This window comes from Paenibacillus algorifonticola, assembly GCF_000971975.1.
Taxonomy (GTDB): domain Bacteria; phylum Bacillota; class Bacilli; order Paenibacillales; family Paenibacillaceae; genus Pristimantibacillus; species Pristimantibacillus algorifonticola.
On the sequence record NZ_KQ040780.1, the window covers coordinates 58,333 to 116,003 of the forward strand.

At 49.2% G+C, this 57,671-nt stretch carries 60 protein-coding genes and 2 pseudogenes (2 of these 62 only partly in view); 52 read left to right on the forward strand and 10 right to left on the reverse strand.

Translation table 11 applies throughout. The features are described from left to right. The 7 genes from efeB to trhA all read left to right on the forward strand — a co-directional run. Positions 1–303 carry the 3' end of an iron uptake transporter deferrochelatase/peroxidase subunit gene (gene efeB, locus WH37_RS02835; protein WP_082110631.1) on the forward strand. The gene continues 1,026 nt to the left of window position 1, outside the view, so the window shows 303 of its 1,329 coding nt (coding positions 1,027–1,329); its start codon lies off the left edge, out of view; its stop codon occupies positions 301–303. A 21-nt stretch (positions 304–324) separates the two neighbouring features. Continuing rightward, positions 325–2,109: an FTR1 family iron permease gene (locus WH37_RS02840; protein WP_046229056.1), complete on the forward strand. Its 1,785-nt coding sequence runs from the start codon at positions 325–327 to the stop codon at positions 2,107–2,109. A 136-nt stretch (positions 2,110–2,245) separates the two neighbouring features. Further along, entirely contained in the window at positions 2,246–2,587 is a 342-nt protein-coding gene (locus WH37_RS02845; protein ID WP_231594096.1) for a LapA family protein, read from the forward strand. Next, positions 2,587–3,513: a TRM11 family SAM-dependent methyltransferase gene (locus WH37_RS02850; RefSeq protein WP_046229058.1), complete on the forward strand. Its 927-nt coding sequence runs from the start codon at positions 2,587–2,589 to the stop codon at positions 3,511–3,513. Before WH37_RS02845 ends, WH37_RS02850 begins: the two co-directional genes overlap by 1 nt. Positions 3,514–3,529: 16 nt before the next feature. Continuing rightward, on the forward strand, positions 3,530–3,730 hold the full coding sequence (locus WH37_RS02855) for a hypothetical protein (RefSeq protein WP_046229059.1): 201 nt from the start codon (positions 3,530–3,532) through the stop codon (positions 3,728–3,730). Between the two features lie 237 nt (positions 3,731–3,967). Then, entirely contained in the window at positions 3,968–4,669 is a 702-nt protein-coding gene (locus WH37_RS02860; RefSeq protein ID WP_046229060.1) for a hypothetical protein, read from the forward strand. 69 nt (positions 4,670–4,738) lie between these two features. Further along, on the forward strand, positions 4,739–5,383 hold the full coding sequence (gene trhA / locus WH37_RS02865) for a PAQR family membrane homeostasis protein TrhA (RefSeq protein ID WP_046229061.1): 645 nt from the start codon (positions 4,739–4,741) through the stop codon (positions 5,381–5,383). 73 nt (positions 5,384–5,456) lie between these two features. On the opposite strand, the gene WH37_RS02870 is transcribed toward trhA, so the two are convergent. Then, entirely contained in the window at positions 5,457–6,272 is an 816-nt protein-coding gene (locus WH37_RS02870) for a lipase family protein (RefSeq protein ID WP_046229062.1), read from the reverse strand. Positions 6,273–6,491: 219 nt separating this feature from the next. Between WH37_RS02870 and WH37_RS02875 the strand changes: the two genes are divergently transcribed. Continuing rightward, positions 6,492–7,472 (forward strand): Gfo/Idh/MocA family protein, encoded by a 981-nt coding sequence (locus WH37_RS02875; protein WP_046229063.1) that lies wholly within the window; start codon positions 6,492–6,494, stop codon positions 7,470–7,472. Between the two features lie 107 nt (positions 7,473–7,579). Here the strand turns inward: WH37_RS02875 and WH37_RS33285 are convergent, their stop codons facing one another. Beyond that, positions 7,580–8,824 (reverse strand): magnesium transporter CorA family protein, encoded by a 1,245-nt coding sequence (locus tag WH37_RS33285; RefSeq protein ID WP_052736767.1) that lies wholly within the window; start codon positions 8,822–8,824, stop codon positions 7,580–7,582. A 204-nt stretch (positions 8,825–9,028) separates the two neighbouring features. Here WH37_RS33285 and WH37_RS02885 point away from each other — a divergent pair, with 204 nt between their 5' ends. Next, positions 9,029–9,568, forward strand: coding sequence for a general stress protein (locus tag WH37_RS02885; protein WP_046229064.1), 540 nt, complete (start codon positions 9,029–9,031; stop codon positions 9,566–9,568). 140 nt (positions 9,569–9,708) lie between these two features. Here the strand turns inward: WH37_RS02885 and WH37_RS02890 are convergent, their stop codons facing one another. Next, positions 9,709–10,947 (reverse strand): NAD(P)/FAD-dependent oxidoreductase, encoded by a 1,239-nt coding sequence (locus WH37_RS02890; RefSeq protein WP_046229065.1) that lies wholly within the window; start codon positions 10,945–10,947, stop codon positions 9,709–9,711. Positions 10,948–11,076: 129 nt separating this feature from the next. Next, the gene (locus WH37_RS02895) at positions 11,077–11,943 is read right to left on the reverse strand and encodes an AraC family transcriptional regulator (RefSeq protein WP_046229066.1); all 867 of its coding nucleotides are present in this window, start codon (positions 11,941–11,943) and stop codon (positions 11,077–11,079) included. A 213-nt stretch (positions 11,944–12,156) separates the two neighbouring features. Between WH37_RS02895 and WH37_RS02900 the strand changes: the two genes are divergently transcribed. The 4 genes from WH37_RS02900 (at position 12,157) to WH37_RS02915 (ending at position 16,817) form a co-directional block, all read left to right on the forward strand. Next, positions 12,157–13,329 carry a galactokinase gene (locus WH37_RS02900; protein ID WP_046229178.1) on the forward strand — a complete coding sequence of 391 codons (1,173 nt, stop codon included), beginning with the start codon at positions 12,157–12,159 and terminating at the stop codon, positions 13,327–13,329. A gap of 214 nt (positions 13,330–13,543) precedes the next feature. Further along, a complete protein-coding gene (galE, locus tag WH37_RS02905) occupies positions 13,544–14,542 on the forward strand; it encodes a UDP-glucose 4-epimerase GalE (RefSeq protein ID WP_046229067.1) in 999 nt (332 codons plus the stop codon). Positions 14,543–14,568: 26 nt separating this feature from the next. After that, the gene (locus WH37_RS02910) at positions 14,569–16,158 is read left to right on the forward strand and encodes a UDP-glucose--hexose-1-phosphate uridylyltransferase (protein WP_046229068.1); all 1,590 of its coding nucleotides are present in this window, start codon (positions 14,569–14,571) and stop codon (positions 16,156–16,158) included. 185 nt (positions 16,159–16,343) lie between these two features. Beyond that, positions 16,344–16,817, forward strand: a complete 474-nt coding sequence (locus tag WH37_RS02915; protein ID WP_046229069.1) for a hypothetical protein — start codon at positions 16,344–16,346, stop codon at positions 16,815–16,817. Between the two features lie 101 nt (positions 16,818–16,918). Here WH37_RS02915 and WH37_RS02920 read toward each other — a convergent pair whose 3' ends face one another. After that, positions 16,919–17,146: a DUF1128 domain-containing protein gene (locus tag WH37_RS02920; protein WP_046229070.1), complete on the reverse strand. Its 228-nt coding sequence runs from the start codon at positions 17,144–17,146 to the stop codon at positions 16,919–16,921. 217 nt (positions 17,147–17,363) lie between these two features. On the opposite strand from WH37_RS02920, the gene yyaC reads away from it, so the two are divergent. From yyaC to tnpC, 31 genes and pseudogenes are all read left to right on the forward strand, one after another. Then, on the forward strand, positions 17,364–17,912 hold the full coding sequence (yyaC, locus tag WH37_RS02925; RefSeq protein WP_046229071.1) for a spore protease YyaC: 549 nt from the start codon (positions 17,364–17,366) through the stop codon (positions 17,910–17,912). Beyond that, entirely contained in the window at positions 17,905–18,783 is an 879-nt protein-coding gene (locus WH37_RS02930; RefSeq protein ID WP_231594097.1) for an alpha/beta fold hydrolase, read from the forward strand. The genes yyaC and WH37_RS02930 overlap by 8 nt, the downstream gene beginning before the upstream one ends. Positions 18,784–18,830: 47 nt before the next feature. Continuing rightward, a complete protein-coding gene (locus WH37_RS02935; RefSeq protein ID WP_046229072.1) occupies positions 18,831–19,478 on the forward strand; it encodes a DUF6483 family protein in 648 nt (215 codons plus the stop codon). A gap of 2 nt (positions 19,479–19,480) precedes the next feature. After that, the gene (locus WH37_RS02940; RefSeq protein ID WP_046229073.1) at positions 19,481–20,656 is read left to right on the forward strand and encodes a class I SAM-dependent methyltransferase; all 1,176 of its coding nucleotides are present in this window, start codon (positions 19,481–19,483) and stop codon (positions 20,654–20,656) included. Between the two features lie 210 nt (positions 20,657–20,866). Next, positions 20,867–21,946, forward strand: a complete 1,080-nt coding sequence (locus tag WH37_RS02945) for an HD-GYP domain-containing protein (RefSeq protein ID WP_046229074.1) — start codon at positions 20,867–20,869, stop codon at positions 21,944–21,946. Positions 21,947–22,113: 167 nt separating this feature from the next. Further along, a complete protein-coding gene (locus WH37_RS02950) occupies positions 22,114–22,470 on the forward strand; it encodes a hypothetical protein (protein WP_052736768.1) in 357 nt (118 codons plus the stop codon). 128 nt (positions 22,471–22,598) lie between these two features. Continuing rightward, positions 22,599–23,465, forward strand: a complete 867-nt coding sequence (locus tag WH37_RS02955; protein WP_046229075.1) for a YitT family protein — start codon at positions 22,599–22,601, stop codon at positions 23,463–23,465. A 16-nt stretch (positions 23,466–23,481) separates the two neighbouring features. Continuing rightward, positions 23,482–24,684: a thiamine-phosphate kinase gene (locus tag WH37_RS02960; protein ID WP_046229076.1), complete on the forward strand. Its 1,203-nt coding sequence runs from the start codon at positions 23,482–23,484 to the stop codon at positions 24,682–24,684. 15 nt (positions 24,685–24,699) lie between these two features. Next, on the forward strand, positions 24,700–25,197 hold the full coding sequence (gene tsaE, locus WH37_RS02965; RefSeq protein WP_046229077.1) for a tRNA (adenosine(37)-N6)-threonylcarbamoyltransferase complex ATPase subunit type 1 TsaE: 498 nt from the start codon (positions 24,700–24,702) through the stop codon (positions 25,195–25,197). After that, on the forward strand, positions 25,190–26,197 hold the full coding sequence (tsaB, locus tag WH37_RS02970) for a tRNA (adenosine(37)-N6)-threonylcarbamoyltransferase complex dimerization subunit type 1 TsaB (protein WP_052736769.1): 1,008 nt from the start codon (positions 25,190–25,192) through the stop codon (positions 26,195–26,197). The genes tsaE and tsaB overlap by 8 nt, the downstream gene beginning before the upstream one ends. Further along, positions 26,194–26,691 (forward strand): ribosomal protein S18-alanine N-acetyltransferase, encoded by a 498-nt coding sequence (gene rimI / locus WH37_RS02975; RefSeq protein WP_046229078.1) that lies wholly within the window; start codon positions 26,194–26,196, stop codon positions 26,689–26,691. Before tsaB ends, rimI begins: the two co-directional genes overlap by 4 nt. A 5-nt stretch (positions 26,692–26,696) precedes the next feature. Then, positions 26,697–27,773: a tRNA (adenosine(37)-N6)-threonylcarbamoyltransferase complex transferase subunit TsaD gene (gene tsaD, locus WH37_RS02980; RefSeq protein WP_414811804.1), complete on the forward strand. Its 1,077-nt coding sequence runs from the start codon at positions 26,697–26,699 to the stop codon at positions 27,771–27,773. Positions 27,774–28,473: 700 nt separating this feature from the next. Continuing rightward, on the forward strand, positions 28,474–28,620 hold the full coding sequence (locus WH37_RS35295) for a hypothetical protein (RefSeq protein ID WP_156182209.1): 147 nt from the start codon (positions 28,474–28,476) through the stop codon (positions 28,618–28,620). Between the two features lie 561 nt (positions 28,621–29,181). Further along, a complete protein-coding gene (locus tag WH37_RS02990; RefSeq protein WP_231594098.1) occupies positions 29,182–30,753 on the forward strand; it encodes a 2-isopropylmalate synthase in 1,572 nt (523 codons plus the stop codon). 481 nt (positions 30,754–31,234) lie between these two features. Next, complete coding sequence (locus WH37_RS02995) at positions 31,235–31,867, forward strand: hypothetical protein (protein ID WP_143088552.1); 633 nt, start codon at positions 31,235–31,237, stop codon at positions 31,865–31,867. Beyond that, positions 31,864–33,291 (forward strand): phage baseplate assembly protein V, encoded by a 1,428-nt coding sequence (locus WH37_RS03000; protein WP_046229081.1) that lies wholly within the window; start codon positions 31,864–31,866, stop codon positions 33,289–33,291. The genes WH37_RS02995 and WH37_RS03000 overlap by 4 nt, the downstream gene beginning before the upstream one ends. A 110-nt stretch (positions 33,292–33,401) precedes the next feature. Beyond that, positions 33,402–34,547, forward strand: a complete 1,146-nt coding sequence (locus WH37_RS03005) for a pentapeptide repeat-containing protein (RefSeq protein ID WP_052736770.1) — start codon at positions 33,402–33,404, stop codon at positions 34,545–34,547. Then, positions 34,544–35,113: a hypothetical protein gene (locus WH37_RS03010; RefSeq protein WP_052736771.1), complete on the forward strand. Its 570-nt coding sequence runs from the start codon at positions 34,544–34,546 to the stop codon at positions 35,111–35,113. Before WH37_RS03005 ends, WH37_RS03010 begins: the two co-directional genes overlap by 4 nt. Next, positions 35,110–35,517, forward strand: coding sequence for a DUF4280 domain-containing protein (locus tag WH37_RS03015; protein WP_046229082.1), 408 nt, complete (start codon positions 35,110–35,112; stop codon positions 35,515–35,517). Before WH37_RS03010 ends, WH37_RS03015 begins: the two co-directional genes overlap by 4 nt. A gap of 33 nt (positions 35,518–35,550) precedes the next feature. Next, entirely contained in the window at positions 35,551–41,745 is a 6,195-nt protein-coding gene (locus WH37_RS33290) for an RHS repeat-associated core domain-containing protein (RefSeq protein WP_052736772.1), read from the forward strand. 5 nt (positions 41,746–41,750) lie between these two features. Continuing rightward, the gene (locus WH37_RS03025) at positions 41,751–42,227 is read left to right on the forward strand and encodes a hypothetical protein (RefSeq protein WP_046229083.1); all 477 of its coding nucleotides are present in this window, start codon (positions 41,751–41,753) and stop codon (positions 42,225–42,227) included. A 211-nt stretch (positions 42,228–42,438) separates the two neighbouring features. Beyond that, positions 42,439–42,819 (forward strand): hypothetical protein, encoded by a 381-nt coding sequence (locus WH37_RS03030; RefSeq protein ID WP_046229084.1) that lies wholly within the window; start codon positions 42,439–42,441, stop codon positions 42,817–42,819. Positions 42,820–42,825: 6 nt separating this feature from the next. Further along, on the forward strand, positions 42,826–43,350 hold the full coding sequence (locus WH37_RS03035) for a hypothetical protein (protein ID WP_046229085.1): 525 nt from the start codon (positions 42,826–42,828) through the stop codon (positions 43,348–43,350). A gap of 328 nt (positions 43,351–43,678) precedes the next feature. Further along, positions 43,679–44,005 carry an AHH domain-containing protein gene (locus tag WH37_RS03040; RefSeq protein ID WP_269431266.1) on the forward strand — a complete coding sequence of 109 codons (327 nt, stop codon included), beginning with the start codon at positions 43,679–43,681 and terminating at the stop codon, positions 44,003–44,005. A 16-nt stretch (positions 44,006–44,021) separates the two neighbouring features. Beyond that, positions 44,022–44,561: an imm11 family protein gene (locus tag WH37_RS03045; protein WP_046229087.1), complete on the forward strand. Its 540-nt coding sequence runs from the start codon at positions 44,022–44,024 to the stop codon at positions 44,559–44,561. A 64-nt stretch (positions 44,562–44,625) separates the two neighbouring features. After that, a complete protein-coding gene (locus WH37_RS33295) occupies positions 44,626–45,111 on the forward strand; it encodes a hypothetical protein (protein WP_052736773.1) in 486 nt (161 codons plus the stop codon). Between the two features lie 138 nt (positions 45,112–45,249). Then, the gene (locus WH37_RS03055) at positions 45,250–45,501 is read left to right on the forward strand and encodes a hypothetical protein (protein ID WP_156182211.1); all 252 of its coding nucleotides are present in this window, start codon (positions 45,250–45,252) and stop codon (positions 45,499–45,501) included. A gap of 490 nt (positions 45,502–45,991) precedes the next feature. Next, positions 45,992–46,516 carry an RHS repeat-associated core domain-containing protein gene (locus WH37_RS03065; RefSeq protein ID WP_082110634.1) on the forward strand — a complete coding sequence of 175 codons (525 nt, stop codon included), beginning with the start codon at positions 45,992–45,994 and terminating at the stop codon, positions 46,514–46,516. Between the two features lie 77 nt (positions 46,517–46,593). Further along, on the forward strand, positions 46,594–46,935 hold the full coding sequence (tnpA, locus tag WH37_RS34380) for an IS66 family insertion sequence element accessory protein TnpA (RefSeq protein ID WP_074904864.1): 342 nt from the start codon (positions 46,594–46,596) through the stop codon (positions 46,933–46,935). Then, positions 46,929–47,282, forward strand: coding sequence for an IS66 family insertion sequence element accessory protein TnpB (gene tnpB / locus WH37_RS03070; RefSeq protein WP_046229091.1), 354 nt, complete (start codon positions 46,929–46,931; stop codon positions 47,280–47,282). The genes tnpA and tnpB overlap by 7 nt, the downstream gene beginning before the upstream one ends. A 71-nt stretch (positions 47,283–47,353) precedes the next feature. Beyond that, positions 47,354–48,723 (forward strand): annotated as a pseudogene (tnpC, locus tag WH37_RS03075) (IS66 family transposase). Between the two features lie 58 nt (positions 48,724–48,781). Here the strand turns inward: tnpC and WH37_RS35300 are convergent. The 3 genes from WH37_RS35300 to WH37_RS03085 form a co-directional block, all read right to left on the reverse strand. Beyond that, on the reverse strand, positions 48,782–49,051 hold the full coding sequence (locus WH37_RS35300) for a helix-turn-helix domain-containing protein (RefSeq protein ID WP_052736774.1): 270 nt from the start codon (positions 49,049–49,051) through the stop codon (positions 48,782–48,784). A gap of 26 nt (positions 49,052–49,077) precedes the next feature. Further along, the gene (locus WH37_RS36265; RefSeq protein ID WP_063837996.1) at positions 49,078–49,299 is read right to left on the reverse strand and encodes a helix-turn-helix domain-containing protein; all 222 of its coding nucleotides are present in this window, start codon (positions 49,297–49,299) and stop codon (positions 49,078–49,080) included. Positions 49,300–49,387: 88 nt separating this feature from the next. Further along, positions 49,388–50,884: an alpha/beta hydrolase family protein gene (locus tag WH37_RS03085; protein ID WP_046229092.1), complete on the reverse strand. Its 1,497-nt coding sequence runs from the start codon at positions 50,882–50,884 to the stop codon at positions 49,388–49,390. 326 nt (positions 50,885–51,210) lie between these two features. On the opposite strand from WH37_RS03085, the pseudogene WH37_RS36270 reads away from it, so the two are divergent. The 3 genes and pseudogenes from WH37_RS36270 to WH37_RS03095 all read left to right on the forward strand — a co-directional run. After that, positions 51,211–51,395, forward strand: a pseudogene (locus tag WH37_RS36270) (TetR-like C-terminal domain-containing protein); the annotation flags it as partial. A 373-nt stretch (positions 51,396–51,768) separates the two neighbouring features. Continuing rightward, positions 51,769–52,185, forward strand: coding sequence for an Imm1 family immunity protein (locus WH37_RS03090; RefSeq protein ID WP_046229093.1), 417 nt, complete (start codon positions 51,769–51,771; stop codon positions 52,183–52,185). Between the two features lie 352 nt (positions 52,186–52,537). Continuing rightward, the gene (locus WH37_RS03095) at positions 52,538–53,032 is read left to right on the forward strand and encodes a hypothetical protein (RefSeq protein WP_052736775.1); all 495 of its coding nucleotides are present in this window, start codon (positions 52,538–52,540) and stop codon (positions 53,030–53,032) included. Between the two features lie 66 nt (positions 53,033–53,098). Here the strand turns inward: WH37_RS03095 and WH37_RS03100 are convergent, their stop codons facing one another. Together WH37_RS03100 and WH37_RS03105 are read right to left on the reverse strand one after the other, a co-directional pair. Then, positions 53,099–53,290, reverse strand: coding sequence for a hypothetical protein (locus tag WH37_RS03100; protein ID WP_046229094.1), 192 nt, complete (start codon positions 53,288–53,290; stop codon positions 53,099–53,101). A 44-nt stretch (positions 53,291–53,334) separates the two neighbouring features. After that, positions 53,335–53,526, reverse strand: a complete 192-nt coding sequence (locus WH37_RS03105) for a hypothetical protein (protein WP_046229095.1) — start codon at positions 53,524–53,526, stop codon at positions 53,335–53,337. A gap of 584 nt (positions 53,527–54,110) precedes the next feature. On the opposite strand from WH37_RS03105, the gene WH37_RS03110 reads away from it, so the two are divergent. From WH37_RS03110 to WH37_RS03125, 5 genes are all read left to right on the forward strand, one after another. Beyond that, complete coding sequence (locus tag WH37_RS03110; RefSeq protein ID WP_046229096.1) at positions 54,111–54,827, forward strand: ABC transporter ATP-binding protein; 717 nt, start codon at positions 54,111–54,113, stop codon at positions 54,825–54,827. 31 nt (positions 54,828–54,858) lie between these two features. Then, a complete protein-coding gene (locus tag WH37_RS03115; protein ID WP_046229097.1) occupies positions 54,859–55,062 on the forward strand; it encodes a hypothetical protein in 204 nt (67 codons plus the stop codon). Positions 55,063–55,091: 29 nt separating this feature from the next. Next, on the forward strand, positions 55,092–56,015 hold the full coding sequence (locus WH37_RS03120) for a polyprenyl synthetase family protein (RefSeq protein WP_052736776.1): 924 nt from the start codon (positions 55,092–55,094) through the stop codon (positions 56,013–56,015). 124 nt (positions 56,016–56,139) lie between these two features. Continuing rightward, on the forward strand, positions 56,140–56,313 hold the full coding sequence (gene comX, locus WH37_RS35305) for a competence pheromone ComX (RefSeq protein WP_156182213.1): 174 nt from the start codon (positions 56,140–56,142) through the stop codon (positions 56,311–56,313). A gap of 33 nt (positions 56,314–56,346) precedes the next feature. Next, positions 56,347–57,671: the 5' portion of a sensor histidine kinase gene (locus WH37_RS03125; RefSeq protein WP_046229098.1), read on the forward strand. 1,072 nt of this gene lie beyond the right edge of the window; 1,325 of the gene's 2,397 nt are visible here — the first part of the coding sequence; its start codon is at positions 56,347–56,349; its stop codon lies beyond the right edge, outside the window.

Here is a 57,671-nt window from a genome sequence, read left to right on the forward strand (position 1 = left end):
AACGGCAAGCCGATCATTCCAGCTAACTCGCATCTGGCACTGGCTAGAGGGGACGGTTCTTTGAAAATATTGCGCCGCTCATACTCCTACTCCAGCGGTCTCGACAATCGGACGGGACAGCTCGACGCCGGGCTGCTGTTCATTTGTTATAACCGCGATACGAGCAAGCAGTTTATTCCGATGCAGACCAAGCTGAGCCGGATGGACAAGCTGAATGAATATATTGTGCATACGGGCAGCGCCGTGTTTGCTTGTTTCCCTGGCGTTAGCGAGGGCGGCTATATTGGAGAGACGTTATTGTAGCAGGGAGAGGGGAAGCGGCAGATGGTTTTAGGTAGCAGACGTCACAGCATAGTGTGGAAATGGTTCGGCATTTTCATTATTTTGGCAGCCATGGTTACAGGAGCTTTTGGCGTGAGGCCAGCTTTTGCAGAAACATCCAGCGATTTGGATAAGCTGCTTCCGCTTGTTGGCGGAGCACTTGCGGCGGCAAGCCAGAGCGACTGGGGGCAGGCATCCGGCCATATTAAAGAAGCAAATGAACGTTGGAAGCAGCTAAACGTGAAAAAATCAGATTTATCCGCCGATGTCGATTCCGCGCTGGCCCATGCAATGGTGCTGTTGGATGAAGGCAACAGCAAGCCGGATGAGGCGAAAGCTTCCTTATCCGAGCTAGCGAAGGCGATTAATAAATATGTAAAAAGCGTCCAGAAGGACGATCAATCTAAGCTAACCGGCAAGGAAGCTGCGAAGCTGCTGCTGCCAATGGCAACGAAGCTGTTGAACGAAATCCAAGGGGAGCAATGGGCGAGTGCGAGTGCTGATTATAAGTCGATTAATGATAATTGGCTGACGATTGAACCCGCTATCCGATCGGACAATTTCACCGTTTATGGCAAGCTGGAGACGGCAATGAGCATGATCCGGATTGCGCTGCAGGCCGAGCCGCCGCGCGCGGAGCAAGCCGAGGCGGAAACGAATGCGATGATTCAGCTGCTTAATGATTATATGGCAGGCAAAATCGATGCGGCTTCTGTGCCAGCGGAAAAACTGGGCATTGCGGACCTCATTGCGATTGTTGATAAAGCGGCTAAAGACATAACCGCAGGCAATTTGAATGAAGCTGATGGCCAAATGCAGGCCTTTATTTCAAAATGGCCGTCGGTCGAGGGGCAGGTGCAGATTCGTTCTGCTGATGCCTATACGAAAATCGAAATTCAAATGACGGCCGTATCGGGCTATCTGCTCTCCAATCCGCCAGTTCCGGATAAAGCGCAAGTGGTAATCGCCGAAATCAGGGAAATACTCGCCCCGATGGTGGAGGAAACGCGTTATACCGCTTGGGACGCTGGAATGATATTGCTCCGGGAGGGGCTTGAGGCGATTCTCGTACTTGCAGCATTACTCGCTTATTTGAAAAAATCGGGCAATGAGTCAAAGCGCATATGGGTATGGTCTGGCGTCTGGGTCGGCCTGCTGCTGAGCGCTGTTATGGCTGTTCTGCTCACTTATGCGATTGCTCAAGCGGCTGCTGGCAGTGCGCGTGAAGCGATTGAGGGTATCGCCGGTCTTGTCTCTGTCATCTTGATGATAACCGTCGGAAACTGGCTGCACAGCAAAGCGAATATGCGCAGCTGGAACAGCTATATTGACAACAAGATGGGCAGTGCCATTGCGCGAGGCAGTCTGTGGTCCCTGTTTGCTGTGTCAGCGCTCGCGATTATGCGGGAAGGGGCGGAAACGACGATATTTTATGTCGGCATGGCACCTTCCATTGACCCGTTCCAAATGATTTTAGGTATTGGGGTAACGTTTCTGCTGCTCGTGGCGATTGCATTCGTCATTATTCGCTACAGCACGAAGCTGCCCATTCGGCCCTTTTTCATTGTGGCATCGGTGCTCATTTATTATTTGGTGTTCCGTTTTATGGGAGAAAGCATTCACTCCCTGCAGGTTGCTGCATGGCTGCCAACGCATGCGGTAAGCGAGCTGTCTACCATTGGCTTCCTCGGCTTTTATCCGACGCTGGAGACGGCGCTTACGCAGCTTGCGGTATTGCTGGTCATTATCGTAATGTTCGTGTGGCAGCAGGTGAGAAGAAAAGCTTAGCAGAAAGCTGTTTAGGGAACAACTTAAAGCGGATGCTTGCCCTTGAGGTGGGCATCCGTTTGCTGTTTGGCGTTCTGGCTATTGGTTTAATAGGGAATATGATAAACTAATAGCAACCCAGATAAAGGTGGAGAAAATGATGAAAACTCAGACGATGCTTATATCCGCACTGCTGTTTGCATTCGTTATTGCGCTGTTCGCTGTAATTAATGTCAATTCGGTGCAAGTTAATTTTATGTTTGCGAAGACTCAAATTCCGCTCATCCTCGTCATTCTCGCCTCTACGCTCCTAGGCGGATTAGTTATTGGATTATTTGGAATGGTGCGTGTATTCCGCTTGCAGCGCCAGGTTAAGCTGCTAAATAAACAAGTGAATGAATTAACAGCTGAGATGGAAAAAAACGCAAAGCCGGAGCTGAAGCCATTCAGCATCGATGAGGTTGCTGCTCCTCAGGCACGGACGTTAGTAGACCACTAATGACTCGCTATTTATACAGCTACAGCTGTCATGAAGAGGAATTGGAGCTATGCCGTCTGGAGCTGGGCCGTCTGCTGGATGCTCCGTTAAGCGATGGTTTTGTCGTGAGCGAGCATCGCGTTCATCCGAGCCGCAGTCCATTTCTGAAGCGTCGCGTAGAACTCGCCCTTTCAGGCGCAAGTTTGCCGGAGCTGCTGGAGCAGCTGCCGCTTGTAGATTTGAATGGAGCGACGTTCAAGGTGCTTTGCACAGTGGCGGACGCTCCATACAGCTATGAAGAGCAGCGCGGACTAGAACGTTCCGTCGGCGCATCATTAATTGGAGTAGCGGACATGCGGCAGCCGGAGCGTCTGCTAGGCATTACTTTTTGGCAGCAGCGTTATTGGTTTGGCGACTGTGTGGAAGCAAGTGCGGTCTGGCTTGCCCATCGGCAGAAGCCGCAAAATTATTCAACAGCACTTGGTACGAGAGTGGCCAGAGCGGTAGTCAACATTGCCGCGGGGCCGGCAGGCGAGGCGTTAAAGGTTATCGATCCATGCTGCGGCATGGGCACTGTGCTGATTGAGGCGCTGTCGATGGGAATCAACATTCGCGGTGTTGATCGCAATCCGCTTGCCGTGCGGGGCGCAAGGGTCAATCTTGCGCATTTTGGCTACAGCAAGGACCTCGTCTCTCTCGGTGATATGCGTGAGCTCGAAGGGCATTATGATGCGGCAATCGTAGATCTGCCATATAATTTATGTTCGGTCTTGCCGATTGGCGAGCAGCTTGATATGCTGGAAAGTGTAAGACGGCTTGCTGACCTTGCAGTAGTGGTGACGACGGAGCCGATTGAAACGCAGCTTTCAGCATCCGGATTTAGCCTGATGGATCGCTGCGAACTGCATAAGGGTGCGTTTACAAGATTTATTACGTTGGTTAAATAAAAAGCGAGGTGATAATATGTCGGACGTGGAGAACAAGGAAGTACAGGAGCAGCCAAAGAAGCTGACTCAAGCAGAGAAAGCAAAGCAATTGCTGGCACAGAAGAAGCAAGGTAAAGCGGATGGCTTCGCACAAGGCGGCTTTTCAACAAACACGCAGCAAATGAAGAGCCAGAACACAAAGAAGGTTAACAATCAACGCAAAAAGATGGGTGTGTAGTCAGCTTTCAGCTGGGTGATGCCTAATTGTCTGAATAGCCTTTTGCTATGCTGGGAATGTGCAGCGTAGCGGGAGGCTTATTTTTTAATAAAACGGGCATTGCCTTCAAAGGACGGCAACTTCGTTTACGTTTGGCTCAAATTTGGATTATTTTTAAGTGGCCGATGCAGGAATGAATCCACGCTTCTTCCCGCATAATGTACCTATACCATATTTCTTTGCAATGGAGGGAGAAGCATGCTGGCAGCTGGTGGAGGAGCCGTTAACGTATTTTTGCTGGCAGGTGTGGCTACGACTAAAAGTGCCTTTAACGCTTGTCGGGACAAGCTTGATCAATTACTTCGCGAATCGGGCGTAGAGCCGCGCATTCATATTTTGCATCCTTATGGAGACAGCAGCCGCAGTCTGTTTCGTCAGGTGCTTGAGGTGGGCAGCGATTTAACCAGCTTTATTGCGGCTGGACGCATCGGTGGGCAAATTGCTTACCGCCAAGTAAAGGAGAAGCTGATGAGCGCTGATGAGCCTTCCTTGTTCATTGGACATAGCGGTGGAGGCGCAGCAGCTTACCAAGCAGCGAAAATGCTGATGGAGCGCAATCTCATGAGCAATTTTCGTGTCCTACAGGTCGGTTCGCCGCGTAATCATATTGCGCCGCAGCTGAAGGATAAAGTCTGTTATTTGTATTCTGTGAACGAGGCTGGCAAGCTTAATGATCCGATAAGCCGGATCGGCAGTTGGGGCGGTTGGGCGCGAAGCGCTTCCGGCGTGCCGCAGTGGCAGCGGATGAAGCATGCGCCAGGCAAGGTTGAGCCTATCCATGTCATTGGCGGGCATGCTCATTATTTCCGCCATCAGGAGGCGTTCCGCGATCAAGATGCGATCTGCAACTTGGATAAAACGATCGAGCGCTTGCAGCTGTGGTTGAAAGACTGGCACTGATGTTCTACACTGTAAGTAGAGCGGGCTTAAGGGCTCACGATACCCAGTGGTTGAAACGGAGGTGCCAAAATGGCAAACACGCATACGTATTCCAAGCGCGAGGAAATAGCCAATGCCATCACGCATGGCGTTGGAGCTGCGCTTAGCGTTGCTGCGCTCGTTATTTTAATCGTATTTGCAGTGGAGAAGGGTACAGCTTCTCATGTGGTCAGCTTTACGATTTACGGAACAGCAATGCTGCTGCTTTACGCCGCATCGACACTCGTGCACAGTTTTCCAGAGGGCAAGGCGAAGCGCGTTTTTGAATCGCTGGACCATTCCTGTATTTATGTATTTATTGGTGGGACGTATACGCCCATACTGCTTCATATTGTGCAGGGGACGTTAGGCTGGGTTCTCTTCGGCATCGTCTGGGGCTTTGCACTAGTTGGTGTCGTATTTAAAGCTTTTTTTGCTTCGAAGTTTTTGTTTACCTCGACTATCGTGTATTTGGCTATGGGCTGGCTAATCGTCTTTGCCTGGAAACCACTTACGAGCCATTTGGCGCCTGGAGGCCTGCAGCTGCTCATTACAGGCGGGCTGCTCTACACAGTGGGAACCGTATTTTATATGTGGCGGGCGTTTCCTTATCATCATGCGGTATGGCATATGTTCGTGCTTGGCGGGTCTGTGCTGCATTTCTTTGCGATTCTGCTATATATGCTGCCGTCATAAACTAAACGTTCAAAGAAGCTTGGCAATAGACGGATGCGACCGCATCTGTCTGCTGCCAAGCTTTTTTGACCTTCTACTGCGTAAGCAGCGGGCACCAGCCAGGCGGCTCTGAACAGATGGCCAGCGCGAAGATTGGTTCCTCGACATATAGATCGTTAAAATAGCTCGGCAGCACATGATTGGCAGCAACCGAGCCAAGCTTGAATGAGCGCTTGACCTCGCCCTTTACATGCAAGTAATAATACGTTTTTTTCGTTTGTGGTGATTGATAGACGAGGGTAGGGAGATGGGGGACGATATCGTATTCGTTCTGAAAACGCCAATGGGTACCGACAATATTGTTGTAATTGCGCACAAATTTAGGGTCGCCGACCCGCGGTGCCCCGAACGTATAAACAATCGGAGATTTTATATCAGTATTCGCGGCAATATCGGCAGCTGCAAGCGTAGCCAAAGCACCGCCTAAACTATGCCCCGTTATAAACAAAGGCTTATCAGGGGGGAGCTGCTCCATAAGCGCCAAAACTTGATCGCGCGCAGACATATAAATATCGGTGAAGCCCTTATGCGTATAACCGCCATTTTTCACAGGACGATAGGGCGTTTGCTGAGCAATAAAATCCGATACCCAATCGACGGCGGAGCCCGAGCCGCGGAAAGCAAGCACGGCGGACTGCTCCGATGTCAGCAGGAAGCCGAAAGCTTCCTCCGTCTGGTCGTATGCTTGGGCATTGAACGTTCCGACCAGCGTATAATTGCGCGGCACGAGAAACAGCCCGCTTGGATTTGTAAATTGCAAATACGTTTGACTGCATACCGCGGCTAAAAATAAAGCCGTCCGAGTGTCCAGCTGCTGCGACTCCCGGCTATTTTTTTTAAAAGTTGCCATTGGCCCGACCTCCGCTCCATGTTGCGCCTCTGCGCGAGAAGTTTCTGCCTAATTGCCGCTCGCAAGCGGGAAGCTGATGTTGTAGCATATGAAAGGCTGGGCGTACCGGCAACCGCTTGGGCCAAGCCCTAGCAAATAAATTTAGCAAAGTTACATTGGACGTAAGCGAGCTTGCGACGTTATAATAACAGGAAATCGTTTTACGAGGGGAGCTTGCACATGACTTTGCAGATTGGTGTTATCGGTACAGGTTGGTTTGGACGTATGCATGCAGAAAAGCTGGCGCGTATGGAAGGCGTCAACATGGCGGCATTTGTGGCTACAAGCAAGCAGAAGGCAGACGATGCAGCGAAGCCGTTTACAGATGCACGCGGTTATGAAAACGTTTCCGATATGCTCGATGACCGGAAGCTGGACGCAGTCTATATTTGTGTTCCTCCGTTTGCCCATGGAGAGATTGAAAACGAGCTGGTGAAGCGCGAAATTCCGTTTCTTGTCGAAAAACCGCTTGGTGTCGATATCGAAACACCGGCAGCTATCGGACAAGCGGTACAGGCCAGTGGCCTAATTACATCAGTCGGCTACCATTTCCGCTATATGGAAAGCGCGGATAAAGCGAAAGAACTGCTGGAGGGCAGGCTGGCTGCAATGGCTATCGGAAACTGGATGGGCGGTATGCCAGGTGTTGGCTGGTGGAGAAAAATGGAAGGCTCCGGCGGGCAGTTTGTCGAGCAGACGACGCATATTGTCGATTTGCTGCGTTATTTGCTGGGTGAAGTGACGGAGGTTTATGCGGCGTATGGCGACCGGATTATGGCGGGCAAGGAAGATGGGGTTGAGGTTCCTGATATCGGAACAGCTACCTTTAAGCTGGCGAGTGGCGTAGTTGCTTCCATCAGCAATACATGTGCCATTAGCGCCGGGGACCGTGCGGGACTGCACATTTATACGGATAAAGGTGTGTTGGAGCTTGGGCATCACGGGCTCATCGATATCGAATCAAGCCGCAAAACGGAGTACGTAAATAAGCGCGATCCTTATCAGCTTGAAAATGAAGCCTTTCTGCATGCCGTTCGCACTGGCGATACTTCGCTCATTCGCTCTACTTATGCGGACGCATTGCGCACACAAGAAATTACAGTTGCAGCCAACCAATCGGCAAAATCGGGACTCCCCGTTCGTTTGCCTTCGTATTTATAAGCCGCTTGTTGAAGATATGAAGCTATGCTTTAAATAAACAAAGCCCCTCCATATTCGCCGTAATCGCGAGCAATGGAGGGGCTTATTTCATTTTAAAAGATGTCTAGCTACAGGCGGCGTGACCTAGTCAAAGGCTTGGCTGCGGGCACAGCCTGCTCCTGCGAGGCTGTCTTGGCAGATGAGGTGCGCTCCGAAGAAGAGCGTTGCCCGCTGTCTTCCTCCTTCAGAGCATCCTTATGCTTCTTGCGGCTGTAGCGGTCAGAACGAGAGGCGACCGATTTGCCTGACCCGCCTCGGCCAATCAGCATATCGCCAGTCCAGCCTTTTTTCCACAGCCACACATAAAGGAATACGGTAATGCCGATAATGCAGGCGCAAAGAATCGTAAAGCCCCACCATGTTTTGTCCCAAGGCAGCGGCTCCAAATTCACGCCCCAAAGGGCGGAAATGACCGTGGCTGGAGTGAAAATCACGGTGAAAATCGTCAGCGTCTTCATAATATCATTGCCACGGAAGTTTGAGATCGCATCGTCCATTGAAATGAGCGTATCAATCTCCAGTGAATAATGCTTGAGCAGCGTATCAATTCGATCCAGCTTGTGTGTAATACGCTTGTAGGCATCACTTTCCATAATCCCATCGAGAAAAGCTTCCTTCACCGAGCCATGAAGCTCACGAGCGGGCGTAAACAGATGGCTCCAATGCAGCAAGTCATACCGTCTTTCAATGATGACGTCCATCAGACCGGTACGATTGGCACTGCGCATATTATTTTCAAGATCGCCGAGCCGTTTCTCAAAACCGTCCAACCCTTCGTGAAAAGGGCCTAATATAACGCCGAGCATAACAAGCAAGGCTTCTGGAGCGGTGTCACAAGTTTCAAGCCTGCTTGTCACATCATCTGCCTGAAAGCGGATGGCTAGCCGCATATCCTCATGCATCGTCACAAGCCGGTTACCGGATACCCAAAAGTGGAACGGCTGAATATCCGTATGCACATCCGAAATCTGAATCATCAATGTGCCATGCACAAGCGGGCCATGCTCAGTTGCCGGGGCAACTGTAATTTGATTCGTCGTTCGTCCGTCGCATTCCTCAAGCCAGGAGGCGCATTCAGGAAGCAGCAGCTTCGCCTCCAGCTTTTGCGAATCGGCACCGCTTCCCGCTTGAACAGGGTATGGCTGCGCAGCAAGGAAGCTTTCATTATTTTTTCTGTTGTCCTTGCGTTTGGGCAATTTCTGCCCTAACTCCGCATGCTGCCTTTCGAGCTGCAGCATTTGCCAATCCCACTGCGCGGGATAGCGAAGCACCCGATGAATCATCGCCTTGCCCCCTGCTTGTCCGATTTCCATTTCACTTCCTTCCATCATACCTTGAAAGTGTTTGTTGTACAACAACCGGGCGGCGAATCTGCAAGAAAGCGATTGATTCATTGCCGCTGAGGGTATAACTATTCTAAGAGCGCTTGAACGAAGCCAGCTAAAATAAGACGCACGCATCATTTGCCGTAATCAGCGGGCTTTTGTACTCACAATCAGGTTCAGGAGGAGATTCGAATGGCTAAAAAGCTGGGGATTTTCAAGACGGAACAAGAAGTGATTGATACGATTACCGCATTGGAGCAAGCCGGATTCGTGCCTGGAGAGCTTCAAATCATTGCCAAGGACGGCGAGCATTCCCGCCGAATCGAAGCGGAAACCGATGTGCATGCCGATGAGGTTATGGAACTGGCCCGGACAAAAGGAAGCCTTGCGGCGAATGAGGGGACGACAATTGCTGCGGCAGCCGCGATCCCTACGACTGGCATGACCGGAGCTAGCGGCTGGGGCGCGGTGCCTTTGACAACGGACGGCTTACTGGCAACTAATCTCAGATCGGATGACGACGGCATTAATCATGCGCTCAGGGTGCTTGGACTGGATAACGCCGAGGAAGAAAGCCGCGATGCGATTCGCGAAGGGCACATCATCGTCGTCGTCGAGACGGATGAAAGCCACACGATGATGGACAAAGAGGGCGGACCGAAGCTGGCGCGGCTCGCAGTAGCAGAATCTGTGTTTCGCAGCCAAGGAGCGGAGCATATTGCCGACCTTTAGAAGCTATACAAATGAATGAATGAATGAATGAGTGAATTTAAACCACTACAGGGTTTACGCTATATATAAAGGGAAGGGCTTCGCCGATCGGCGGAGCCCTTCCCTTTATATATAGCGCTGGAAATGGCTATGATGCTTGCCTATATCTTTAATAAAGAAGGGCGGTCAAGGCGCACGATGCTGGCGAGCGGATGCTCCTCGCCATTAATCATATCCCGCAGCATATTAGCAGCCATCATACTGTAGACGGTGCCATTGCCGCCGTAGCCTAGGCAATAGTAGACGCCGGACATTTTGGGATCAACCCCAATAAAGGGCAAATTATCATTTGATTCGCCGAATGTAGCGCTCCATTCAAATTCCAGCGGCTGATCCAGCATCGGGAACAATGCCGTTATTTTCTCCAGCAGCTTATCGGTTCGCTTGCGTCTTAGCTTCTCGCTCTCTATCGGTGCTTCTCTCATTTCGTCCAGCCCTCCAACGACGATGCGGCCATCTATCGTCGTTCGCAAGTATAAATAAGGACGCGCCGTTTCCCAAATGAGGCAATGCCCGGGCCAATTGGCCCGCAGCTTAGCTTCATCCTGAACACCGGTAACGGCGGCAAAGGAGCGGTTAATATCGGCTTTAACCAGTTGTCCACGCAGCTCCTCAGGCTCATAGCCAATGGCGAAAATCACATGCTCGGCCTCGATTTCAAAGCCGTCGGCAGTCCAGAGAATCTGTCTGCCATCTGCACTTTGTTCATGCTTTACGATGTCGGTATGCTCATAAATTTGCAGCCCGGCTTTCGCCGCAGCGGTAGAGACGCCCTGCACGAACTGGAATGGATTGACCTCGGCATCTCCTTGCGCCATAATGGCACCCGGCTTGCGGAAGGGAAACTGACGAGAAATATCGTCCGCTTCCAAGAAGCTAACGTCAAACCCATGTTTGCGCAGCAGCTCATATTCCTTCCGCAGTATCGGCAAATCCTGCTCGGAGGTCGCATAATACAGGCTGCTTCTTGGAATGAAGTTGACATCTACGGGGAGAGCAGCCGCGACTTCCCCAAGCTGCCTGACAGCATCCAAGCAGCCGCGATAGAATCGTGCAGCATCGTATTCGCCGATTTGGTCAGCGAGCTTGCACAGCATAATATCATTGGAATACTGAAGCAAGCCCGTGCTGGCCGACGTACTGCCGCTTGCCACGCTTTCCCGTTCGAGCATCGCAGCATCGATGCCGCTTTGCGTCAAAATATAGCCGCAAATGATGCCCGACATACCGCCGCCGACGATGGCAACCTTCACTTTTTTGTTTGAGGTAATACGGGGATATTCTGCTGGGGAATTTAAGGTAGTAGGCCAAAACAGACTGCCTGTATGCAGCTCCTTCATCAGGATACAGCTCCTGTTCATTTGAATTTAAATGGGGCTATTAGAAACCATTACACATCTATTCAATTGTCGTACCACTAATATGTCCCATACTGGCCTCACCGTATTACAAGGAATGCGGCTTGCGTACTATTCTTTCTGGCTGCGCATCGCTTCGCGGTACGCGGTAGGGGATTGGTTATAAAAACGCCGAAATTGCTTGGAAAAATAAAGCGCATCCTGCAGCCCGACCGACGCGGAAATTTGCTCAATCGTCAGCTCTCCACGCTCTCGAAGCATTTGTCTAGCCTTGTCTATTCTCAGCTTGAGCAGGAAGGTGACGGGCGTCGTTCCTGTTTTGCGTTTGAAGAAACGCGATAAATAGGCGCGATTGTAGCCAAGCGCTTCTGCCATCTGCTCAATGGAAACAGGATGGGCATATTGCGTCGATAAATAATGGATCATTTTCTGGAGCAATTGCTCCCCCTCATCATCCGCCATCAGCGCTTTGCCGCGAGCGTTATCACTCATAACAGCGCTATAATCAGCGAGCAGCAACTGCAGATAGCCATTTGCCTTCAAATGTGCAGCCGCCGCATTCGAGCGGAAAATGTGGAATATATGATGGAAAAGCACGGCTGGCCGCTTGCTGCTACCCGTATCGACGACAGGCTGTGCCACGGATAAGCCTGCAGCTTCGAGCAGCCCACCTGCCAGTGTCCCCCTAAAGGCAACCCAGCGGTAGCGCCAAGGATTTTGAACATCCGATTCATAGCTGACAAGCTGTTCCGGTTCAATCAGAAACGTGTGCCCTGCCCGAAGCTCGTAGCGGTTGTCGCCACAAATGAAGATGCCGCTGCCTTCAAGCACAACATGCATCAAATAAAAATCATATACTTTCGGGCCCAAGCGATGCGCGGGCTTCGTCTGGCTTTCACCTGCGAACAACACATGCAGCAGATCATTTTCGATGATCATAGGGCTTGAGGCGACTTTATAGTTCTCTGGTCTGGTCATTCATTACACCTGCCTGCAAATGGGAATAAAGACTGCTATATTTGAGGATTTTAATAATCATAGCATGTCTTAAGATCGATTTGAAAGTCACATATATCCATGTAAATAGCACTTTGCGCCATTTTAATTGCCGCTTGCCTTGCGCTATACTGAAGGGGAAGACATCGCCTTACATCAAATTACAAAAGACGATAAAAAGGGACGTGATTGCAAGTGGCAAATGTTCAAGAGCTTACACAGAAATTTATCCAACAATTTGGTGGAGACGCCTCCTCCATTCAAGTATTTCATGCTCCAGGCCGGGTGAATCTGATTGGCGAGCATACCGATTATAACGGCGGTTACGTTTTTCCGGCTGCTTTAACGTTTGGCACTACGCTGCTCATTCGTGCGCGCGGAGACCGCAAGCTCGGACTGGCAACGACGAATTTTCCAATGAGCCGGGAATTCGACCTTGAAAATATCGTTTATGACGATGCAGATGACTGGATGAACTATCCGAAAGGGATTGTCCATGAATTGCAGCAGCGCGGAGTAAGCTACACTTCCGGCTATGATCTGCTGTACCATGGCGAAATTCCGAACGGAGCGGGCCTATCCTCCTCGGCTTCCATCGAAGTGGTTACTGCTTATGCGCTATTGACGCTTGAAAAGCAGCCGATCGACAAGGTGCAAATTGCTCTGCTCTCGCAAAAATCGGAAAATGAATTCAATGGCGTACAATGCGGCATTATGGACCAATTTGCTGTGGCGAATGGCAAGAAGGACCATGCGATTTTGCTCATGTGCGACACGCTGGAATATGATCTCGTTCCGTTCCAATCGGGCAGCTACAAGCTCGTTATCGGCAACACGAACAAGCGCCGTGGATTGGTGGACTCCGCTTATAATGAGCGCCGCAGCCAATGCGAGCAAGCTGTTCAAGACTTGAAGCAGGCATTTCCTGAGCTGACGCTGCTTGGACAAATTAACTTGGAGCAGTTTAATGCAAGCAAGCACCTGATCAAAGAAGATATCGTCCGCAATCGCGCGCAGCATGTTGTCGAGGAAATCGACCGGGTATTGCAATCGATGGAGGCACTTAAACAGGATGATCTCGTACAGTTCGGCCAACTGATGAACGGCTCGCATGACTCGCTGCGGGATTTGTATGAAGTAACAGGTGCGGAGCTGGACGCGATGGTAGCTGCGGCTCGCAAAGTAGATGGCGTGCTTGGCTCGCGAATGACAGGCGCAGGCTTCGGCGGCTGCACCGTATCGCTCGTTCATGAGGACAGCATTGAGAGCTTCAAGCAGCAAGTGGGCGAGGAATACACAGCGGCAACTGGACTTGTAGCGGATTTCTACGTATGCAGCATTGGCAATGGCGTTGAGCAGCTGGCTTAAGCAGGCTAAGCGAATGAAGTGAATGAAGTGAATGAAGTGAATGAAGCGAGTTAAACGGCTGAAGGTTTTCCGGTACTTTTTTAAAATATAAGCATTTATAAGTTTCACACTTATAATCGGCTTATATTTCACCCTCGAAACGGTAGCTTTGCCGCCAGAGGACGGCGACAGCCGTTTACGCTTACATGCAAGCAAATATGGGAGGGAAAACACAATGGCAGTATTGGTAACAGGTGGAGCAGGGTATATCGGATCGCATGCAGTAGCGTCACTTAAAGAGCGGGGCGAGGAAATCGTCGTCGTCGACAATTTGGAGCAAGGGCATCGTGCGGCAGTAACAGGCGGAAAGCTGTACGTTGGAGATTTGCGCGATAAGGATTTTCTGGAAACGGTATTTAAGGAAAACAGCATTGATGCCGTCATTCATTTTGCAGCTAATTCACTCGTAGGGGAAAGCATGCAAAATCCAGGAAAATACTACCATAACAACGTTTATGGCACATTATGCCTGCTTGAAAAAATGATCGAGCACAACGTGCTCAAAATCGTCTTCTCCTCCACAGCAGCAACCTATGGCGAGCCGGAAAACGTGCCAATCGACGAGTACGACCGTACACTGCCGACTAATGCCTATGGCGAAACGAAGCTGGCAATGGAAAAAATGATGAAATGGTTCGATGTTGCGCATGGCTTGAAATTCGTATCTTTGCGCTACTTCAACGCAGCTGGCGCTCATGAGAGCGGCCTGATCGGCGAAGACCACAATCCGGAATCACATCTTATTCCTATCGTGCTGCAGGCAGCGCTTGGACAGCGCCCGCATATTTCCGTGTTCGGCGAAGATTATGACACGGAGGATGGCACTTGCATCCGCGACTACATCCATGTCAGCGATCTTGCGGACGCGCATGTGCTTGCCGTAGAACGGTTGCGTACTGGTGCGGACAGCTCGATTTATAACCTCGGCAATGGACAGGGCTTCTCCGTTAAGCAAGTGATTGACATTGCACGTTTAGTAACCGAACGCGAGATAAAGGCCGTGATCGAGCCGCGTCGTTCTGGCGACCCAGCTGTACTAGTAGCGGCATCGAATCGTGCCCGTAGCGAACTAGGCTGGAATCCGAAGCGCAATAAGCTTGAGGATATTATCCGCAGCGCATGGAACTGGCATGTAGCGAATCCGCAAGGCTACAAAGGTAAAACACAGGAGTAGGAGCAAGAGGAAGGAGCGGTTTCCGCATGACTGACAGCCAGACAGCCGCTGCAAACGCGGCGAGGGCGCTTGTTAATATTGAAAGATTGATTGGATTTGCATACCGCGAAGGCTTGCTTCATAAGCTGGATATTCATGCAGCCCGCAATGCGCTGCTTGATTTGTTCGGCTTTACGGAGCCGCATGAAGGCGAAATAGCTGAAGAGCAGCTGGATAGCGCGGTTTCGATATTGGAGGAGCTGCTCGATTATGGCCACAGCATCGGCCTGATTGAGGAAAATATTACGACCTATCGCGATTTGCTGGATGCGCGCATTATGGGCTTGCTCATGCCGCGCCCTTCGGAAACGGTAGCCGCTTTCGAGCGAACAGCAGAAGCAGAGGGCATCTCCAAGGCGACGGATGCCTTCTATAAGCTGAATATTGACTCCAACTACATCCGTATGGATCGCATTCGCAAAAATAAATATTGGCTGTACGATACGGATTACGGCAATCTGGAGATTACAATCAACCTGTCCAAGCCAGAAAAGGATCCAAAGGAAATTGCGCTGCTCAAGACGCTGCCGCAAGCCAAATATCCACAGTGCCTGCTCTGTGCTGAAAATGTAGGCTACGCCGGACGCGCCGATCATCCCGCGCGGCAAAATCTGCGCGTACTGCCGCTGACCTTGCAGGCAGAGCAATGGTATTTTCAATATTCGCCTTATGTGTATTACAACGAGCACAGCATCGTATTCAAGGGCGCGCATGAGCCGATGGCGATTTCGCACTCCTCGTTTGCGAGATTGCTCGATTTCGTGGAGCAGTATCCGCATTATTTTATCGGCTCCAATGCCGACTTGCCGATTGTTGGCGGCTCGATTCTGAGCCACGACCACTTCCAGGCAGGACGTCACACGTTCCCGATGGAAGCGGCAGGGGTGGAAGCCAGCTTCGTTAATCCGGAGCTGCCAGGCGTCAAATACGGCATCGTAAGCTGGCCAATGTCCGTTGTTCGGGTCAATGGCGCTTCGAAAGCCGATGTGCTGAAGGCGGCCTGCAGCCTGCTTGATGCTTGGCGCGGCTACAGCGACGCGGATGCTGACGTTCTCGCATTTACCGCAGGTGTTGGGGCTGCGGCACAGACGCCGCATAATACGATTACGCCGATCGCCAGACTGCGCGACAACGGCGAGTACGAGGTCGATCTTGTGCTTCGCAACAATCGGACGAGCGACGAGCATCCCGACGGGATTTTTCATCCCCATCAGAACCTGCATCATATCAAAAAAGAAAATATCGGCCTGATTGAAGTGATGGGTCTGGCTGTTTTGCCAGGCAGACTGGCAACGGAGCTGGGCCAAATTGCCGCTTACTTGACGGGAGCGGCGACTATGGATGCTGCCCTGCAGGAAAGCGCTCATCCGCTTCACAAGCATGCTGAGTGGATTAGAGAGCTGGTAGCGCGTTATGGAACGGCCTGCTCGGAGAGCGAAGCTCAGACGTACGTGGAAGCTCAGACGGGTGCAAAGTTCCTCGATGTGCTGAAGGACGCGGGCGTGTACAAGCGCAATGATGCCGGAAAAGAAAGTTTTCAAAAGTTCCTGTTTTTCATAGGTTTGCAAACTGAATAATCTAGGCTGAACCGCGAAGCTGGCTTTCGATCCTAAGGGGATTGAGAGCCAGCTTTTAATCTGTGAAATAATTAATTTGAAAAGTGTAAAAAATTATGGTATTTTTTATATGATTAAAAATAGTATTTACGTTACTAATGTTTTATTGTGATCGCCAACACTACAAGTTAGATGGAGGAGTTAATATGCCAGAAACTATTATGCCTTTAGATGATTTTCTGCAGTTGAATTCGGATGAGCAAGTGGAAAAGCTGAAAAGATGGAAAATGGATTATACGCTGAAAGATATTCGTGAAGCTTGGGATTTCAAACATTCCGCTCAGTATTACATGCTCCTTAAGAAACTTCGCATCTATGAGCGGGTTGTAAATAAGTCGGACAAGTTCTACCCGGTTCCCGATCATCTGTCTTCACAATCGGGTGGTGGATTTGAACGTGGATGGAGAGGACAGCCTTCTTACGCTCAGCAGGAGCTCAAGCTTCCAGCAGACCAGTTCAACTACAACTTAAACACAACGCTTAGCGGTGCTGAACTTGCAGAGAAGCTGGAACGCCTTGCTTTCTTCCTGAAAGGCGAGCAGAAACAGGTTGCCATTTCACTGTCTCTTGAAGCAGCAGCAGCTGTAGCAGTCAAGGAATCGGAAACAACAGAAGAATAACACAAAAAAACCGGGGCAGCTCTTGCGATTGCCACCGGTTTTCTTGTGTTGTCGAAGGGTGTAATATAATGTATTTAAATGGTATTACTTGAAGAGCTGTACTACTTGTTCCTTAGCTTGCCTAGCTCTGATACTAGGGCTTCTACTTCACTGATACTGAATTTTTCTTTGCCTGCAACGACCTCATACAATTCCTTAATGTCTTCGTATTGCGTAATATTGAAGTGAGAAGCCTGCATTGCGGCAGCCGAAGCCATCTTTAATTTTGTTTTGATGGTATCAATCATAAATTCAATATTTTGAGGCGTTTGCTGTTCAAGATCTAGCATGGGTAAATCCTCCTTCATCATTCAGGGCATGGATGCATGCGCCTGCTGTTTCATACTAATGCCGTCATTGTAACATAATTTAAGGACAGGCATCAGACAAATTGAATAGAGCCGATAAATCCGATACAATTAATAGCAGGATGGGCAATCATCAAAGTAGAGCATGAATGAACGCCGATAAATCGTAATAGGAAGCATAGCTTAAAGGAGAAGGAAGATGGAGCAGTCAGATCGTTTCAATCGCGAAATAACTGAATTTCTGGCTCCGATTGCCAGTCAGTACCCGAATAGAAGCGATATTTCCTTCGTATGTATTGGTACTGACCGTTCAACAGGAGATTGCTTTGGGCCTCTCGTTGGCACCCTGCTGCGGGAGCAGGGCTGGGAGCATGTGATTGGCACAATGGAGCAGCCGTGTGATGCCTATGCAGTAGAACAGGCGGTTCTCGATGCAGAAAATTGTACAGTCGTCATTGCGATTGATGCTTGCCTCGGCAAGCCGCAGTCGGTTGGAGCCTTTCTGGCGAAAGCGGGTCCGCTCCAGCCGGGAGCAGCAACGGGCCGCAGACTGCCTCCCGTCGGACATTACAGCATTGCAGGCGTTGTGAATGCATTAAGCCACAAGCCTTACATAACGATTCAGACGACATCGCTGTATCACGTCATGCAAATGGCGGAGCAGTTGGCAGCGGCGATTGCACAAGCATGGCCCGGCAGCAAACGCATATTGAAATGGACAGAAGAGGAGCGTGTTTATTTTGGCTAATTGGGTTTCCCTGGCGAATCAAAAGCTGATGCTCGAGGAAGGCACCGAGCTTAGCTTTTACGACTCAGAAGCGTTAAAATGGCAAGCTGGAGCAAAAGACTCAGATTCAAAGGCAGGCCACTCCTCTCCCGTGCTTGTGCTGCTGCATGGCTACTGCGGCAGCTCGGCCTATTGGGAAGAGGTTGCACCAATACTTGCTCGCCAGTCGCGCCTGATCATTCCTGATCTGCGCGGTCATGGCTTATCCACGGCTTCCGCCAATCTTGACGCTACCATGGAATTGTATGCAGATGATCTTTACGCTATTCTTGAACATCTTCGTCTAGATAAAGTGTGCCTGCTCGGCCATTCGCTTGGCGGCTACATCGCATTGGCTTTTGCAGAACGGTATGCGGAACAGTTGGCGGCATTCGGGCTCGTGCATTCTACAGCTCTTGCGGACAGCGAGGCAGCGAAGGACAATCGGGACAATACGATAAATCTAATTAAGCAGGGTCAGCTGGAGCAGGTTATTGACGGCATGTCGCAAAAGCTGTTTGCTCCAGATAATCTGGGCAAGCTGCCAGACAAGGTGGCGCGTGTGAAGGCGATTGGCTACCAGACGGGCGGAACGGGAGCGATCGCTGCGGCGTCCGGAATGAAAGCAAGGCCTGATCGGACGGGCATTTTGCGTGAAGCCAAGCTTCCCGTGCTGCTGCTTGCCGGAGAAGGCGATCAAATCGTTCCACCGGAGCGGACGCTGTTATTCGAAGGCCCCTCGATTAAGCAGGTGCTGCTTAAAGATGCTGGCCACATGAGCATGCTGGAACAGCCGGAAGCTTGCGCAGAGGCAATCAGCAGCTTTATTGCTCCGCTATATAAGTTGGGCTAAATAAAGCATAAGAGCGGGGAGCTGCGCAGAGAAAGGGGCACGGAGCGATGTTTCAACGGGATTATTTTATGCGTATGATCGAGCAGATGACGGAAGCGGTCGGACAAGTGATGCAACTGAGGCGAGAGCTGAAGCAGGAGGACGCGCTTGTCGTCATTGACGAGCTGTTGGATCGCAGGTTTGGGCTAAGCGGCAAGCTGATCCGTACGTTGTCAGATGAGGATTTGCTCGCGGTTATGACGAAAAACGGTGTCGTAGAGACTGACAATATCCAGGCAATCGCGATTTTGTTCAAGCAGGAGGCGGAGTTGTATGAGGATTTGGGCAAAGAAGCGGAAAGCTTCGCGCACAGTTTAAAGGCCCTGCACTTGTTTATGCGGCTTTCACTCATTGATGCACCGCCGACGCTTACAAACTCGAGCGAAGAGGTAGTAATTTTGCTGGACAAGCTGTCGCCATACGAGCTGCCCTCTCGAACGAAGCTTCTGGTTGCCGAGTGGCATGAATCAGAGGGAGCTTTCGCGCTCGCTGAAAATATTTGGTACGAGCTGCTTGATGACGGCGCAGCGGACAAAGGCGAGGTAGCCGCGTTTTATATGCGGCTGCTTCCTTTTCAGGAGGACAAGCTTGCCGCTGGCGGCTTGCCGATCGAGGAAATCAGAACAGGGCTTAACAGCCTGGAGATGGAGCAATAGCAATGACAGAACAGTGGCAGCAGGATATTTGCCGCCTGACAGAAACGGGCGGGCTTTTGCAGGGAACGCTGAGCCAGCTTCGCCGCAAGGATGGAGACGCAGCACCCAAAATCATCATTCGTCCCGTGCAGTTGAAAAATGGCCTTCATTATCAATTTGAAGCTCATTTTGCGAATAAGGTTATACATAACAATTGGCTTCCTGAGGATGCGGGGCCGAAGCTGGTCGAGCTGCTAGACGAGCAATATCGCCAGGCGCTTCTCAAAACGCAGGAAGCAGATATACAGCTGCTTCTTAGCAAAAAAGGCAAGCCGACTTTGCTAAGAAAGCCGCCAACCGCTAGTGCGGCCAGCACCGAGCAGCAGCACAACCGCCAGAAGCAGCGCGTCATTGCCGAAGGGCAGGCGGCGCCGTTTATGGTGGAGCTGGGCATTATGACGCCGGAAGGCAAGGTCCATGCGAAAAAGCAGGATAAGTTCAGGCAGATCAACCGCTTCCTGGAGATGGTGACCGATGTGCTGCCTCAGCTTCCACAGGGCAAGCCGCTAACGATTATCGATTTCGGCTGCGGCAAATCGTATTTGACGTTTGCCCTTTACCATCTGCTTGCGGTAGAGCAAAATCGGGATATCCGCATTATCGGCCTTGATTTAAAGGCAGATGTCATCACTTTTTGTTCAGAGCTTGCACATACGCTCGGTTATGATAAACTGTCATTTATGGTAGGAGATATTGCTGATTATGATGGTGTGAGCGAAGCGGATATGGTTGTGACGCTTCATGCTTGTGACACGGCTACCGATGCTGCGCTTGCCAAGGCAGTCGGCTGGGGAGCCTCGGTCATTATGTCCGTGCCTTGCTGCCAGCATGAGTTGTTCAAGCAGGTGAGCAGCGATGCACTCGCCCCTATTTTATCGCAAGGCTTGCTCAAAGAGCGGTTCGCCGCTATTGCAACCGATGCTGCCCGCGGCACGCTGCTAGAGGTGCTGGGCTATAAAGTTCAAATGCTGGAGTTTGTTGATCCGGAGCATACGCCAAAAAATCTGCTCATTCGAGCAGTTCGCAGCGAGTCCGGCACACAAGTGAAAAAATGGGAGCAATACGAGCAGTTCCGTAATTTTCTACAGATAGCACCTAGTCTTGAGAAACTGCTTGCCGGACGTTTGCCCGCAAACTAGCAAGTATATCGTTTTTTTAAATATAAGCATTTATAAGTTTCACCCTTATAAACGGCTTATATTTCACCCGCGAAACGGTAGCTTTGCCGCCAGAGGACGGCGACAGCCGTTTACGCTTGGGAAATTGGTTTATGAATGCATGGATGATAGCGACTTAATTATAGATGCCGATTACTAGCGTTATCATGGTTAAAGGCGGGAAACAAGGAAATGAGAAAAGTTCAGATTGGCATGGTGCAGCCGGGGGACAGGCTTGCCAAAACTATTTTTCAGGATAACGGCAGCGTGCTGCTCGGCGCAGGCGTGGAGATGAATGACCGTTTTATTAATAGGCTTGAAAATATGGGCTATGATTTTGTGTTTATTGAAGATAAGGACACGGAAGATATTATGCCCGAGGACAGCATTCGCGACGAGACGCGCAAAAAAGCGGCGGAAGCTGTTTCTGCGACGATGAATGCGTTCAAAGAGCCCGCCCTAAAAGGGCGGACGATTGCCCCGGACATTGGACGGACATTCCGTTCGGTATTCGGGTCCATTATGCAGGACCTCGCGAGCAGGCCAAACATGGCGGTCAATTTGACCAGCATTCATTCGGCGGATGCCTATTTGTTTCAGCATTCGGTCAATGTGGCGGTGCTTGCCGGCGTTATTGGAATTGCCAAGGGCTTCAATCGCAACCAGCTGGAGGATTTGGGCATTGGCGCGCTGCTGTTTGATATCGGCATGACGAAGCTGCCTCAGCCTCTGCTGGCGAATAAAGGGCCGCTATCCGATGCAGACCGCAAAATTATGCAGGGCCACGCGATGGAGGGCTTCGATATTTTACGGAAATATCATGATATTTCCCTCGTATCGGCCCACTGCGCATTGCAGCATCATGAGCGTTATGACGGCTCGGGCTATCCGCGCGGGCTTAAGCATGATGATATTCATATGTTTGCCCAAATCGTCGGACTTGCCGATGTATATGACGCACTGACTTCCCCGCGGCCCTATCGCAAAAGATATACGCCAACGGAAGCCATCGAATTTCTATTCGCGGCTGGCAATACATACTTTGATTTTGAGCTGATCAAGCTCTTTTGCCGCCATATTTCCATTTATCCGGTGGCGACGACGCTGCTGCTCAGTTCTGGCCAGACCGCCGTCGTTACAGCGAACAATGAGCTGGCGCTGCATCGTCCACGCGTACGCATTATTCGTGAAGCCGATGGCTCGCATCCGGCAGCTCCTTTTGAAATTGAGCTCAAGGACGACATGTATTTGACGATAGTCAAAGAACTGTAACTTCAAAGGCGAGACTTTGTTACACATTGAGGCAGCTTTTTCCCGCAGAGCTGTTAAGAAGAGCAAGAATATAAATGTGTTCGCTAGGCTAGGGGCTTGACTATACAAGCATTCCTTATGCTGCATAAGCTGTTAAGGCGACAAGCGCAAAAAGGAGTGGTGGTATAATGTCAAAAAAAATGAGACCCCCGTATTTAGGCCCTAAGGGTACAGGAAAAGTGATCAGCAAGGTAACCGGGACAAAGAGGCTTCAAAGCGGAGGCCCGACCTTTAACCGTCTGACGGTTGTATGGGTTACGACCAGTGGCGTGCCGTTTAATACGACCGGTTTTTTTGCCCGTCTGTTTAGAGGCAATACTGTGGTTGCGATTGCGGCGTTTGACCGTTTCGGTGTCGTCAGGTTTAACCAGATTGAGACGCTGACAAACGTATCTTACACGATTCGTTTGTTCAATTCGAATGGCGTACTGTTCCGTACGGCTTTCATTCCGGCAGGGGTACAAACCTTCGCGGTAATCGGCTAGCTTCAGATCCTCTTGCACTTTCCGCTTATGGCAGCCGGAGAGGGCAGGAGGATTTTGCTTTCTCTTTGAATCTTCTCTATCTTCATGTAATATGGGGATAGATGTATAAAGGGGGAGCTTTGATACATATGGTTGTGCAGCATCATACTTTATCCAAGCTGGATATTTTTCGCAGAATTCTATTTATTACAATTGGGGCTGCGCTAGTATCTGTAGCTTTAGAGATTTTTCTGGTGCCGAACCATATTATCGACGGCGGAATTGTAGGCATTTCCATCATCGTATCCCATTTTACGGGGCTGCCGCTCGGCTTGTTTTTGTTCTTATTAAATCTTCCTTTTCTGCTGCTAGGGTACAAGCAAATTGGGAAAACCTTTGCTTTATCGACGCTATATGGCGTCAGCGTGATGTCGTTAGGCACGTTTTTACTGCATCCGGTTAAGGCGATTACGAGCGAATATGTGCTGGCCGCTATTTTCGGCGGCGTCATATTAGGAGCTGGGGTCGGGCTTGTTATCCGGTTTGGCGGATCGCTGGACGGGACGGAAATTGTCGCGATTTTGAGCAATAAGCGCCTGCCGTTTTCGGTAGGTGAAGTCGTGATGTTTTTTAATCTTTTTATATTGTGCAGCGCCGGCTTTGTATTCGGTTGGGATCGGGCGATGTACTCTCTATTTTCTTACTTTATAGCCTTCAAAATGATCGATATTACGATTGAAGGCTTCCAGGAATCGAAGGCCGTCTGGATTATTAGCGAAAGTTGGAATGAGATTGGAGCAGCAATTATGAGCCGTCTCGGCCGCGGCGTCACTTATTTGCACGGCGAGGGCGGCTTTACCGGCGGGCAGAAAAGGATTATTTTTTGCGTGATCACCCGGCTGGAAGAGGCAAAGATGAAATCGATTGTGCAGGAGCTTGATCCGGCTGCTTTTCTGGCCGTTGGCAACATTCATGATGTGAAGGGCGGACGCTTCAAGAAGCGGGATATTCACTAGCAAAGGGGTTTAAGCTTTGGATGAGTTTGCAAGCATCAGCCATTGGACGGCGGGCAGGCAGCCGGCCGATTGGCAGCAGCAAAGAGGCGTGACGCTCGGCATTGGCGATGATACGGCCATCATTGCTCCTGCGGCGATGGCGGATGAGCTGGAAGGGCCGCTGGAGCTGCTGATGTCCGTCGACACGATGGTGGAGACGGTGCACTTTAATGCATACACGATGACGGATGAGGATATCGGGTATAAGGCGCTTGCCGCGAACGTAAGCGATATCGCGGCAATGGGCGGTGTGCCGCGGCATGCGCTCGTGTCCGTGAGCGTGCCAGCGGCATATGGGCCGGAGCGTATAGCCCGGCTCTATGATGGGCTTTATGCGTGCGCCGCGGATTACGGCGTCGCAATTGTTGGCGGCGATACGACGTCTTCGCCGCAGCACTTGGTTGTTGCGGTGACGGTGACGGGAGCCGTCGAAGCTGGGCGGGCTTTGCGCCGATCCGGGGCGAAGCCCGGAGACGCGGTTGTACTGACCGGAGCCGTCGGTCTGTCGGCGGCGGGCCTGCATTTGCTGCTCGCGCGGAAGCAGGAGCGGCAAGAGCAGACGGCGCGCGAGGCAGTAGAATCGGGCGAAACGGGCGGAGCTAGTGACGCTAGTGATGCCAGTGGGACACAGCCTGCTGGGGATTTGCAAGCGGCAAGCTCTGCGGGCGTTTCAAATCAAGCGCAGCACGAAGAGGTGCGTGGAGCGGCAGCACTTATAGGGGCGCATTGCCGCCCTGCACCTTCTGTGCGTGCAGGACGTTTGCTGCTTGAGCGTGGTAGCTGCCATTCCCTTAATGATGTCAGCGACGGACTTGCCAGTGAAGCATGGGAAATTGCCGAAGCCTCGCAGTGCTGCCTTGTGCTTAAGGAAGATTTGCTTCCACGCAGCGGCAGTATGGCTGCGTATGCGGCGGATGTCGGAATCGATCCGCTTGAGTGGATGCTTTATGGCGGCGAGGATTATGTGCTGCTAGGCACAATGCAAGCCGCTGATGTGCAGGCAGCCCAGGAAGCATTCCGAGCTGAAGGCTTGCCATTTTATATTGTTGGCGAGGTGAAGCACGGGGCGCCTTCAGTGGAGCTGGAGCTGTCGTTGTCAGCCAAAGCGACGAAGGCGGGCAGCGCCGCTGCCAAACGTATGCCTCTTGCCAAGCGAGGCTATAATCATTTTAAGAAATGAAATTGGGTGAATAAGATGCAAACAGCGATTGGAGAAGCACAGTGGCGGGCCATCAGCACACAGGATACGGAAGAACTCGCTACGCTTATTGCTTCATGGGCAAAACCCGGCACGCTGCTGGCGCTTGACGGCGATCTTGGTGCTGGGAAAACGGCATTTTCGCAGTTTTTTGCCAAAGCGATTGGCGTGCAAGGCATAGTAAATAGTCCGACTTTTACGATTATCAAAGAATATGAAGGCGCAGAAATGCCCTTTTATCATATGGATGTTTATCGCGTATCCCTTGAGGAAGCGGACGAGCTGGGACTTGACGAATATTTTTATGGCAGCGGCGTGACGATTGTGGAATGGGCAAGCTTGATCGAAGAGCTATTGCCTGAGGAGCGCTTAGAGCTGTATTTGGAGCATACAGGCGGCGAGGAGCGGTTAATTCGGCTGAAAGGCATCGGAGAAACCTATGCAGGCTGGTGCCAGTCTTTGAATGACAGGGAAGTAGGGAAGCAAAATGGTTGAGCAGGCGGAACAGCCCATATTAGCATTTGATACCTCGACGGCTGCCCTTGCGGCGGCTGTTATTCAAGGTGAGCAGGTTATTGGTGAAATTCAATCTTTTGCGGAGCGCAATCACTCCGTTTATATTATTACACATTTAAAGCAGCTGCTTGAAGATTGTGGTGTAAGCAAGGAGACACTTGGCGGCATCGCTGTAGGCGGCGGCCCAGGCTCTTACACGGGCATGCGAATTGCGGTAACGGCAGCGAAGACGCTCGCTTGGACTTGGGATAAGCCGTTAGTAGCGCTATCCAGCCTTGAAGCGATTGCTTACGGGGCATGTGAGCGATTAAAACAAACCGATGCTATGATTTCAACAGTGCCGCAGCACAATCATTCGGCAGACAATAGCATAAATAAGATGGCGGCATGGTTTATTCCTATCATGGATGCAAGGCGCGGCCAAGTATATACGGCAAGCTTCTCCCATGTACAAGGCGGGCAATGGGAACGCCAGGCGGCGGATGGAATCAGGCTGATGCGGGATTGGGTAGATCAGTTATTGGAGCAAGTTCAGGAGCAAGCCAAGAAGCGCAACCGGAATAGGCAGCAAGAAGAGGAGCAAGAGCAGGCTGAGCTTAAGCCTGCCCATGATCCAGCTGGATATGTTACTAAAATTTACATCACTGGCGATCTAAAGCTCCATGAGGCGGAGGCGCAGCGGCTTGTGGAAGGCTGTGCAGAAGCGGGTGTAGCGGTCAGCCTGTTTCCTTATGAGCTGGAAGGCCGGGCGATAGCCGAGCTGGGGCGGAAACGCCTGCTTGCAGGTGATACAGATGATAGGCATACGCTTGCGCCAAACTATACACAGCTGCATGAGGCGGAGGTTAAGCTGCAGGAGAAAGAAGCTGCTCTAAAGGCTGAAAAGGAAGCTGAATGGGCCGCCGCTCAATCGGCTTCTCTAAAGGCTGTAATAATTGCCGATGTGGATGCGGCTCAAGTAAAGGATGCGGAGCCATGATGAGGGAAATCAATCGGGATGAGATTATTTATCGGTCAATGACGTTGAAGGACATACCGTTTATTGTGGCGATCGAGCAGGAGGCCTTCACGGGCCCATGGACAGCTGAAGCTTTTACCAATGAATTGACGAATAATATGTTTGCCAAATATATGGTGATGGAATACGAGAAGGAAGTTATCGGATATGCGGGCATGTGGGTTATCGTGGACGAGGCGCATGTGACGAATGTAGCGGTTCGTTCCGATCATCGCGGACAAGGACTGGGCAAGCTGCTGCTGAGCGAGCTTCAGCGGACGGCGGTATTTTTCGGTGCGAACAAAATGACGCTGGAGGTCCGGGTATCCAACGAGGTGGCGCAGCGGCTGTACCGCAGTCTGGGTTTTGAATCGTCAGGCATCCGTCCCGGCTATTATTCGGATAATCAAGAGGATGCGCTCATTATGTGGGCGGAGCTTGATACAAACAGCTTAGGCGTCCGGGAAGAGGGGTAGGAGCATTGAGCATACAACAACAGGAAACGGCGACAGCGGCAAATGAAAGCAAGTCAGGCCTTATTCTTGCCATCGAGACGAGCTGTGATGAAACATCCGTTGCCGTCATTCAGGATGGAAAACATATATTATCGAACGTCATTTCGAGTCAAATCGAGGTTCATCAGCGCTTTGGCGGCGTTGTGCCGGAAATTGCCTCACGCAAGCATGTAGAGGTCATTACGCTGATGATTGAGCAGGCTATTGCTGAATCGGGCATGAAGCTGAAGGATTTGTCCGCAATTGCGGTGACGCAGGGTCCGGGATTAGTCGGCGCACTGCTCGTTGGTATCGTAGCAGCCAAAACGCTGGCGATGGCGCTCGATCTGCCCTTAATTGGCACCCATCATATTGCGGGGCATATTTACGCTAACCAGCTCGTACATGAGCTGGAATATCCGTGTATGGCACTCGTTGTTTCTGGTGGACACACGGAACTGGTGCTGCTCGAAAATGAAGGCTCCTTCCGCATGATTGGTCGTACGCGCGACGATGCGGTTGGGGAAGCTTACGACAAAGTAGCCCGTTCGCTCAAGCTGCCTTATCCGGGCGGGCCGCATATCGACCGACTGGCATCCGTTGCATCGGAAGCGCTGGCGCTGCCAAGGGCATGGCTGGAGGCGGATTCCTATGATTTCAGCTTCAGCGGCTTGAAGTCGGCAGTGCTCGCTGTTATTAATCAGACGCAGATGCGTGGGGATACGCTCAATGAAGCAGCGCTGGCACGGGGCTTTCAGGAATCTGTCATTGAGGTGCTCGTTGAAAAAGCGCTTCGCGCCGTTCGCGCCTATGGCGCCAAGCAGCTGCTGCTGTGCGGAGGCGTCGCGGCGAATCGCGGCCTGCGCGCAGCTCTGACTTCCCGCTGCGAAGCGGAAGGCGTGCCGCTGCTAATTCCGCCGCTGACGCTGTGCACCGATAATGCGGCGATGATCGGAGCCGCCGCTTTCCTGAAATGGCAGCGCGGCGAATATTCGTCGCTCGATCTTAAAGCCGAGCCGAGCTTCAGCCTCGAAGGCTGGATGGCAGCGCAGGTGCAGGGCTAGTCTAACAGCTGCTCGAAAATTTTTTTGGGTTGCTGTGATTGACATCTCATTTTTGAAGGCCTATAATAGGCAACAATACTTTGAACTTCATATTCTGCAAACGCAAGGAACAGGAATAGTAGGGCAATTCCCGGAATGAACAGAGAGCTGCGGGTTAGTGCAACGCAGTCGACGGAAGCCTGAAGCTCGCCTGGGAGCGGAACAGTGGAACAGCTGGCTAACCATGGATAGCCGGATTTACTACACTGTCACGGTTAACCCCCGTAATCGGGTGCGCATCGATCAACATCCGGAGTTGATGATGTGCCTAAGGTGGGCATTCTCATTTGCTGTAATAGCAAAGTGGAAGGTCAACAAGGGTGGTACCGCGCAGGATTATAATAAGCCTGTCGTCTCTTGATTTATTCAAGAGATGACAGGCTTTTCTTGTTGTTTGGAAGTTCAAAGTTTCAAGCGAGCAATTAGGCAAGCAAGTAAGAATGCCATACATGAACCAGCACAAAAAGCTGAAATCACATACAGAAAACGCAAGGAACAGGAGTAGTAGGGCGGTAAAGCGGGAAAACAGCGGGAACCTTGAACGGGGCGCGGCAGGCGGATAACAAAGCTGCTGCGTTGTAGACAAGGAAGCGCTGCAGAGAGCTGCGGGATGGTGCGACGCAGTCGAAGCTTACGTTCGAACTCGCCTGGGAGCGGAACGATGGAACAATCGGTGCAGGCGGCTGTTAGTAGCTGCGAGCATGATGCGTACATCGTTACGGAATCAGCCCCCGTCATCGGGCACCAAGCGGGTTTGGACCCGCGCGAATGCAGCAGGTATGGGATTATCCATCCAGCAGCAGCGTGACAGGAGATGCCGATCGGGCTTTTCTGCCCAAGCGCATACAGGGTCCAGCCAATTAGAGTGGTACCACGGTGGGTGAAAAGCCTGTCGTCTCTTTCAATTAGAGACGGCAGGCTTTTTTTAAATATAAGAATTTATAAGTTTCACCCTTATAATCGGCTTATATTTCACCCTCGAAACGGTAGCTTTGCCGCCAGAGGATGGCGACAGCCGTTTCACCTTGAAATATAGGAAAGGATGTTCTAACGCAATCCTTTCTCTATATTTCTCGGAATGAAACGCGCCGCGCCGCCAAAGGATGGCGACAGCCGTTTACGCTTGAAATATAGGAAAGGATGTCCTAACGCAATCCTTTCTCTATATTTCTCGGAATGAAACGCGCCGCGCCGCCAAAGGATGGCGACAGCCGTTTACGCTTGAAATATAGGAAAGGATGTCCTAACGCAATCCTTTCTCTATATTTCTCGGAATGAAACGCGCCGCGCCGCCAAAGGATGGCGACAGCCGTTTCACCTTGGTTGCAGCTATAGCTGTAGTTAACTAAAATTTCAGGAGGTCATAATAATGACAACGATAAATGAGACCAATAATGGAATGAAAAAAATTCAAATTTTTGATACGACGCTGCGTGATGGCGAGCAATCTCCAGGCGCTTCCATCGATCCTGAGCGTAAAATTATTATCGCCCGCCAGCTGGGAAAACTGGGCATTGACGTCATCGAGCCGGGCTTTGCGATTTCCAGTCCAGGCGAATTTGCAGCGATCCAGCAAATTTCCCGCGAGCTGCAGCATGTTGAAATAGCCGGCTTTGCCCGCGCGATGAAGGTCGATATTGATGCGGCGGTCAAGGCGACGCAGGATGCGGCAAGAAGAAGGCTGCATCTGTTCATTTCTTCGTCCGACATTCATCTGTTGCATCAGCTGAACAAGACGCGCAAGGAAGTTGTGCAAATTGCCCGTGAAATGATCGCTTACGGCAAGCAGTTTGTAGAGGAAATCGAATTTTCGGCGATGGATTCAACGCGTTCGGATCGCGATTTTGTCGTCGAGCTGGTCGAGGCGGCTATTGCCGAGGGAGCGACCATTATCAATCTGCCGGATACGCTGGGCTATGCGATGCCAGACGAAATCGAGGATTTGTTCCGCTCGGTACGACGTCAGGCTAGAGGCGGAGAAACAGTTCGCTACAGCACCCATTGCCATAATGATCTGGGCATGGCGGCGGCCAACAGCCTGGCGGCCATTCGTGCAGGTGCGACGCAGGTAGAGGTTACCGTCAATGGTGTCGGAGAGCGCGCCGGCAACTGCTCGCTGGAGGAAATTGCGATGATTATCGAGACGCGCAAGTCGGCGCTGCAAATGGAGACGCGCATTCAGCAAAGCGAAATTTACGAAACTTCACGGATGGTCAGCCGGGCGATGCATTATCCGATTGCGTATAACAAGCCGATTGTCGGCCGCAATGCGTTCCAGCATGAATCGGGCATCCATCAGGATGGCCTGCTGAAAAACCGCAATACGTATGAAATTATGGACCCGGAAGCGATGGGCATTCCGCGCAGCATGATCGTACTGGGCAGACACTCCGGCCGTCATGCGATCAAGCACCGCCTGTCGGAATACGGCATCGCTGTAGAAGGCGAGGAACTGGTCAATGTGTACAATCGCTTCAAGCAGGTAGCCGATGAGAAAAAGCTGGTGACGGATAATGAGCTGATTCGCATCGCTGGCGAAATGACGGACACGCAACCTGACCCATACATGCTGTCTGATCTGCAGGTGCTGTCGGGCAGCCATAAATCCCGTATTGCGACCGTGACCATTCGTGAAAATGAAGCGGGCACTGAGCATTCTTATACAGGAACTGGCGATGGCCCTCTGGAAGCCGTCATTCACTGTATTCAGCAAGCGATCCCCGTTGCGGCAGAATTTGAGGATCTGGAAATCCATTCGTTGTCCACAGGCGAGGACGCACACGGCGAGGCGGTTGTAACGATTGTCAATAATGGCGAACGCTATCGTGGAACTTCGATTCATAGCGACATTGTATATGCAGCTGCGCAGGCGTATGTGGCGGCATGCAATCAAGCGATGCTGACAATCAATAAGCTGGCGAATGAAGAAAGTGTCATTTAATACGGAGGTTAGGAAAGGGACTTATTCACAGGGCATTACGCTTTGTGGATAAGTCCTTTTTTGTGCGTAAATTCAAGGGTTTGACTGGGGATGGGCTGTTCGTGGAAAGTGGATAATTTTTTCACTTTATCTACACTGGAATTGTGGATAATGTGAATAATTTTTCTGAAAAATCGACGGCATTAAAAATTTATTACGTTAACGTTTACAAATCCTTTATTTGCGTCGGAAAATGTCGACAGAATTTACTAACAATTTGCGACGGATTGTGGACAACTTTGTGGATAACCATTTTCGATGTAAAAAATGAAAATTTCCTATAGGATTCCTTTTAATTTGCTTAATAACCTAAATTTATGCAGTTTTCCATCCGATATTAGAAAAATAGGATAAGAAAATGTTGGAATTTTATCCAAACAAGGGCGCGCACGGCCGCAATGTCTGTGTACGGGAGCTCAGCAAATGAACGGGAGTGAGACATGTGATGAAGTATGCGGATGAGAAGGTCATTGCCATGTTGTTCGGAGGAGACGAGGAGGAGCGAGAGAAGGACCGTAAGGGAGAGGACTCGCCATCGCCATCGCTTGAAGGGATGACGCTTCACGTTCAAGGGGAGCGTCACCAGTTTGCACGCCGCTTCATCCCTGGAGGGGAAGCTTCGATTGTGCTGTCGCAAGCGTTTACGGTGATGGATGAGGAGACGGCAAGGCTGAAATATCCTGCGGAGCGGCGGCCCAAGCTGATTTTCACCAATGAGCAAACCTCGATTAACGTCGCTTTCCAGCAGACGGGCTTTGAGATTGAACCTGACGATGTGGAGGAATTCAGCGGGACGATGCTTGCCGTACTCAAGCGCTCGCAGCCTGCTGCGCGTTGGTTCCATGAAGGCATGCGGGAGGTCGGCGGGAAGCCGGTCGCTTTTTTCGCCTATTTGACGCCTGCGCTGGACTGCAACCTGTACAATCTGATGCTGCTTGCTGAGCTGAATGGGAGGGCCATCGCCTGTACATTCAATTGCATGGAAGAGGAAATGGATGACTGGAGAAAGCTCGGGGAAGCGATGCTGGCCTCGATTAAATGGCATCTGCCCGAACAGGAAGGTGATCGGTTATGAGTACCAATATTATTGCCCCGCATAATGTGCAGATTGCCCCATTCGAGCTTGTCCACATGCTGTCTCTATCGGTCGAGAAAAAAATCAATGAGCATGCGAAGCTGGTGTTTACCGGCATTGTGTCGGAGGAGCTGAAGGACAGCTACGTGGAAATGACCGACTCCGAGACGGAGGTTGAGGTGAGCCAGCGGGATGAAGAAGGTGGATTGTCTCCGCTATTTTACGGCTTGGTGCAGCGCATTGAGGTTAAGGCCGTACGCGATGTTTATGTGCTGAAGGTAGAGGCGCTGTCCCATACTTGCCAGCTCGATCTGGAGAAGCATACCCGTTCCTATCAGGATACGGGTATGACGTACAAGGCGCTCATTGATCAAATGGCTGCGAGCTATCCCGGCATGGATGTGCTGGATACCGCAACGCAAGGGGCCAGTCTGGGCAAGTTCACCTTGCAGTATCAGGAGACGGATTGGGCGTTTCTCAAACGAATGGCTTCACGATTTCAGGCGGGCCTGATGCCGTCGGCTATGTTCCATTCGCCTAAAGTATTTCTGGGAACGCCGGATGGCGATGCTGCCGGAAAGCTGGAGGATATGCCCTACAGCGTGCGCAAGGATGTGCTGCATTACCGGCGGATGTGCAAAACCGGCATGCAGGGCGTGACGGAGCAGGACTTTATTTTTTATGAGATTGAGACGACGCAGTGGCTGCTGGACTTGGGACAATGCATCACCTTCAAAAAGCAGCAGCTTTATGTGTGTGAAATGCACAGCCAGTGGAAGGAAGGCATGCTGTCGCATCGCTACTTGCTCTGTTCGGGCAGGGGGCTAAGCCAGCCGCCGCTCTATGCCTCGGCTCTCACCGGAGCTTCACTGCAAGGCAAGGTGCTGGCGATAGCCAAGGACACCGTGCAAATTCATCTGGATATTGATGAAAAGCAGGACCCGGGCACGGCTTACTGGTTCCCTTATTCCTCCGTGTATACGGCGGAAGGGGGGACGGGCTGGTACTGCATGCCGGAGAAGGGCGACCAGGTCAGGGTGTATTTTCCGAGCGGCAAGGAAGAGAACGGCATTGCATCAAGCTCCGTCCGGCAAAATGTCGAGGAGGGCGAGCATAACAAGCTGGGCAATCCCGACCATAAGTTTTTTCGTACGCCAGCAGGCAAAGAGCTGAAAATGACACCTGAGGAAATCATTATTACCGGCAAGGATGGGGAAGTGTTCATCCGGCTCAGTGATGAGGGCGGCATTGAAATTATGAGCAAAAAGAAAATTACGATCAAGGCCGAGGAAGATATCGCCATTGATTCACAGCAGAAGGTGCTCATTTCCGCCAAGGATGAAATCAGCCTGACCTGCAAGGAAAGCCTGATCAAGATGGACGGCAATACGACGATTAAGGGCAAGGAGCTAAAGACGAATTAAAGTTGCACAGTATGCAAACACAGCATAAACCAACCTACACACGCAAGGGGAGAGCTTACGGGAGAAGTCATAAGAGAAATGACAATTGATCGGTGAAAGGGGAGCGGTTCATGCAGGAAAATCGGCTCGAGCTATTTGAGGAGCAGGTGGCTGAAGAGCTTAGCCAGCGGGCGCTGCTGGCGTTGGAGCGGTATTTTACAGCGCACAGGGATCGGCTTGCGGAGCTGTTCATTCAATCGTTTGAGCAGCTATGCCTTCATATCAGGAGAAGGCAGCAGCAGGGACTGCAAGGAAAGCTGGGGCATATCACCTATTCGCTGCTGCGGACGGAGCTGCTTGCGGGCAGCCCGCTTTATTTGGCGGAGGCAACTGATCGAACGTGGTATATGGATGAAAATAGCTGCTTTGGCAGTTACGATGCAAGCTGGGCTTTTCGTGATCTGGCTGGACTGGAGCAGGAGCTTCTAGCTGAGGCTAGGGGCTACTTCCCAGATTCAGAGGCTGCGCTGCAGGCAGAGGCCATTCGGCTGAGGACAGCGGTGCAGGCGCATCGCTACGTCATTAGCTTAATCCGCTATGCAATGCCGGAGGCGGCGAAGCTGCAAGCTTACAGGGAGCTCTCGAAGGAAGTGGAATGCGAGGTGCGCGCTGGCGAGTACATGGATCAGAGCGAGACGGTGTACAAGGAGGATTTTCGCCAAAAAGAGGCTGCCGAGATTCGCGCTTACTTGGAGCAAAAGCAGGAGCTGGCCTACACCTATGAGGTGTTTGCAGGGCTGGATTTGGCCCGTGGCCATTATGCGGGCATTCAGGCGCTGTATAGCGATTTTCGCGGCAGCGACCTTTCGCATAGCTCGTTTGAAGGAGGAGCGCTAGTCGGAGCTAAGCTGAGCTTTAGCAAGCTCACGCAGGCGAGCTTTCGCTACACGCTGCTGTGCGAAGCGGATTTTAGCGGAAGCGAGCTGCGGGGAGCGGATTTCAGCTATTGCTGCGGGCCAAGCGGACAACGCGATCCGTTCGTATGGGAGCATCCGGGCTTTGTGCCGCTGCGGTTTAATGGCGCGGATTTGAGCGGGGCTGATTTTACGCTCGCAAATGTGAAGGGAGCAAGCTTTATCGGGGCTAATCTGGATGGCGCGATATTCGAGCAAGCGAATATAGAGCAGGCATTGTTTAGTGCAAGTGCCCGCAGCAGGGCTTCATTCAGCAAAGAGCAGCTGGCACAGGCGATCTGGATCGAGGAGGACGGAGCATGAGGAAGGGCTTGTTCGTCATGATGCAGGATCAGCGAATAGTCGATGCAATGCGCCCGATGGACAGTGATGGAGTGCTAACGGAAGCACTTGCTGGCCCTAAGGGAGGCGCGTTGTTTTTCAAACCCGATAGCTCCCAAAGTATAGCGCCGCTGCGGCTGGTGGAGCAGAAGCGGGCTGTTGCCGTCGATTTTATCCAGAAGCCGGCGCCGCTCGTCTCGGACATGGTGAAAGAGGTGCTGGCAAAGTATGCGCCGCGCGCATTGTTTCGTTCGGTCGTGCTTGTCGATCCGGCGAGCGGCATACAAGCGTCGTATTGGCTGCTGGAGCGTCCGCTCGTCCATTGCCTGGCTGCGCAAACCGAATTTTTTCCAGATGGGACCTGTAAACGGCTGGTGGTTGATCCGGCAAAAGCAGGCAAACATCCGTTTTTGAAAATTGGCGGCCTGCGTGAGGATGTGACGCTCGTGCAGCTTGGTGTGGCCGAAAGCCTGCTGCGCAGGGAAGTAACGGGCATTCGATTCACGAAGGTGCAGCTTCAACTATCCGAAGAGGAGCGATGGGGATGAGCGGTGATGGAAACGGTTCAGCAAATATTATAGCAGGCCAAGGGGCGTCTGAGAGCTATGTGGTGGCCGGAGCGATTATTTCCTGCAATTGGGGCACGAAGCGGATGCGTCTCAAGACGCCCCTTAGCCACGGCGTTTATATTCAAAAGCAAGCGCAGCTTAATATTGGCGATTATATGCTGGGGACGAATATAATGCCTTTTGAACGGTGCATGAGCCAGTCGAATCCGGCTGTTGTAGCGGCAGGCGGCATTGCGCCGTGTACCCCGATTATTGCACTGCCATGGACGAACGGCAAAACGGAAACGAAGGTTGGCGGGCTCCCCGCGCTGCTCAGCTGCTCCAAAAATTCATGCCTGTACTGCGGCACGATCTCAATTGAAGATGACGGGCAGGGCGTATAGGCATGCGGGCGTCAGAGGAAGGAGGGGGCGGGAATGTCCACAGAAAAAAAGGCCATCGGCTATGAGCAGCTGCGACTGCAATGGCCGTATGCCGTGCAGCAGATTCAAGGGCTGCGCATCGAAAAACGCGTCAATGAGCATGCCCTTCTATGGGTGAGCGGCATCCTTCCCGAGGAACGGGAGGATCAGGATTTGCAGCTCGTCAGCGAGCAGGATCAGGTCGAGCTGCATCAGGTGGATGAGCAGGGCGGCATGGTGCGGATTTTGTTCAGCGGGACGGTCGCGAATTTTCTGGTGCGAGCGGTCCGCAGTGTGTATACGTTCGAGCTTACGGTGCTGTCGCATACGAGCAGCATGGATCTAGAGCGCAACACGCGCTCCTTCCAGCATGGGGAAATGAAATATGAAGAGCTGCTGAAGACGGTGCTGGCGGCTTATCCGAAGGCCGATACGATTAACGAAGCGGCGCATAATGAAAAGCTGGGCGAGCTGACGCTGCAGTATGAGGAGACGGATTGGGCTTTTTTGAAGCGTATGGCCTCGCGCTTTGGGGCTGTTCTCGTGCCGGAGGCTGCCGCTGCATCGCCTAAGTTCTGGTTCGGCTTAGGCGAAGGGCGGCTTGTGGAGCTGCCACTGCATGCCTATACAATTGCAAAAACACTGTCGCCCTATCGAAAGGCGGCTGCTCTAGGCGAGGGCGAAGCTTTAAGCGAGCAGGATTTTCTCGGCTATGAGGTCGTCAGCGAGCAGGTGCTGCAAATCGGCGATCGGGTAGAGGTAAAGGGGCGCGAGCTGGCTGTTGCTGAGGTAGAGGCGGAGCTGCGGCAGGCGCTGCTCCTCTTCACCTATAAGCTGCTGCCCCCGTCCGGCATTCGCCAAAGCGAGCTGTTTAATGAGCAGGTCGTAGGCGCAGCGCTGGAAGGGCGAATTCTTGAGGTGAAAAACGCGGCTGTGCGCGTTCAGCTCGATGTGGATGCGGAGCAAAAGCAGGAGGAAGCAAGCTGGCTTCCGTACGCATCGGTCTATGCATCGGAGGACGGGAGCGGCATGCACTGCATGCCTGAGCAGGGCGACGCGGTGCAGGTATATTTTCCGAGCCGTCAGGAAGGGGAGGCGATGGCGCTCAGCTCGGTGCGCAAGAGTGGGCAGGACTCCCCTAAAATGGCGGATTCCAGCGTCAAATCATGGACGACTCCGTATGGCAAGGAAATGAAGCTCGCCGGGCAGGAGCTTTCGCTTATTGCCCAGGAAGGCGTGCTGTTCATTCAGCTGCATGAGGAGAATGGCATTGAAATTCGCAGCGATACGGCGATTGCGATTAAATCGGAGGAGCCGATTGAGCTTTCCTCGGAAACAAATCTGGAGATTACGGCGCAGGAAGGGCTGTATCTCGTCTGCGGCAACAGCAGCATCGTGATGGACGGAGACACGGATGTGCTTGCCGACGAACTGCTGCTGGTCGGCACGTATTTTGCTCCCGTCGTTGTAGAGGATCTCAATGAGGAGGAAGTGCTGCCTGTACCGCTGCCCGAGCCGCCGCCTCCAGAGCCGGAGGAGCCGAAGAAAAAAGGCGGCTGGCTCGGCACGCTGCTCGATGTCGTGCAGGTCGGGCTGGATATCGCGGGCTGTGTGCCGGGGCTTGGCGTAGTCGCGAACGTGGCAAATGCGGCGATTTCTGTTGGACGCGGCGACTATCTAGGCGCGGCGATGTCTATGGCGTCCTGTATTGTGCCGGGAGCAGGGCCAGCGCTCAAGGGAGCGAGAATGGCGAAAAATGCCGCCAAAGCCGGCAAGGCGATGATGAAGGCCGCGGATGCCGCCAAGACTGCCGGCAAGACGCTGAGTGCGGCGCAAAAGGCGTTTAAGTCCACATCGGCTTTCACGAAGCAGATGGTGACCGGTATTAAGGCGGTAGACGGCAAGGTGCTGACGGCAGCGCGCAAGGTCGGCAGCAATTTGGACAAGCTGGAGCAGGTGCAGAAGCTCAAGAAGGTGATGAAGCTGCCGGGCGTCGAGCAGGCGCTTGATTTTGCCGGAGATATGGCTTTGGATTATGTTTTGGAGAAGACCGGGCTTGAAAATCTAGCGTATTTGTCCTATCTCGGCGGAGGCAAGAAAAGGGGCGGAAAACGCGGGAAAGGCAAAGGGAAAAGCTCAGGGAAGGCGAAGGGCAATAGCAAGAGCAAGGACAGTAATAAAAGCCAGAACAAGCCGTCGAAGAAAATGAATCAGGAAAAGCAGAAGAAGGCGAAAAAGGAATCTGCCAAAAAAGATCCGAGCAAGGCGGATAAGCGCAGCTGTAAAAATGACCCGATCCATGCTGGCTCAGGCGGGCAATTTATTATCCATCCCGCGCTCAAGCTTTATGGCGCGGACACTTGGACCTTCGAGATGCATTACCATTCGCTGCTGGAAACGGGCGGAGCGATGGGCGCCGTATGGACGCATAACTTTGAGCTGGCTCTTACGTTTGAGGAAGATGAAGCGGATGCGGCGGCAGTGGAAGCCGATCGTGTGGCAAGCAAGGAGGCAGAAGCTGCGCTTGATAAGGTGCTGCTTGCGAAGCAGTCTGTTGCCGAGGCTAATCCGCTCGGCATTACGGTCTGGCGGACGAAAAGCCGCCGCAACCGTTTTGTAAGACAGGCAGACGGAGTTTATCGGAGTGCGGATACCGATGTGCTTGGCGAGGAACTGCGGCAGGAGCCGGAAGGATATGTGCTGTGGCAGCGTGAAACGCAGGAGCGGATTTATTTTAATCCGGCAGGTCAGGCATTGAAATGGGTGAATGCTCATGGGCAGGCACTGGAGATGCGTTATGATGCGCAGGGACGGCTCGCCAGCTTAACGGATGCTATTACGCGGCAAGCGCTGAAGCTGACTTACGATACGCAAGGACTGCTCAGCCGCGTGAGTGAGGGCAAGCGAATCATTCGGATGCAATATAATGCCTCCCATCAAATGACGCGTTATATCGATGCGAATGGCAATGAGACGGATATCGGCTACCACTGGAATGGCAAGCTGGAGCGGATGAGTGTAGGCGGAGCGATCCAATACGAGAATACGTTTGATGAGTTTGGCCGCATTACGAGCCAGTCGGATGCATCCGGCGCCATCGCGTATTTGGACTATGATGTGGAAAGCCGCTTTGGCTACACGATTACGACGGCAATCGATCGACTGGGCGCGGTTGAAGTGCTGGTGCATGATGATCAGCTTCAATTGGTGGAGATCGTCCAGAAGGACGGCAGTCTCGTTCAGCTGGCATACAACGCGCAGGGTAAGCTGATATCGGAAACGCAGGCGGATGGCAGCGCAGTTGCGATGGCCTATGACGACTACGGGCAGCTGATTAGCATGACGGATGCGCTAGGCCATGTCACGAGCTACGTTTACGACGAGCAGGGGCTGCTCGTTAGTGAAACGGATGAGGAAGGGCGGACGACCGCTTATGCCTATGATAGTGGCGGGCGACTAGCTGAAATCATTCGCGCGGATGGCGCAGTAGCGAAAATGACGTACAATGCGAACGGACAGCGAGAAAGCTACGTCGATTTTAATGGTGTAACGACCTCGTATGCCTACGGCCCGGATGGGCGCGTACTGCAAATAAAAGACGGCGAAGAGCGTATGATGGTCGTGGAATATGACCTGTCGGGGCGGGTTGCCAGTCTGGGCTATCCGTCAGGAGGAACCATATTACGCGAGTATGATGCAAATGATAATTTAGTCAAAGTTATCGATCCGTTGAAACGGGTATATGCTTTTGGCTATGATGCGTTTGATCGAAAGACGCTGGAGACGCTGCCTTCTGGTGCGACAATCGTCTATGTATACAATGCGAATGGCTTGCTGGAGCGTGAAAAGGATGCGCTCGGACAGGTGACCGCCTATCGTTATGATGCCGAGGAACGGCTGGTGGCGCGGACGGATGCGCGCGGCGGGCAGACACAGTATGAGTGGGATGCAGCGGACAATTTGGTCGCCGTTACGGATGCGCTCGGAAGGACGGAGCGTTTTGGCTATGATGGGCTGGGCCGGGTCAACGCCATGTGGGATGCCAGCGGAGTACAAATCACGCAGCTCGATTATGACGCGGCAGGCAATCGGGTGGCGGAAATCAATGCGCTTGGCCAAGCGACGCGTTACCGTTTTAACAAAGCGGGACAGATTGCCGTGAAGGAAAACGCGAACGAGCAGCAGACGACGTTTGCTTACGATGCGGCGGCCCGAATCACGGAGGTCATGGAGCATGACGAAGCGACGTATCGCCAGAGCTATGACGGCGAAGGGCAAATTACGAGCTATACCGATGCGAATGGCAATGAAACGAAGCTGTCGTATGACCGCAGTGGTCTGCTGGAGCAGGAAGAGACTGCGACAGGCGAGGTGCTGCGCTTCTCGTATGACAATCGCGGCTGGCTGAAGGGAAGGGCGAATGCGCGAGGCCAGCAGGCAGCGTATGGCTATGATGCCGCAGGCCAATTGAAATCCATAAAGGATGAAGCGGGGCAAATTGGCCTCAGCTATAATATCGACGGGAATGTTATTCGGGTAGAAGAAGAAGGGCGCGTGAAGCGGCGAACATTCGACATTTTGGGGCGCCTCACCTCCTGTCAGGACAGCAATGGCCAGACGATTCGCTACGCCTATGATGAAGCCGGAAATTTGCGGGTCATGACTTACCCAGACGGCAAGCAAGTAACGTATTCGTATGATCTTGCAGGCCAGATGACGCAGGTGAAGGACTGGCGTGGACGTGTGACCCGTTACAGCTATGATGTGAACGGCAGGCTGGTACGAACCGAGCGTCCGAATGGAAGTATAGAGCAGCGAAGCTATGATGCACAGGGCCAGTTGGTGCGGCTGTGGGATATTAACCGACAGGGCGTCATGTTACAGCAGTATCGCATGACATACAATGAGCTGGGCCAACTGGTGGAAGAGGAAGAAAAGCAGTACACCTACGATAATTTGCGCCGCCTTGTGAGCGGAGCGATGCCGGGACGCAAGCTGTGGTACAGCTACGACCTCGGCGGCAACCTGACAGAAGCGGGCGAAGCGCCGCTGGCTGCGACAGCGATGAGCTATGCGCAGGATAATCGTCTTGCCACAGTGAACGGCAAGGACGTCGTATATGATGCGGACGGGAATTTGCTCGTTTTGCCCATGGTGCTGGAGAAGGATGTTCAGGCAGAGACAGCGACATATCGGTACGATGCGCGGAATCGTCTGACGCAGGCTGGACGAACCAGCTACACCTACGATGCCGAGCAAGTGCGCATGTCGGTGACATGGCGCGGACAGACGACACATTATGTGACGGATCAGGTGGAAGAGCTGAGCCGGGTGCTGTTAGAACAGGATGGGCGCGGCGAGACGAAGGCTTATTTTGTGTATGGAGCGGAAGGGCTTATCGGTCGCGAAGACAGCATGGGCCGCTATCAGAGCTATCACTATGATTTGCGCGGCAGTACGACGCTTCTGTCGGATGAGAACGGGCGCGTGACAGACCGATACACGTACGGATTGTATGGGGAGCGGGAGCATCACGAAGGGACAACGCGGCAGCCGTTTTGCTATAATGGACGGGACGGCGTCATGACCGATCCGAACGGCCTTTACTACATGCGGGCGCGGTATTACCATACTGGCATCAAGCGGTTTTTGAACCGGGATGTGCTGCGCGGAAGCATTGTAGAAGGGCAGACCTTTAACCGGTTTGGGTATGTGAATGGCGATCCGGTGAGTTTGATTGATCCGTTTGGATTAGAGGCAATGAGTGAGTGCTCCAAGGGGAAGGCTAAAGATAAAGCTGTAGTAATTACTCTTAAGTATGATAAAAAAATGCCTAAAAACGAATTTGAAAGAAAGGCAAAAAAATTAAAAGAACTAGGGGATCAAGGTTTATTATACAAAGCTCAAAATCCTGTATCTAGAGACCCTAATATTACAAAACAATATCGACAAGACATGATAAAGAGAATATGGAATCAATACGGCAAGGGAAATCCTGTTTTTGCTAAAAAATTAATTAAAAGAATAACTAGTGATATGCAGCCGGATCATGTTTGGGAATTACAATTAGGTGGGCCTGATACTGTTAAGAATTTAAAATTTTTAGATACATTTACGAACTGGCATATAGGTGTTAAGCAAATTAGACCGCAGATTCGAGACTTGCCTACAGGTACAAAAATTAAAATTAAAATTGATATGGGAGGGTAAGAAAAATGGACGAAAAATTACTATCTATTATTAGAAAGTTGAGAGGAAATTTGCTGGATGAGCCCGAAAGTATAATCTATGCTGAAATAAATGAAGGTAATACAAAAATTATTACAGATAACGATTATCTTAAAGCATATTATGATTTTTTAAGGGAAGCTGATGGTGCACGATGTGGAATGTTCGACCTGTGGTCATTTGGAGAGTTATCAAAGCATCAATTTCGTATATCTGATTTCTCTGGAGCAGAAGAAAAATGGATTGAAATTGGACAGGTTTTATATGAACCGGTAGTAATTAATAAAGAATCTGGACAAGTATACCTATTCAATCAAGAAGAACCTGATACTGAAGGGAGAGACCTAGGATCTGTAAGTGATTTTCTGGCCAATTATGTATTCGGTCCCCAATACGGTGAGTTAGTACCGAATGCTGATTCTGAAGAATGGTATCTATTCCTTAAGAAGAATTTACCGTTGTAGTTGTAAAGATGATAATTCTTTTCAGCCAAAAATTTAATGACAATGATCTTGGACTGTCAAGCACTAACTTTTAGATTGAGCCCGATTAAAAACTGTTTTGAGAAATTGAAATAATAATTTATAAGTCTATTCCGACTGGCAATTTGAGAAGGAATAGGCTTTTTTCTTAAATCTTACTTTTAACCGCTCTGGTCACGTGAATGGCGATCCGGTGAGTTTTATTGATCCGTTTGGGCTGGAAGCGCTAAGTGGATGTAAAGCATGGAAAGATAAAATTGTACTTCCTAGCAAACCTCATAGCAATAAAACGGAAGGGCACTGGTTTGCAAGTAAAAGGAAAGCAGTTGAGGAAGCTAAAAAGGAAGATACTGTTAAAGTCTATTTGAATAAAGGTTTGCAGAATGAAGTTCCTGGAGCAAAAACAAATCGACCAGATGTTATGGTGGTTAAATCTGATGGTAAAATAAACCAGTATGAAGTTCCGAGTAAAACAGATGACCCAGCTGCACTAACACAGCGAATGATTGATAATAGAAAACAGCTAGGAAATAGAGCTGGAAGCATTCAAATTTTACCTATAAAGAAAAGGTGATGTTTTATGGAGAGCAAATTAAAAACGACAATAGCTTTATATGGCGAAATTAATGTCAAAGGAGATGAGTTATGGGGTTGGTATCAGACTGCTTTGAAAATGAATGAGGATTTCGGGTTTCCTTCAACCCATCTTGGCGTTATTGGTGAAGTATTTAAATCTGGGAAATTAACTACACTCAAGAGGACAGAACAGAAGCTTAAAAAATCACTAAGTGAGGGAGATGAATTAGAAATAATATCCGTTTATTCTCTTCCTAAAGAGTTTACGCAAGCCGCATTTGATTATAATACGTTTATTTGTATTAATAAAAGTCAGGATAACCAATTTGTCGCAATTTCGATCCCAAGTGAAAATTACTTAAGTATTAATGTTAATGAAATAATAAGAACTCTAGGAGTATTTATTAAATGTGATAATGTAGAAATATTTGAATTATCAGCATTAGAAAGTCCGTTTATCTATGCTTCAAGAGTAAATCCAGCATCGGATTTCAAAAGTTTGAAAATAATTGAAAAAATGAAATTTTAACAACTTTTAACCTTGAGTGGTCTATGACCATTCAAGGTTTTTAAAGAGGGAGAATGTTCTATATTATGGACTAATCGAAGAGTATTTTTAAACTGCGGATAATATCTTTAGATGTTTATATCAAACTAATACGAATTATATTATTGAAAAGCTTATTCTAACTGGAATTTTGGGTAGGAATGAGCTTTTTTCTTGCACCTAGGCTTTTAACCGGTTTGGGTATGTGAATGGTGATCCGATGAGTTTTATTGATCCGTTTGGGCTCAGTGCTTTGAGTAGTTGTAGGGCAGCTAGATTGAAAAAGAAAAGCTTTTAGGATCACCATATAATAAGTGATAAAAACAATGCCAAAAATCATGCTCTTATCAAAGCCGCTGGATATGATCTCCATTCAAGAAATAACAAAATGTTTTTACCTACTGATGGTACATTGCATCCAACTAGAAGTATTCATAAGGGAAAACATGCGAAAAAGGTTAGTGAAAACCTGGCAAGACAAATGGACGAGGTTCTACAACATGGAAAAGATAATAATTGGAGCCAGCAGCAGTATAATGATGCTTTGCGTGATCTAGTGAGTAAAGAAAGGCAGTTACTCAGAGATGGAAGTAGAGCGCTAAATAAAAATAAACGAGCGTGGGCAAAAAAATTATAAATTTGGGGTGATTTTTGTGATATGGATTTGGTCAATTCCTGAAAATTGGGCAAACAAAAGAATAGGAGAGTATGTAGAGAATAGTGGTGCAGATAGATTTATATTTAGAGAAGCTAGAAAAATTACAGAAGATATTATAGTTCCCAAAGTTATATTTGAATGTGCTGAAAAATATTTATATGATGTATTGCCCAATAGTGGATCTCTAATAATTGTTTCTGAAAATGTTGTGGAAATCATGGAGAAAATTTGTCCAAATGATATAGAAATTTTCGATGCAAATGTATATGTAGGAGATAAAAAAATTTTAAACTATTTCCTTATTAATATTTTGCATGCTGTAGACATATTGAATAAAGATGAATCTAAATATTCAACTATTAAGGGAACAAATGCAATTTTAGGGTTCGATAAAATTGTTTATAATCATAATGATATACCCAACCATCATATTGTTAGAAATGCTGATTATCGTTCACATGTTCTTGTATCTGATGAGTTAAAAGAAGCATTTGAACAATCAAAAATTAAGGGAGTTCATTTCAGCATAGACTGAAATTTTTTTTCTAACCTAATTGTGCTTAAAAATATAAAGGTTGTGACAAACATGGAGGGTGAAAATGAATGATACCTTAAAAAACATTATCAACAAAGTTAAAGAAAGACTCGAAAGCAATCCAGATAGTATTCTTACTGGACAGATTAGGAAAGGTAATCCGAATCCTAACGTTGAGAATAGTAGCGAAATTTCAGTTGAATATATTGAGTTTTTACAAGAATGTGATGGGGCATCTTTCGGTGAAATTGATCTTTTCCCTTCAAGCGAATTATCTAAAAATCAATTTTATGTGGAAACATTAAAAGGGGGGAAGGAAACTTGGCTGTTCGTAGGACTTATTCTGTATGAACCTATTGTAATAAACAAAACCAATGGGGATGTGTATAGGTTTTACAGGGACATACCGACAAATATGCCACAAGAATGCTTTGGTAGTTTCAATAACTTTCTTATGGAATATGCATTTGGAAAAAAGTATATGGACATAGCAGCAGTTGATCGAGATAATGATTGGACAATTCTTCTAGCTGAATTGGGCTTATTATAATGAAGACATGTTGATATGAGATCTAAAGTTGGTTGTAGTTAGATATGGTTTATTAGAGTAGTCTATTTGCAACTTAGAATAATGTAAGAAGTAAAACCTTGATTGGTTACTCACCCATCAAGGTTTCTTTTTTTGTAAGTGGTAGGTGATATTTGCACCTATGATTTAACTAGAAATATGACGGATCAGATGGAAGAGCTGAGCCGGGTGTTGTTAGAGCAGGATGGACGCGGCAAGATGAAGGCTTATTTTGTGTATGGAGCAGAAGGGCTTATTGGGTGGGAAGGCAGCGTGTGCCGCTACCAGAACTATCACTATGATCTGTGCGAAAGCATAGTAGAAGGACAGATCTTTAACTGGTTTGGGTATGTGAATGGCAAAAATATTTAGGAGACAGAGCAGGCAAAACTGAAATTCTAAATATAAGGAAACGGTGATACGATTGAACAAAAAGTTAAAAACCTCCATAGTTCTGTATGGAACAATTACGGATTACATTGTATTCTTTACCTCAGGAATTTTCACAAGCCATTTTTGATTTTAAGACTTTTATGTGTATGGACAAGGGGTTGGGTTCAGATAACCATATTATTATATTCACTGTGCCTAGTGAAAGTTATGATAGGGTTAAGGTGGACCAATATATTCAAGATATGATGAATTACATGAATTGTGTTAGCGGAGAAATATTTGAAATGTCCGTGCTAGAATCTCCATTCTTTTATGCTTCAAAGTTGAATAACCCTTCAGATTATAAAAGTTTAAGGATAATAAAAAAAATTGAATTTTAATAATTGGTTACCTTGATAGGCTTAAGCTTATCAAGGTTTCTTTTTAAAAACTTCTACAATGATGCGGAGCAAGTGCGCATGTCGGTAACGTGACGCGGACAGACGACACATTATGTGACGGATCAAGTAGAAGAGTTCAGCCGGGAGTTTTTAGAGCAGGATGGACGCAGCGAGACGAAGGCCTATTTTGTGTATGGAGCGGAAGGGCTTATCGGGCGGGAAGACAGCAGGGCCGCTACCAGAGCTATCACTATGATTTGCACGGCAGCACGACGCTGCTGACCGATGAGAACGGACGCGTGACGGATACGTATGGTTTGTATGGAGAGCGGGAGAGTCACGAAGGGACAACGCGGCAGCCGTTTTGCTATAATGGACGGGACGGCGTCATGACCGATCCGAATGGTCTTTACTACATGCGGGCGAGGTATTATCATACCGGCATCAAGCGGTTTTTGAACCGGGATGTGCTGCGCGGAAGTATTGTAGAAGGGCAGACTTTCAACCGATTTGGGTATGTGAATGGCGATCCGGTGAGTTTTATTGATCCGTTTGGTTTGAATAAGAATAGTAGTTGTAAAGATGGGACAGGAGATAGGGCTTTTTGTAAGTAAGCGTCAAACTCTCCACACCTTCAACTACTAACCTAGCTATGAGATCATGAGATTAACCTGAATACGGAGGGTAACTCATGAATGCCAAAGAACAACGCAGACAAGATTGGCACACACGTATCGCAGCCTATCGGGCAAGTGGCCTCACGATGAAAGCTTGGTGCTCCGCAAATCATTGTTCTGTCGAACAATTGAAATACTGGCTGTACAAAATAAAGCGTGTATCATCCTCAGCTACTCCAGATCCAAAGACTTCTCCCGTACAGTTTGTACCTCTTGCCACTGTAAATCCACCTGGCAGCGTTTCTCCTGCTCCTTCTCTAACCTTTCATATCGGTGAAGCCAGTATCGAGCTTCATTCCGGCTTTGACCCAATGCTTTTGCGCGAAGTGATTCACGCGCTTACTTCACCATGCTGACCTTTCCAAGCAATCAGCGAGTGTTTCTTGCTTGTGGTTCCACCGATCTGCGCAAGTCGATCGACGTACTTGCTGCCATCGTTCAGGAAAGCTTTGGTCTGAATCCGTTCTCCTCCGGCTTATTCGTATTCTGTAACCGGGCATGCAACAAGCTCAAAATTCTATATTGGGATCACAATGGGTTCTGGCTTTACTATCGCCGCCTAGAACGTGGCAGATTTCAATGGCCTACAGGCAAGGAAGAAGTAGTAGCCATTTCCAGCAGGAAGCTTCGCTGGCTGCTGGATGGTCTTTCACTTAGCCAGCGGCAAGCCCATCCCAAGGTTAATGCCGTTACCGTCATTTAGACACATCTTTGTAATCATTTCGTCATAGACACTTACAGGAATTGGTTTTTTTTCTATCTAATGAGTAAAGTATGGAAAAACATGCAGATACGCCAACCATCGAATCCCTACAACAACATATCATCGAACTATCGGCTAAGCTCAAATGGTACGAAGAGCAGTTCCGCTTAGCGCAGAAGAAGCGTTTCGGTGCTTCCAGCGAGCAGACGCATCCGGATCAATTAGAACCCCCGTTGTTCAACGAAGCCGAAATGATTGCAGCACCTGTTGGTGAAGAGCCGCGGTCTGAACAAATTACCTACGAGCGGCGCAAATCATCCGGCAAGCGAACAGAGGATCTCTCCAAGCTTCCAGTAGAAACAATCACCTATTCACTGGAGGAAGGCGAGCAAGTATGTGCGTGCTGCGGTGGGTTCCTTCACGAGATGAGTACAGAGACGCGCAATGAAATTGCCGTTGTACCGCCACAAGTGAAGGTCATCCGTCACGTGCGAAATGTGTATGCCTGCCGTCATTGTGAACGTGAAGATATTGAAACCCCGATCGTCACAGCTGCGATGCCAAAACCTGTTTATCCGGGAAGTTTGGCATCACCGTCGAGCATGGCTTACGTTATGAGCCAGAAATACGTCGACAGCTTGCCGTTATACCGGCAAGAGCAGCATTTCGCGCGTCTAGGATACACGTTATCTCGTCAGACAATGGCGAATTGGATGATCTATGGTGCACAGAAATGGCTCATGCCATTGGTCTCCATGATGAAAGCTTATCTGCTAAGGCAGGATGTGCTTCATGCAGATGAGACGACGCTGCAGGTGCTGCGTGAGCCTGGGAAGTCTGCTCAATCGTCCTCGTATTTGTGGCTGTATCGCACCGGACGCGGTGTAGCGCCGGCGGTCATCTACGATTACCAGAAGACACGTGGCGGCGAGCATCCACAAATCTTCTTATCCGGGTTCAAAGGTTACCTGCATGTCGATGGTTATGCGGGCTATCATAAGGTTCCTGGTGTGACTCTTGTGGGGTGCTGGGCACATGCGCGGCGTAAATACGATGAAGCGTTGAAAGCAGCCCCGCCAGCGACGAGAGGTAACAAGGATTCGGTAGCGCTAGTCAAGGACTGGCTTACTGCAATGCTCTCTTCGCCATTGAGCGCGAGCTGAAGGATGGTCGGCTCGAGATCGATAATAATCGCAGTGAGCGTTCGATCAAGCCATTCGTAATCGGAGAAAGAACTGGTTATTTGCGAATACGCCTCGCGGCGCGAAGGCAAGTGCGGCGATCTACAGCGTCATCGAGACGGCGAAGGAAAACGGACTTCTTCCTAAAGTACCTGTTCGAGCAGCTTCCGCAGCTTCCGGATTCACAAAATCCAGAGGCGCTCGAGCCTTATTTGCCATGGTCATCTATGCTTCCGATTACTTGTCGCGTTATGGGATAGGTATCGCAAAACTTTTGGTCTTAGATGGAGATGGAGCTAGTTATACGTGATGGGACGGTTACCGACCTAATACATACGAGACAATCGTGTTGTCATGAATATCCAGAATGGCGCTTAAATAAGCTTTTTGAGCACTCCCGTATCTAAATTCCGTTATATCCTGCAAAGCATCCGGACCGTGCTCCATATACTTCTTGACCCATTGGTACACTTGATGATAGGAAACCTGATACTGTTCCGCTGTCTTCCGGTAGTCATGATCGTGGGCAAGACAGTAAAGAACAATGTCTATTCGTTCCTGATGATTGGTAGACCGCCCCTTGCTCATAGCTTTCGCTTCCCCTTTATAGGCTTTTAAGCCGCTTGAAGTTTAAGTTCTGCAGAATAACTCCGAGTGTGGGAATGAATTTCTAACCCCTCAATTCCGTACAACTCATAGCGATGTCGCCATTTCACTAAGGTGGTAACGCTGATGTTATGTTTTTTTGCTACTTCCACACGGCTGCTCTGTCCTGCTTTTAACTCCTGTATGATGGCTAGTTTCTCAATCGCATTGTATTCGTTCTTCTTAGACAAAGGAAAACTCCCCTTCAAGTAGCGGTTTATTTATTAAACCTGTCTACTTGAAGGGGAGCATATCAAAATCGGTAGCCTGTTCCGTAATTTATAGCGAGGTTACGAACTTCACCTCCGGAAAGCGGCTATCCGGTCCTTTCATTAAGATTCCGCCTTGATTTTTCAGATACATATCGAAGAAATCCAGCATATAGGCATTGATAACGGAGTTCGCTCTTTCGGGCGCAATCTTTCCTGTAATGCCCAGCATTTTGAAAATCGGAGAAATGAACTGTACGTCGGCAAAATTCAAATGCTCCGTATTTTCGATATAGAGGACTTGTCCCCCTTCGTCGACCGTTTCGCGCATCCGTTCAAGCTCCAACTTTTTATCTTCCGTTACTTGATCCTCCCACTCTCTTGTTGAGCCCATACGGTTAAGCTCTGCATCCGTGTAGACCCGGTTATCCATCACCAGTTTTAATTTTTCGGAATAGCTTTCCGAGTTGATGAACAAAAACGGCTTTCGCAGACCCTCTCTGTCACGCAGTCGATAAAGCCCTCCATCAAGGTCTATTCCAACCGCGATTCGCGGATCGTAAGAAGCGTCATAGGCCGTCGCTCCGCCGATGGAATGACCGAACACCCCGACATGACCGAGATCAATCCTCCCTTTTAGATGACTTGGAATCTGCCCCGATTGGATGAGCTCGAATTGGTCCAGCGCAAACGCCACATCGCCGGTTAGAACTTTTCCCAACTTGTCGCGATTTCCTCTACTCGTCCGGTAATCATGGTCGGGCGAGAATAAGTCGTTGGTTGTGCTGGTCGTGATTCGACCGTCCGGAAACTCGGTTGCAAATGTATTGTAGGTGTGGTCGATCACTGCCACGATATATCCGTGACTCGCGAGATTTTCGGCTTGCGACGTGTGGAGGAACCTGGAAGAGCCGTTGCCGGGATTCGCAAGGATCAGCGGGTATGAAGTCTGTGCCGAAGAGACTTCGGCCCCCGAATAAGCATGACTGGATACGTACTTCAGGTGTTGAAAAGTAAACCCGGGAAGGCCATAGTTCGCGGCCATATAACGTAAAATCTGGGTATCGGGAATAAAGGGAGCGTACTTGCCGGTGCCAGCCGGATACCATACCTGAACCATCAATTCCCTCTTGCCTGTCGCGGTTTTTCCAAATGTCTCCTCCCGGCTTGGATCGATGAAATGAAAGACTTGCGTGCCTACCTTCAACTCGCCGGTTGGCGCCGGAAAATCGAATACGGGAAACACATAGAGGAAGCACCCCGTTGCGATTAGCCCAATCACGATAAAAAGGCGGCCCAGCACCCTACGGATTCGCGAGGCAGTCCGAACGACTTTCGGCGTTATGAAAACGTCTATAAGCGAAAGCATAAGCATCAGGATCGTAAATCCGTATAAAAATAAAAGCTGAACCCTGTATCCTTCGACAAGCAAATGTATCACTAAAAAAATGGAGCCTGCTCCGCTTGTCAGGAGCAAAGCTGATCTTCGGATACGTTGATTGAAAATGAACAGGAGTGCCAACAAACAAGCACTTGAAAAGAATAGCAGTATTTCAAAAAACCTCACGCCAACTCCCCCTTAAAAATAATCCTATCAATGGATTAGTATAGAGGAGCAGCTAGGTTGATACCATTGATCTAGATGACAATTGCCTTACACTCTTGTAAGGTTGCGCGACGATGGCGCAGAAAACGGCATGTAATGTGCTGATTCGTGCCTTTCGGCCGGGGTTGTTTGTTTCACAATTGTGAAGCCAGCTCAATTCTTTGCGAAATATCATAGACGAACCCTCCTTGCTCGCATAAAAAATTAATCATCCAATATCTCCTATAGTAAAGTGTTAAACCTTAGCTACTAATGACTATATCCCTCCAATCTCCGATACAATGATTTTCAGAACTCGGCTTCTTGCTTCGTTTATGGAAGGATTCAAAGGCGAGATTGACCGAGACAGCGGAAAAAATGCGGATTTAAGTGAAGATGTTATGTTGCAATATGCTGTTATGTAGGGGTAATTGAGTGGTGGATCCGGAAAGGAATGCCCCATCCGCCGCATGTCATGGCCAACGGATGTTGACATTACAGCGGACATAGAAAACAGACCCCGTCGCTGGGGTCTTTTCGCTGTGCGGTTTCGGAATGGTGAGGATGAACGGAAATCGCAGCATACAATCTCTGCGTGATTTGCTCCATGGCCGCTTGCGAAGGATGAACCAGATCAATCGATTGGTTTTCCGGCGACGATCCAGGAGCTTTGGACAAGCTGTTACCTCGGTCAGCATCACTTCCGCTAACTTGTTAAATCATAATTCAGCATAACTTAGCCCTCATCTAGTTGAACAGGTGGGGGCTATTTGACGCTTGCTTTTGTAAAGCATATGGTTATTACGTTGGAGATAAATCCATTTGATAAAATAAATCCATTTAAATAAAAATATGGAGGTGCACAAATGTTTATTAGGGGACTTCATTTTGATAATTGGGTTAATGGCAGAGACAAAGGGGAATTTATACATGATCAAAATCAAGATTTGAATTGGGAAATGATTGAGAAAATACTTACGGAACTTAATGGGGATAACAAAACGCAGGTCTTGCTAAGTAAGGATGAAGATATTCATATGGGGATAGGTGGCGGTAATTCGGGTTTATACAATGTATATGCGACTTTCGACAATATATCCTTTTTTAATCTATTAGATTCATCAAAATCCGAAGATAAAATTATTCAACTTGTAACAGGGGGACAGCAAGGAGAGTTTTCTGCGAATAATTGTGTTGATTTGGAAACGATGCTTAAAGCTGCTAAACTATTTGCGCTAGAAGGGGAAATTAATGATAGTTTAAATTGGCAGTATGAAGAATAGTTAGAGGGGAATAACTAGTTTTGAAATGGTAACCAATGGCGAATAATGCACTTTACTTTATGATCATGAATATAATCATTGTTCTAACTATGAAAGATTTTGATGCGAGGTACGCAAGGAATCCATTTTATACCTAAATAACGTTAAAGCGTTATATGGAGCGGGTCAATTATGGTCGAATACTACCTTGATTGACCTTTTTTTATTTATAAGTTAAGTTGCTGGACGAAATGCTGCCGTAATTGTTTTGCAATACAGGCATCAAACGATTTGGGATTAATGGGGTTAACATTCAGAATACTTGAATCTCCACCTGCTGGAAGGCATACCGCAGGAATGGAGAGACTCGTTTTTGCATTTTTTCAATAAATATATGATGAAGGATACGAAGCTGTCAGCCAAACAACCGCTGGCCTGGAATGAGCTTCAGGAAATGATAGGTGATCCTGGGTATTTAGCCGATCTGGCTCGCTGCGAGCTCCCATTTTTCACGCTGGTTCATCATCCACAGTTGCAGGCGGAAGCCTGGGTCAGGAAAATGGAGCAAATCCACGTTCGGGCTTCCGAGGCTTTGGAAAAACAGTGGCCAGCAGACAGCCCGGCGGTGCAAGCGATTATGTGGGATTTTGTCTTCATTTATGCGGGCACGGAGCAAATGGAGGATGATGAAGCTTTTTTTCGCAAACAAGCCCGTTATATGCTCGATTCGGTTACTGAGCGCATTCTTCGTTTCAACAAGCTATGCGCCATCGTTAATCCAGAATGGAGCCAGATCGTAGAAGGCGTTACCCTGTTGCAGAAAGCGATGCATTTGCGGCTGGAGCAGCTTGAGCAAACTCGGACGTGAAAATGATGTCCATAAGCTTATTAAAAATAAAAATAACGGGATAATCGAGTCATTACGGCTATCCAGTTATCCTTGCTCCAGCGAAAAGGCAGGGTGATCTCCTGCCTCCTTGTTCAAATGCTCAAGTGGCAAACCTTTAAGGCAATGATTGAAAAAGTCGAGTGTATACTCGTTTACCAGTTTGAATGTCCCGCGCACATCTACGCCTTGCGACCATTCCAGCAGGGGCGATACCAAATACAAATCTGAGAAACTCAAATGCTTCGTATTGCTCAGCTTCCTCCAGTAGTTTCCTCCAGTTGTTACAGGCGCATATCGCGAGTAAACCTCTTCATAGTATTTTCGACCTCAGAACGGGTCGTGCCCATGTCAGCTATATATTCATCACTCATGGCACTTGTGCCTGCGATCGTTTCGTCAGCTCTTATCATGAGGAATGGCTTGCCGACGCCTTGCGAAGGAATGCGCTTCTCGCCAAACAGCACGTCATCCATATTGATGCCCGCTCCTGTAGCAGGGAGGTTCAAGAGCCATTTTTGAACGGCTGTTCCACGTACGGTTTGCATGGAGAGCGGGAGCAGGGGGAATTAACGACGCGGCAGCCCTTTTGTTTAATGGGAAAATAGGGGGTCATAAAAGGTTTATCTCCTTTTAGATTAAAAAGGGAATGAGCCTTTTTTTGCCGAAATAAATCAAGAGAGTAAGGAGGTAATGGAACGAAAGCGGTTTTTCGTTAGCTGAAAAAGTAACCTCCTCTGTCATGCTTAGTTATACTTCGTCTGGCTATTTATATAGAAGAAAGGTGTCAGCCATCGTCCATTATGAAATTAAATCATTGAAACCTTACATGTTAAGTCACTTTTTTGGGCTTTACTCCAATAAATCTATCAATATCCCTGAAAAAGTTGCGGAACCGCAATAAACTTGCGGTGGTAATTGCGTTTTTTTACGGTGAAATTACCGTTCATATGGGGTAAGGTTATAATACAAGCGGTAGTTGTCGGTAGAAGACGAGAGAAGCGGGGTTATGCCATAACGTCTTATCAATCAGGGAGGCGACAATTAGGTGAGAAGGACAATGATTAAGGTAGACTCGGTATGTAAAGCTTATGGCTCGAATCAGGCGGTCGATAATATTTCCTTGCGGGTAAAAGAAGGAGAGTTATTTGGCATTATTGGTACGAATGGCGCTGGGAAGACAACACTGCTGGAAATGCTGATGGGACTGCGTCAGCCCGACAAGGGACAAATCGAGGTGCTTGGCATTAATCCGGCTGCTGAGGCAAGTGAGCTTCAGGAGCATATTGGCCTTCATCTGCAAAGTATATCGCTGGTAGATAAGCTGAATGTTAGGGAGGCACTGGAAATGTTCCGTTCCTTCTATAAATGTTCAACCGAAATGAAAGAGATTATTGATCGCTTTGGTTTGGAAAGTTACTTGGATCGTCCAGTTAGACGTCTATCTGGTGGCTGGCGGCAACGCGTGGCACTGGCGATTTCTGTCGTTAACAACCCAAAGATTATTTTTCTGGATGAACCAACTACCGGGCTGGACATGCAGGCGAGAGAAGAATATTGGTCCATTATATTGGAGCTTAAGCGCCAAGGGAAAACGATTGTTTTGTCCTGCCATGATATGGGGGAAATGCAGCATCATTGTGATCGTATTGCCGTGCTGCGCCAAGGAAATCTAGTAAAATGCGATACCCCTAAGCGATTAATTTCGCAAATTCCAGCCGGTGGTTTAACAATGGAAGCTGTATATGTCCATTTTGCTTACGCGGGAGCCGTGTAACAGCATCAGTTGGAAGGAGGGCTTAACATTCATGAACCGGGATCGTGACACCACAGGCCCATTTGTCAATCGTGCCGACATGCTCAGGAAACGAATGGAAATGATCGCTGTGCTGGTGAACCGAATAAACGAGGAGGAGATGGAACAGGAGCGGCTGAATTCAAAAAGAAAGGCGGGTATTATTTCTAATATATTGAAAAATGTTGGTACGTTTTTACTCCATCGTGTAAAATAGAAAAATCTTGAAACGATGGGGGTCTAAAGTTGGAGGACTGTGTACCTAAAATCGAATTTGAAATGCGAGAGATGGTCAAACGTCATTTTACAGTTGACTCTTTAATTCAGTATGCCTATTTATTTTTAATGGATCGGCTGAAAGAGCAGCTTCCTTTTGGACGTTTGACCGTGCTCCACTACCGGATGTTCGGCGGTGAAGGGGCAGCAGTATATCGTGCGGCGGCAGCGGTAGAATTTCTTATTTTGGCGACCGATATTTTCGATGATTTGCAAGATCAGGATGCGCCAAAGCAGGCTTGGTCTGAAGCTCCTCTGCCAATAGCACTGCATCTTGCAGCTGCTTTTTTGACCCTTTCGCAGCAAGCGATGATGGATTCTGAATTTGATAGCTCCCATGTGCAAACAACAATGAAAATGATGAATCTTCAATTGCTGCAAGCGGCCAACGGGCAAATGATGGATTTGATGAACGTTGTATCTGATGAGCAGTCTTATTTTCAATCGATTAAGCAAAAGTCGGCAGCTTTGATCGTTCATGCTTGTATGACAGGTGTTATGCTTACCGGCCGAGGCTGGCACCCGATTGTAGCGGAGTATGCGGTTGAGGTAGGAATGGCGGCTCAAATTAAAAATGACATTCGCGATTTGCTTCGCTGGGATGAGAAAAATGACTTTTTGCAGCGGAAGAAAACGCTTCTTACTTTGTACATGCTTGAGGATGCTGTAGATCAGCATAATTGGATCAGGGATTATTTTGAAGGTCGCTTGAATGAGGCTGATGTAGCGGATAAGCGGGGACTGCTTGAGGAAGCATATGAAAAATCCGGCGCCATGCTGTACGGTTCAGTTGTGATGCGTACACATTATAACCGTTTTATGGAGCTGCTGGAATCGGTTCCTGAAGTGGCCGTGCATAAGGAAATGCTGTTAAGCATATTGGCTAAAGAATAGTCACCCTATAACACCGCAATGGTAGTTGCGGTAAATACGAACTAGATTTGCGTTTGCTTACCTATCATTTCCTGCTATAGTTAACTACAGAAAGACCTTTAACAATTTCCAAGGAGGAGTTCCAGTGTTGAAAGAATTCATACGTTCTTTAGCGCAAGACTCGCAATTGATGAATTTGGCAACGAGTGGGAATTTGCAAATGGCTGGAGTGACTCCAGCGGAGAAAAGAGCGATTTTTGAAACCCTGAGCATTCAAGCAGACAAGAAAGATAATTACCAATTGGTCTACTGGACATAAGGTAATTCGCTGCATGAATTTAGGGGGAGAAAGATGAAGCTGTTACGCTCAAGGAAACTATTGCTTTTTCTCTTCCTGAGTGGATTATTCTCTTTACTTGGTTACCTTACAGTCGTTATCATAAGCGATCCGTTTATTGGTATAGTAACTGTAAAAAATTCGCAAGGTGAATACTTGGTTGAGTCGCTTGAGCCAGCAGGACAAGCTGTTCTGAAGGGTATTCAACTTGGGGATATTATCGATGAAGTTAATGGAAAGCCAGCTGGGCAAAATGTTAATATCATTAAGTTTTCTTCCGTAGAGAGAGTTGATAGTATTATCGTTAGTGGAAAAACTGGCGATCAAAGGCTAGTGACTTTCAATCGGGGCTGGAACGGTGATCATACAGGTTTGGAGCTGCTCATTCAACTTTATATTCCGTGGGCTTCCCTACTGTTGTTTCTGGGTCTATCCACCTTCCTGTATAGGAAACGGAAAAATGATAGTGCTGCCATTATGCTCATATTGTTTTTCTTGGCGATCGGGCTGAGCTATTTTTCTTCAGCCGCAGCTTATCGAAATGATTTGGTAGGCGTTACCGTCATGTATGTGGTCATTCCATTTGTAGCTATTTTATTCCTGCTATTTATGAATATGTACCTGCGAAGATATGGCATCATTTTTATTAGCCCTAAGCTAATATGGTATCTGGCATTAGCTTTCAGTATCGTTTCATTGTTTTGCCTCGTCTATATTTGGACGAGTTTTATTCCGGAAAAAGTATTTCTAAACGCTAGAATGGTATATCATGCCACGCTGATAGTCGGTAATTTCATTTGTGTCTATCAGTTGTTTAGGAAGTTCTTTTATTATCGGAATAGCAGGTTCAACTCTTTATTCAAAATAACGCTGACTTCTCATTTGGTTGCTTTTACTCCATTTACGACAATGAATTTATTGCCGTTGCTGGGAGGAAACATTCAAATTTTGCCAGCGGCGTTCACAGCACCGTTTTTGTTCGTGCTGCCGATCGTTTACTTTTATTTATTAACATCCAACCAATTGTTTGATGTTGATTTTATATTGACCCGCTTTAAGTATTATACATTGCTGTCCTTATTGCCAGCGCTTATCGTTACATTGACGATTGCTGCGATTGTGAGTAGTGATACTGTATTCTCCTGGGTCAGATGGCTTCAAATCTTTATCGTTAGTTACGTTGTTATGACCCTGTTTCTTTATTCCAAGGAGCAGATTGATCATAAATTTCGTCCCAAGCTTTTTAAAGCGATGTACAGCTACCAAGACAGTCTGGATCGTTTCTCGCGCAAAATTGCACGAGTCATGAAACGGGATGATCTGGAGATGGTGCTGAAAGA

Coding starts and splice junctions, on each gene's coding strand:
- WH37_RS02840 (WP_046229056.1), top strand. CDS start 325: ATGGTTTTAGGTAGCAGACGTCACAGCATAGTGTGGAAATGGTTCGGC.
- WH37_RS02845 (WP_231594096.1), top strand. CDS start 2,246: ATGATGAAAACTCAGACGATGCTTATATCCGCACTGCTGTTTGCATTC.
- WH37_RS02850 (WP_046229058.1), top strand. CDS start 2,587: ATGACTCGCTATTTATACAGCTACAGCTGTCATGAAGAGGAATTGGAG.
- WH37_RS02855 (WP_046229059.1), top strand. CDS start 3,530: ATGTCGGACGTGGAGAACAAGGAAGTACAGGAGCAGCCAAAGAAGCTG.
- WH37_RS02860 (WP_046229060.1), top strand. CDS start 3,968: ATGCTGGCAGCTGGTGGAGGAGCCGTTAACGTATTTTTGCTGGCAGGT.
- trhA (WP_046229061.1), top strand. CDS start 4,739: ATGGCAAACACGCATACGTATTCCAAGCGCGAGGAAATAGCCAATGCC.
- WH37_RS02870 (WP_046229062.1), bottom strand. CDS start 6,272: ATGGCAACTTTTAAAAAAAATAGCCGGGAGTCGCAGCAGCTGGACACT.
- WH37_RS02875 (WP_046229063.1), top strand. CDS start 6,492: ATGACTTTGCAGATTGGTGTTATCGGTACAGGTTGGTTTGGACGTATG.
- WH37_RS33285 (WP_052736767.1), bottom strand. CDS start 8,824: ATGGAAATCGGACAAGCAGGGGGCAAGGCGATGATTCATCGGGTGCTT.
- WH37_RS02885 (WP_046229064.1), top strand. CDS start 9,029: ATGGCTAAAAAGCTGGGGATTTTCAAGACGGAACAAGAAGTGATTGAT.
- WH37_RS02890 (WP_046229065.1), bottom strand. CDS start 10,947: ATGAAGGAGCTGCATACAGGCAGTCTGTTTTGGCCTACTACCTTAAAT.
- WH37_RS02895 (WP_046229066.1), bottom strand. CDS start 11,943: ATGACCAGACCAGAGAACTATAAAGTCGCCTCAAGCCCTATGATCATC.
- galE (WP_046229067.1), top strand. CDS start 13,544: ATGGCAGTATTGGTAACAGGTGGAGCAGGGTATATCGGATCGCATGCA.
- WH37_RS02910 (WP_046229068.1), top strand. CDS start 14,569: ATGACTGACAGCCAGACAGCCGCTGCAAACGCGGCGAGGGCGCTTGTT.
- WH37_RS02915 (WP_046229069.1), top strand. CDS start 16,344: ATGCCAGAAACTATTATGCCTTTAGATGATTTTCTGCAGTTGAATTCG.
- WH37_RS02920 (WP_046229070.1), bottom strand. CDS start 17,146: ATGCTAGATCTTGAACAGCAAACGCCTCAAAATATTGAATTTATGATT.
- yyaC (WP_046229071.1), top strand. CDS start 17,364: ATGGAGCAGTCAGATCGTTTCAATCGCGAAATAACTGAATTTCTGGCT.
- WH37_RS02935 (WP_046229072.1), top strand. CDS start 18,831: ATGTTTCAACGGGATTATTTTATGCGTATGATCGAGCAGATGACGGAA.
- WH37_RS02940 (WP_046229073.1), top strand. CDS start 19,481: ATGACAGAACAGTGGCAGCAGGATATTTGCCGCCTGACAGAAACGGGC.
- WH37_RS02945 (WP_046229074.1), top strand. CDS start 20,867: ATGAGAAAAGTTCAGATTGGCATGGTGCAGCCGGGGGACAGGCTTGCC.
- WH37_RS02950 (WP_052736768.1), top strand. CDS start 22,114: ATGTCAAAAAAAATGAGACCCCCGTATTTAGGCCCTAAGGGTACAGGA.
- WH37_RS02955 (WP_046229075.1), top strand. CDS start 22,599: ATGGTTGTGCAGCATCATACTTTATCCAAGCTGGATATTTTTCGCAGA.
- tsaE (WP_046229077.1), top strand. CDS start 24,700: ATGCAAACAGCGATTGGAGAAGCACAGTGGCGGGCCATCAGCACACAG.
- tsaB (WP_052736769.1), top strand. CDS start 25,190: ATGGTTGAGCAGGCGGAACAGCCCATATTAGCATTTGATACCTCGACG.
- rimI (WP_046229078.1), top strand. CDS start 26,194: ATGATGAGGGAAATCAATCGGGATGAGATTATTTATCGGTCAATGACG.
- WH37_RS35295 (WP_156182209.1), top strand. CDS start 28,474: ATGGAACAATCGGTGCAGGCGGCTGTTAGTAGCTGCGAGCATGATGCG.
- WH37_RS02990 (WP_231594098.1), top strand. CDS start 29,182: ATGACAACGATAAATGAGACCAATAATGGAATGAAAAAAATTCAAATT.
- WH37_RS03000 (WP_046229081.1), top strand. CDS start 31,864: ATGAGTACCAATATTATTGCCCCGCATAATGTGCAGATTGCCCCATTC.
- WH37_RS03005 (WP_052736770.1), top strand. CDS start 33,402: ATGCAGGAAAATCGGCTCGAGCTATTTGAGGAGCAGGTGGCTGAAGAG.
- WH37_RS03010 (WP_052736771.1), top strand. CDS start 34,544: ATGAGGAAGGGCTTGTTCGTCATGATGCAGGATCAGCGAATAGTCGAT.
- WH37_RS03015 (WP_046229082.1), top strand. CDS start 35,110: ATGAGCGGTGATGGAAACGGTTCAGCAAATATTATAGCAGGCCAAGGG.
- WH37_RS33290 (WP_052736772.1), top strand. CDS start 35,551: ATGTCCACAGAAAAAAAGGCCATCGGCTATGAGCAGCTGCGACTGCAA.
- WH37_RS03025 (WP_046229083.1), top strand. CDS start 41,751: ATGGACGAAAAATTACTATCTATTATTAGAAAGTTGAGAGGAAATTTG.
- WH37_RS03035 (WP_046229085.1), top strand. CDS start 42,826: ATGGAGAGCAAATTAAAAACGACAATAGCTTTATATGGCGAAATTAAT.
- WH37_RS33295 (WP_052736773.1), top strand. CDS start 44,626: ATGAATGATACCTTAAAAAACATTATCAACAAAGTTAAAGAAAGACTC.
- tnpA (WP_074904864.1), top strand. CDS start 46,594: ATGAATGCCAAAGAACAACGCAGACAAGATTGGCACACACGTATCGCA.
- tnpB (WP_046229091.1), top strand. CDS start 46,929: ATGCTGACCTTTCCAAGCAATCAGCGAGTGTTTCTTGCTTGTGGTTCC.
- WH37_RS35300 (WP_052736774.1), bottom strand. CDS start 49,051: ATGAGCAAGGGGCGGTCTACCAATCATCAGGAACGAATAGACATTGTT.
- WH37_RS03090 (WP_046229093.1), top strand. CDS start 51,769: ATGTTTATTAGGGGACTTCATTTTGATAATTGGGTTAATGGCAGAGAC.
- WH37_RS03105 (WP_046229095.1), bottom strand. CDS start 53,526: ATGGATGACGTGCTGTTTGGCGAGAAGCGCATTCCTTCGCAAGGCGTC.
- WH37_RS03110 (WP_046229096.1), top strand. CDS start 54,111: ATGATTAAGGTAGACTCGGTATGTAAAGCTTATGGCTCGAATCAGGCG.
- WH37_RS03115 (WP_046229097.1), top strand. CDS start 54,859: ATGAACCGGGATCGTGACACCACAGGCCCATTTGTCAATCGTGCCGAC.